This window comes from Spirillospora sp. NPDC000708, assembly GCF_040299565.1.
In the GTDB taxonomy this organism is placed as follows: domain Bacteria; phylum Actinomycetota; class Actinomycetes; order Streptosporangiales; family Streptosporangiaceae; genus Spirillospora.
In genome coordinates, this window is the sequence record NZ_JBEPCJ010000013.1 from 55,140 (window position 1) to 112,810 (window position 57,671).

Annotated in this window: 47 protein-coding genes and 1 pseudogene (2 of these 48 cut by a window edge); 22 read left to right on the top strand and 26 right to left on the bottom strand. The window is 73.7% G+C overall.

The window, feature by feature from the left end; genetic code table 11:
* Nucleotides 1-491, bottom strand: the 5' portion of a protein-coding gene (locus ABT299_RS12325; RefSeq protein WP_190865409.1) for an enoyl-CoA hydratase/isomerase family protein. 271 nt of this gene lie to the left of the window's left edge; only the first 491 of its 762 coding nucleotides appear in the window; the start codon lies at nt 489-491; the stop codon falls past the left edge of the window.
* A 202-nt stretch (nt 492-693) separates the two neighbouring features.
* Between ABT299_RS12325 and ABT299_RS12330 the strand changes: the two genes are divergently transcribed.
* Nucleotides 694-1,455, top strand: a complete 762-nt coding sequence (locus ABT299_RS12330; protein WP_387027985.1) for a PEP/pyruvate-binding domain-containing protein — start codon at nt 694-696, stop codon at nt 1,453-1,455.
* Nucleotides 1,456-1,916: 461 nt separating this feature from the next.
* Nucleotides 1,917-3,011, top strand: a pseudogene (rho, locus tag ABT299_RS12335) (transcription termination factor Rho); the annotation flags it as partial.
* Here rho and ABT299_RS12340 read toward each other — a convergent pair.
* From ABT299_RS12340 to ABT299_RS12350, 3 genes are all read right to left on the bottom strand, one after another.
* A complete protein-coding gene (locus ABT299_RS12340; RefSeq protein WP_500250750.1) occupies nt 3,008-4,600 on the bottom strand; it encodes a serine/threonine-protein kinase in 1,593 nt (530 codons plus the stop codon). The pseudogene rho and the gene ABT299_RS12340 sit on opposite strands and share 4 nt — an antisense overlap.
* A gap of 116 nt (nt 4,601-4,716) precedes the next feature.
* The gene (locus ABT299_RS12345) at nt 4,717-6,291 is read right to left on the bottom strand and encodes an acyl-CoA synthetase (protein ID WP_500250751.1); all 1,575 of its coding nucleotides are present in this window, start codon (nt 6,289-6,291) and stop codon (nt 4,717-4,719) included.
* Nucleotides 6,292-6,435: 144 nt separating this feature from the next.
* On the bottom strand, nt 6,436-7,737 hold the full coding sequence (locus ABT299_RS12350; RefSeq protein ID WP_500250752.1) for an esterase-like activity of phytase family protein: 1,302 nt from the start codon (nt 7,735-7,737) through the stop codon (nt 6,436-6,438).
* Between the two features lie 177 nt (nt 7,738-7,914).
* On the opposite strand from ABT299_RS12350, the gene sigE reads away from it, so the two are divergent.
* The 3 genes from sigE (at nt 7,915) to ABT299_RS12365 (ending at nt 10,055) form a co-directional block, all read left to right on the top strand.
* Entirely contained in the window at nt 7,915-8,445 is a 531-nt protein-coding gene (sigE, locus tag ABT299_RS12355) for an RNA polymerase sigma factor SigE (RefSeq protein ID WP_190865485.1), read from the top strand.
* A gap of 85 nt (nt 8,446-8,530) precedes the next feature.
* Complete coding sequence (locus ABT299_RS12360) at nt 8,531-9,346, top strand: alpha/beta fold hydrolase (RefSeq protein ID WP_387027991.1); 816 nt, start codon at nt 8,531-8,533, stop codon at nt 9,344-9,346.
* Between the two features lie 160 nt (nt 9,347-9,506).
* Nucleotides 9,507-10,055, top strand: a complete 549-nt coding sequence (locus ABT299_RS12365) for a YceI family protein (protein ID WP_190865423.1) — start codon at nt 9,507-9,509, stop codon at nt 10,053-10,055.
* 108 nt (nt 10,056-10,163) lie between these two features.
* Here the strand turns inward: ABT299_RS12365 and ABT299_RS12370 are convergent, their stop codons facing one another.
* Nucleotides 10,164-11,519: a sensor histidine kinase gene (locus ABT299_RS12370; RefSeq protein ID WP_500250753.1), complete on the bottom strand. Its 1,356-nt coding sequence runs from the start codon at nt 11,517-11,519 to the stop codon at nt 10,164-10,166.
* A gap of 150 nt (nt 11,520-11,669) precedes the next feature.
* Here ABT299_RS12370 and ABT299_RS12375 point away from each other — a divergent pair, with 150 nt between their 5' ends.
* The 3 genes from ABT299_RS12375 to ABT299_RS12385 all read left to right on the top strand — a co-directional run bounded on the left by ABT299_RS12375 (nt 11,670) and on the right by ABT299_RS12385 (nt 15,122).
* The gene (locus tag ABT299_RS12375) at nt 11,670-13,139 is read left to right on the top strand and encodes a glutamate-cysteine ligase family protein (RefSeq protein WP_190865427.1); all 1,470 of its coding nucleotides are present in this window, start codon (nt 11,670-11,672) and stop codon (nt 13,137-13,139) included.
* A 247-nt stretch (nt 13,140-13,386) separates the two neighbouring features.
* Nucleotides 13,387-14,070: a response regulator transcription factor gene (locus ABT299_RS12380; RefSeq protein ID WP_387027997.1), complete on the top strand. Its 684-nt coding sequence runs from the start codon at nt 13,387-13,389 to the stop codon at nt 14,068-14,070.
* Nucleotides 14,070-15,122 (top strand): HAMP domain-containing sensor histidine kinase, encoded by a 1,053-nt coding sequence (locus tag ABT299_RS12385; RefSeq protein ID WP_190865431.1) that lies wholly within the window; start codon nt 14,070-14,072, stop codon nt 15,120-15,122. Before ABT299_RS12380 ends, ABT299_RS12385 begins: the two co-directional genes overlap by 1 nt.
* A gap of 13 nt (nt 15,123-15,135) precedes the next feature.
* Here ABT299_RS12385 and ABT299_RS12390 read toward each other — a convergent pair whose 3' ends face one another.
* On the bottom strand, nt 15,136-15,690 hold the full coding sequence (locus tag ABT299_RS12390) for an ADP-ribose pyrophosphatase (RefSeq protein WP_500250754.1): 555 nt from the start codon (nt 15,688-15,690) through the stop codon (nt 15,136-15,138).
* A 1-nt stretch (nt 15,691) separates the two neighbouring features.
* Nucleotides 15,692-16,441 (bottom strand): GntR family transcriptional regulator, encoded by a 750-nt coding sequence (locus tag ABT299_RS12395; protein ID WP_500250755.1) that lies wholly within the window; start codon nt 16,439-16,441, stop codon nt 15,692-15,694.
* 121 nt (nt 16,442-16,562) lie between these two features.
* Between ABT299_RS12395 and ABT299_RS12400 the strand changes: the two genes are divergently transcribed.
* The gene (locus ABT299_RS12400) at nt 16,563-16,790 is read left to right on the top strand and encodes a hypothetical protein (protein WP_190865437.1); all 228 of its coding nucleotides are present in this window, start codon (nt 16,563-16,565) and stop codon (nt 16,788-16,790) included.
* 59 nt (nt 16,791-16,849) lie between these two features.
* Here ABT299_RS12400 and ABT299_RS12405 read toward each other — a convergent pair whose 3' ends face one another.
* Nucleotides 16,850-18,127, bottom strand: coding sequence for a PucR-like N-terminal domain-containing protein (locus tag ABT299_RS12405; RefSeq protein ID WP_190865439.1), 1,278 nt, complete (start codon nt 18,125-18,127; stop codon nt 16,850-16,852).
* A gap of 266 nt (nt 18,128-18,393) precedes the next feature.
* On the opposite strand from ABT299_RS12405, the gene qcrB reads away from it, so the two are divergent.
* Nucleotides 18,394-20,025 (top strand): cytochrome bc1 complex cytochrome b subunit, encoded by a 1,632-nt coding sequence (gene qcrB, locus ABT299_RS12410; RefSeq protein WP_500250756.1) that lies wholly within the window; start codon nt 18,394-18,396, stop codon nt 20,023-20,025.
* A 113-nt stretch (nt 20,026-20,138) separates the two neighbouring features.
* On the opposite strand, the gene ABT299_RS12415 is transcribed toward qcrB, so the two are convergent.
* From ABT299_RS12415 to ABT299_RS12425, 3 genes are all read right to left on the bottom strand, one after another.
* Nucleotides 20,139-21,383 carry a cation:proton antiporter gene (locus ABT299_RS12415; RefSeq protein WP_387028002.1) on the bottom strand — a complete coding sequence of 415 codons (1,245 nt, stop codon included), beginning with the start codon at nt 21,381-21,383 and terminating at the stop codon, nt 20,139-20,141.
* A 6-nt stretch (nt 21,384-21,389) separates the two neighbouring features.
* A complete protein-coding gene (locus ABT299_RS12420) occupies nt 21,390-21,872 on the bottom strand; it encodes a cation:proton antiporter regulatory subunit (RefSeq protein ID WP_173097922.1) in 483 nt (160 codons plus the stop codon).
* A gap of 177 nt (nt 21,873-22,049) precedes the next feature.
* Nucleotides 22,050-22,790: an AraC family transcriptional regulator gene (locus ABT299_RS12425; RefSeq protein ID WP_500250757.1), complete on the bottom strand. Its 741-nt coding sequence runs from the start codon at nt 22,788-22,790 to the stop codon at nt 22,050-22,052.
* Between the two features lie 55 nt (nt 22,791-22,845).
* On the opposite strand from ABT299_RS12425, the gene ABT299_RS12430 reads away from it, so the two are divergent.
* Entirely contained in the window at nt 22,846-23,301 is a 456-nt protein-coding gene (locus ABT299_RS12430) for a hypothetical protein (RefSeq protein ID WP_500250758.1), read from the top strand.
* Between the two features lie 194 nt (nt 23,302-23,495).
* Here the strand turns inward: ABT299_RS12430 and ABT299_RS12435 are convergent, their stop codons facing one another.
* Nucleotides 23,496-23,822 (bottom strand): hypothetical protein, encoded by a 327-nt coding sequence (locus ABT299_RS12435; protein ID WP_190865448.1) that lies wholly within the window; start codon nt 23,820-23,822, stop codon nt 23,496-23,498.
* Nucleotides 23,823-24,079: 257 nt separating this feature from the next.
* Here ABT299_RS12435 and ABT299_RS12440 point away from each other — a divergent pair, with 257 nt between their 5' ends.
* From ABT299_RS12440 to ABT299_RS12450, 3 genes are all read left to right on the top strand, one after another.
* A complete protein-coding gene (locus tag ABT299_RS12440) occupies nt 24,080-25,222 on the top strand; it encodes a S1 family peptidase (RefSeq protein WP_500250759.1) in 1,143 nt (380 codons plus the stop codon).
* A 97-nt stretch (nt 25,223-25,319) separates the two neighbouring features.
* A complete protein-coding gene (locus tag ABT299_RS12445; protein ID WP_387028009.1) occupies nt 25,320-25,790 on the top strand; it encodes a carboxymuconolactone decarboxylase family protein in 471 nt (156 codons plus the stop codon).
* Nucleotides 25,791-25,943: 153 nt separating this feature from the next.
* Nucleotides 25,944-26,567, top strand: coding sequence for a LysE family translocator (locus ABT299_RS12450; RefSeq protein ID WP_500250760.1), 624 nt, complete (start codon nt 25,944-25,946; stop codon nt 26,565-26,567).
* Between the two features lie 13 nt (nt 26,568-26,580).
* On the opposite strand, the gene ABT299_RS12455 is transcribed toward ABT299_RS12450, so the two are convergent.
* The 3 genes from ABT299_RS12455 to ABT299_RS12465 form a co-directional block, all read right to left on the bottom strand.
* The gene (locus ABT299_RS12455; RefSeq protein ID WP_500250761.1) at nt 26,581-27,162 is read right to left on the bottom strand and encodes a carboxymuconolactone decarboxylase family protein; all 582 of its coding nucleotides are present in this window, start codon (nt 27,160-27,162) and stop codon (nt 26,581-26,583) included.
* Entirely contained in the window at nt 27,152-27,487 is a 336-nt protein-coding gene (locus tag ABT299_RS12460) for a hypothetical protein (protein WP_500250762.1), read from the bottom strand. The genes ABT299_RS12455 and ABT299_RS12460 overlap by 11 nt, the downstream gene beginning before the upstream one ends.
* Before the next feature lie 107 nt (nt 27,488-27,594).
* A complete protein-coding gene (locus ABT299_RS12465) occupies nt 27,595-28,518 on the bottom strand; it encodes an NADP-dependent oxidoreductase (protein ID WP_500250763.1) in 924 nt (307 codons plus the stop codon).
* A gap of 93 nt (nt 28,519-28,611) precedes the next feature.
* Here ABT299_RS12465 and ABT299_RS12470 point away from each other — a divergent pair, with 93 nt between their 5' ends.
* Together ABT299_RS12470 and ABT299_RS12475 are read left to right on the top strand one after the other, a co-directional pair.
* Nucleotides 28,612-29,184 (top strand): TetR/AcrR family transcriptional regulator, encoded by a 573-nt coding sequence (locus tag ABT299_RS12470; RefSeq protein WP_500250764.1) that lies wholly within the window; start codon nt 28,612-28,614, stop codon nt 29,182-29,184.
* Nucleotides 29,185-29,254: 70 nt separating this feature from the next.
* Nucleotides 29,255-29,824: a PH domain-containing protein gene (locus ABT299_RS12475; protein ID WP_190865464.1), complete on the top strand. Its 570-nt coding sequence runs from the start codon at nt 29,255-29,257 to the stop codon at nt 29,822-29,824.
* Nucleotides 29,825-29,977: 153 nt separating this feature from the next.
* Here the strand turns inward: ABT299_RS12475 and ccrA are convergent, their stop codons facing one another.
* Nucleotides 29,978-31,297, bottom strand: a complete 1,320-nt coding sequence (gene ccrA, locus ABT299_RS12480; protein ID WP_190865466.1) for a crotonyl-CoA carboxylase/reductase — start codon at nt 31,295-31,297, stop codon at nt 29,978-29,980.
* Nucleotides 31,298-31,336: 39 nt separating this feature from the next.
* On the bottom strand, nt 31,337-37,870 hold the full coding sequence (locus tag ABT299_RS12485; RefSeq protein WP_500250765.1) for an SDR family NAD(P)-dependent oxidoreductase: 6,534 nt from the start codon (nt 37,868-37,870) through the stop codon (nt 31,337-31,339).
* A 291-nt stretch (nt 37,871-38,161) separates the two neighbouring features.
* Between ABT299_RS12485 and ABT299_RS12490 the strand changes: the two genes are divergently transcribed.
* Together ABT299_RS12490 and ABT299_RS12495 are read left to right on the top strand one after the other, a co-directional pair.
* On the top strand, nt 38,162-40,969 hold the full coding sequence (locus ABT299_RS12490) for an MDR family MFS transporter (protein WP_500250766.1): 2,808 nt from the start codon (nt 38,162-38,164) through the stop codon (nt 40,967-40,969).
* 9 nt (nt 40,970-40,978) lie between these two features.
* Entirely contained in the window at nt 40,979-42,211 is a 1,233-nt protein-coding gene (locus ABT299_RS12495) for a glycosyltransferase (protein WP_500250767.1), read from the top strand.
* Nucleotides 42,212-42,214: 3 nt separating this feature from the next.
* Here the strand turns inward: ABT299_RS12495 and ABT299_RS12500 are convergent, their stop codons facing one another.
* The 4 genes from ABT299_RS12500 to ABT299_RS12515 form a co-directional block, all read right to left on the bottom strand.
* On the bottom strand, nt 42,215-44,956 hold the full coding sequence (locus ABT299_RS12500) for an MMPL family transporter (RefSeq protein WP_500250768.1): 2,742 nt from the start codon (nt 44,954-44,956) through the stop codon (nt 42,215-42,217).
* 132 nt (nt 44,957-45,088) lie between these two features.
* Nucleotides 45,089-46,885 (bottom strand): fatty acyl-AMP ligase, encoded by a 1,797-nt coding sequence (locus ABT299_RS12505; protein WP_500250769.1) that lies wholly within the window; start codon nt 46,883-46,885, stop codon nt 45,089-45,091.
* A 268-nt stretch (nt 46,886-47,153) separates the two neighbouring features.
* Nucleotides 47,154-47,399, bottom strand: coding sequence for a TFIIB-type zinc ribbon-containing protein (locus ABT299_RS12510; protein ID WP_190865476.1), 246 nt, complete (start codon nt 47,397-47,399; stop codon nt 47,154-47,156).
* Nucleotides 47,400-47,603: 204 nt separating this feature from the next.
* On the bottom strand, nt 47,604-49,283 hold the full coding sequence (locus ABT299_RS12515; RefSeq protein ID WP_500250770.1) for a hypothetical protein: 1,680 nt from the start codon (nt 49,281-49,283) through the stop codon (nt 47,604-47,606).
* Between the two features lie 178 nt (nt 49,284-49,461).
* Here ABT299_RS12515 and ABT299_RS12520 point away from each other — a divergent pair, with 178 nt between their 5' ends.
* The gene (locus ABT299_RS12520; protein ID WP_387028025.1) at nt 49,462-50,205 is read left to right on the top strand and encodes an IclR family transcriptional regulator; all 744 of its coding nucleotides are present in this window, start codon (nt 49,462-49,464) and stop codon (nt 50,203-50,205) included.
* 66 nt (nt 50,206-50,271) lie between these two features.
* On the opposite strand, the gene ABT299_RS12525 is transcribed toward ABT299_RS12520, so the two are convergent.
* A complete protein-coding gene (locus ABT299_RS12525) occupies nt 50,272-50,634 on the bottom strand; it encodes a YkvA family protein (protein WP_151546629.1) in 363 nt (120 codons plus the stop codon).
* A 352-nt stretch (nt 50,635-50,986) separates the two neighbouring features.
* On the opposite strand from ABT299_RS12525, the gene ABT299_RS12530 reads away from it, so the two are divergent.
* A complete protein-coding gene (locus ABT299_RS12530; RefSeq protein WP_500250771.1) occupies nt 50,987-51,934 on the top strand; it encodes a prolyl oligopeptidase family serine peptidase in 948 nt (315 codons plus the stop codon).
* A gap of 105 nt (nt 51,935-52,039) precedes the next feature.
* Here ABT299_RS12530 and ABT299_RS12535 read toward each other — a convergent pair whose 3' ends face one another.
* The 3 genes from ABT299_RS12535 to ABT299_RS12545 all read right to left on the bottom strand — a co-directional run bounded on the left by ABT299_RS12535 (nt 52,040) and on the right by ABT299_RS12545 (nt 55,381).
* On the bottom strand, nt 52,040-52,690 hold the full coding sequence (locus ABT299_RS12535; protein ID WP_500250772.1) for a septal ring lytic transglycosylase RlpA family protein: 651 nt from the start codon (nt 52,688-52,690) through the stop codon (nt 52,040-52,042).
* A 470-nt stretch (nt 52,691-53,160) separates the two neighbouring features.
* Nucleotides 53,161-54,033: a hypothetical protein gene (locus ABT299_RS12540; RefSeq protein WP_500250773.1), complete on the bottom strand. Its 873-nt coding sequence runs from the start codon at nt 54,031-54,033 to the stop codon at nt 53,161-53,163.
* A gap of 244 nt (nt 54,034-54,277) precedes the next feature.
* Complete coding sequence (locus tag ABT299_RS12545) at nt 54,278-55,381, bottom strand: diiron oxygenase (RefSeq protein WP_190868809.1); 1,104 nt, start codon at nt 55,379-55,381, stop codon at nt 54,278-54,280.
* A 202-nt stretch (nt 55,382-55,583) separates the two neighbouring features.
* On the opposite strand from ABT299_RS12545, the gene ABT299_RS12550 reads away from it, so the two are divergent.
* The gene (locus ABT299_RS12550) at nt 55,584-56,759 is read left to right on the top strand and encodes a sensor histidine kinase (RefSeq protein WP_500250774.1); all 1,176 of its coding nucleotides are present in this window, start codon (nt 55,584-55,586) and stop codon (nt 56,757-56,759) included.
* The gene (locus ABT299_RS12555; RefSeq protein ID WP_387028029.1) at nt 56,756-57,361 is read left to right on the top strand and encodes a response regulator transcription factor; all 606 of its coding nucleotides are present in this window, start codon (nt 56,756-56,758) and stop codon (nt 57,359-57,361) included. Before ABT299_RS12550 ends, ABT299_RS12555 begins: the two co-directional genes overlap by 4 nt.
* 43 nt (nt 57,362-57,404) lie before the next feature.
* Here ABT299_RS12555 and ABT299_RS12560 read toward each other — a convergent pair whose 3' ends face one another.
* On the bottom strand, nt 57,405-57,671 hold the end of the coding sequence (locus ABT299_RS12560; RefSeq protein WP_347257183.1) for an LURP-one-related family protein. 342 nt of this gene lie beyond the right edge of the window; 267 of the gene's 609 nt are visible here — the last part of the coding sequence; its start codon lies beyond the right edge, outside the window — the gene reads right to left on this strand; the stop codon is at nt 57,405-57,407.

The following is a 57,671-nucleotide window of genomic DNA, read 5'->3' on the forward strand; positions in this document are numbered from 1 at the left end:
TCGACGAGATCCGCCGAGTACAGCAGGTACTTCGCGGCGGACGGCCCGACGAGCCGGACGAGCCGGGCCGTCGCCGCGGCCGGGTAGACGATGCCGAGCTTGGCGGGGGTGATCCCGAACCGGGCGCCCGGCGCCGCGAACCGCAGGTCGCACGCCGCCGCGAGCTGGCAGCCGCCGCCGACGCAGAACCCCTCGATCGCGGCCAGCGTCGGCTTCGGGAACGCGGCGAGGGCGCGCTCGGCGACCGTCGACAGGTGCGAGTCGTCGTCGCGGTGGATGTCGGTCAGCTCCGCGATGTCCGCGCCGGCGCAGAAGTTCCCGCCCGCCCCGGTCAGCACCACGACCCGGACGCCGGAGTCGGCCTCCAGGCCGTCCAGGATGCCGGGCAGGGCCCGCCACATGTCCGCCGACATGGCGTTCCGCTTCTCCGGGCGGTCGATGGTGATCGTCCCCACCCCGCCCGCGACCTCGCACCGCAACCCGCCGCCCATGGCCCTCCCTACCGCTCCACCAGCGGCATCATCGTACGGACCCGGCACGGCGGGCGCCCCTCCGCCCCGAGGACGACGGAAGCGCCCCACGGATACTCCTTCCGGATGGATTAGGAACACCCCGCGTGAGGGAGGAATTCTGGCGACGCCCGCCGGATTATGGACACATCAGGGGTCCGTCCGACCCGAAACGGAGCTCGTGGTGCAGCAGAGCGCGCACGCCTTCTGGACGATCAACCTGGACGACCCCTTGGCCGCCGCCCCCGACATGGCCGGCGCCAAGGCGTCCGACCTCTCGCGCGCCGCGCGCAACGGGCTGCCGGTGCCGCCCGGCTTCGTGATCCCCGTGCAGTGCTTCCCGCGCGGCGAGCACTACCGCAACACCGGCGAGCTGCGGAAGGCGTGGGCCCGCCTCAGCGGGAACGGCGCCCGGGCCCTCGCGGTCCGGTCCTCGTCCACGCACGAGGAGGGCGCCCCGGGCCGGTACGTGTCCGCCCTGGACGTGAAGGGCTGGCCGGAGTTCCTCAAGGCCGTCAGGGGCGTGGTGGCCTCCGCCACCGGGCCCGCGACTACCGCGATCCTCGTCCAGCCGCAGCTGGAGCTGGTGGCGGGCGGCGTGCTGTTCGGCGCGGACCCGTTAGAGAGCCGCGCCGAGCGGGTCATCGTCTCGGCGGCGCTGGGCGGCCCGCGCGCGCTCCGCGACAACCAGGCCGCCACGACCTACGCGCTCAACCGGCGCGGCAAGGTCCTGAGCATGAAGCGCGACACCGGCGCGCCGGAGGAGGAGCCGCTCTCCCGGCCGCAGCTCCGGGCACTAGTCAAGCTGGCCGCGCGCGCGGCGGCCCTGTTCGGCGGCCCGCAGGAGATCGAGTTCGGGTTCGACCGGGAGGGCGCCCTCTGGCTGCTCCAGACGCGCCCGCTGTCGTCCCTGACCCTGCCCCGTGCCCGCCGCCCCGCCAGCTGACGCGCCGCCCCGAGGAGAGGACGCACCGATGACCTTGGGGAATGCGCGGACGGCCTCCGGTGCTGTACTGTCAAGGCAGCGCCTTTGATTTCCCGCGATCCGCGGTTGAGGCGCACTTCTTCCCCGCCCGGGCCATCTGAGCGCCCGGTGATCCCCCGTCCGGACGCGCCGACGAGCGTCCCGGACCGTCGCACAAGGGAGCCGACGTCAGCCCGGTGAACCGAGCTGCATTTCTCGTATTCTCCTCGCGTACGCGCCGCGGGCTCCGCCGCCGTACGCGGGAATCGACTCCAGGGGGCGCGGCGTTCACCGCGCCGCCCTGAGAAGGGACCCGTATGTCCACTCCCACACTGACTTCGGAGCGCCGCCCCGCCGAGAGCCGGGCGCACGCCGTCCCGGCCGCGCGCAAGAGCGCTCAGCAGCAGGCGAGGCGGCCCGCCGCCGACGACCAGCCGGCCGTCCCGTTCCACGGCATCCTCGCCGTCCAGGACAAGCACGCGTTCGTCCGCACGTCCGGCTACCTGCCGGGCAACGACGACGTGCACGTCTCGCTCGCGCAGGTCAAGACGTACCACCTGCGGCCCGGCGACGCCGTCGCGGGCACCGCCCGCCCGCCGAAGAGCGGCCGGGAGAAGTTCGGCGCGCTCGCCACCGTCGAGTCGGTCAACGGGCTGCCGCCCGAGCAGGCCGCCGGCCGCCCCGAGTTCGCCAAGCTGACCCCGCTGTTCCCGGACGAGCGGCTGCGCCTCGACACCGGCCCGCTCGCGACCCGCGTCATCGACCTGGTCGCGCCGATCGGCAAGGGGCAGCGCGGGCTGATCGTGTCGCCGCCGAAGGTCGGCAAGACGATGGTGCTGCAGGCCCTCGCGAACGCCATCAGCACGAACAACCCCGAGGTGCACCTCATGGTGGTGCTCATCGACGAGCGCCCCGAAGAGGTCACCGACATGCAGCGGACGGTCCGCGGCGAGGTGATCCACTCGACGTTCGACCGGCCCGCGCAGGAGCACACCTCCCTCGCCGAGCTGGCCGTCGAGCGCGCCAAGCGGCTCGTCGAGCAGGGCCACGACGTGGTGATGCTGCTCGACTCGATCACCCGGCTCGGCCGCGCCTACAACCTCGCGGCGCCGTCCAGCAGCCGCATCCTCGCCGGCGGCGTCGCGACCACCGCGATCTACCCGCCCAAGAAGTTCTTCGGCGCCGCCCGCAACATCGAGAACGGCGGCTCGCTGACCATCCTCGCGACCGCGCTGGTGGAGACCGGCTCCCGGATGGACGACGTGTTCTTCGAGGAGTACAAGGGCACCGGCAACATGGAGCTGAAGCTCGACCGGGGCCTCGCGGACCGGCGGGTGTTCCCCGCCGTCGACATCGAGGCGTCCGGCACCCGCCGCGACGAGCTGCTCATGTCGCCCGAGGAGCTCGCCCTCACCTGGCGGCTGCGCCGCGCCCTCCAGGGCCTGGAGAGGCAGCAGTCGATCGAGCAGCTGCTGGAGAAGATGAAGGGCACCTCGTCGAACGCCGAGTTCCTGCTCCGGCTCCAGAAGAGCCTCTAGCCCTTCTGCGGCCTGAACGTCCTGAGGACGCGGTCGTAGAGCCGCTGCCCCGGCGTCCAGTGCGGTTCGGGCGCGTGGAAGCAGAACTCGTATCCGGCGGCGCGGCTGCACAGCACGTGCACCCCGCCCTGTGCCGAGGCTCCCTGACCCCCGCCTTGCCCGCCGCCGACTTGTCCGCCGCCGTCCCAGACGAACTCCCATTCCGCGGCGTCGCCGCCGAGTTCCGGTGCGGCCTCCAGCCGCAGCCGGCGGTACCCGGGATACAGGTGCCTCGCCTCGGACCTCCGCTCGGCCGCGCGCAGCCCGCTCAGGGGCTCGCCCGGAGCCGGGGAGATGCGCAGCCCCCGCCCGGTGGCCTCGTCCTGCCACTCCATGACGTCGTCGCGCCGCTCGCTCTGCCAGCCGGCCGGAACGCGCACCGAGTAGCCGCCCTCCTCGGTGTACTTCACCATCTTCGCCTCGACGCCCGCGGCCGGACGCAGCGCCACCGAGTCGCTCTTCCCGACGGAGTTCCACCGCGCCGTCCACGTGCCGACCCCGGCCGCCACGGCCGCGAGGAGCGCGACGCTCAGCACCGCGCCGGGCCGCAGCCGCCGCCCGACCGGCACCGGGACCCGCGGCGACCGCCGGACGCGCGCCGCACCGTCCGCGCCGGCCGGGTGCCCTCCTGACCCGGCCCGGACCGGTTCCGGCCGGGCCGGCCTCGGGACGGGGCCCAGGACCGCGGCCGTCGCGCCCGCCGGTTCGGCGTCCGCGACCTCCTGAAGCATCCGTGCGGCCGCCTCGGCGGACAGCCGGTCCTCGGGCCGCTCCCGCAGCAGCCCCTCGATGACGGGGGTGAGCGCCCCCGCGCGGACGGGCCGCGGGCGGTCGCCGAGCAGCACCGCGACCATCGACGCGAGCGCGTGGCAGCGCAGGAACGGCGAGAACCCCTCGACGGCGGTGTAGAGCGTCGCGCCGAGCGACCACAGGTCGGACGCCTCGACGCTCGGCAGCCCGTGCACCCGTTCCGGCGCGAGGTAGGCGGGCGACCCCTCGATGCCCGCCGCCATCGTCTCGGCCTGCAGCGCCCCGCCGGCGCCGCGGCCCCGGTCGGTGTGCAGCGCCAGCCCGAAGTCGGTGAGCAGGACCCGGCCGTCGTCGCAGACCAGGACGTTGCTCGGCTTCACGTCGCGGTGCAGGATGCCCGCCCCGTGCGCGGCGCGCAGCACCGACAGCACCGCCGCGCCGATCCGCGCGGTCCGCCGCACGCCGAGCGGCCCGCCCTCGCCGATCAGCCGGTTCAGCGAGCACGACGGCAGGAACTCCATCACGATCCACGGGCGGCCGTCCTCCATGAGGACGTCGTGGACGGCGGCGACGCCGGGATGGCGGAGCGCGGCGGTCGCCCGCGCCTCGGCGAGCAGCCGCCGGCACAGCGCCCGGCGTTCCGCCTCGGTGATGCGGCCGGGCAGCCGGACCTCCTTGACCGCCACGTCCCGGTCCAGCATCTCGTCGTAGGCGCGCCAGACGGTGCCCATGCCGCCGCGGCCGACCACGGAGAGCAGCCGGTACCGCCGCGCGAGCGGTTCCGGCCGGTCCCCGTCCATGGGGACGTTATGCGCCCGGAATCGGCGCCGCACGCCCCCGCCCCGTCAATTCTTTCTTGACCGCTTTCCGGCGCGTCGCTGGTTGCGGCGGCCGCCGTTCCGGCGACCGGCGCGGATCAGGCGAAGACGGACCTGGCCCACTTGTAGTCGGACTTCCCGACGGCGGTGCGCTGCACCTCGTCGACCACCTTCACCTCGCGGGGCAGCTTGTACCCGGCGAGGCGGCCGCGGCAGTGTTCGGTCAGCCCGTCCAGCGTGACCGTCGCGCCGGGGCGCGGCGCGACGACGGCGGCGACGCGCTGCCCGAACCGCTCGTCCGGCAGGCCGACGACGACCGCGTCGTACACGTCCGGGTGGTCCTTCAACGCGACCTCGACCTCCTCCGGGTAGACCTTCTCGCCCCCGGTGTTGATCATGAGGGAGCCGCGGCCGAGCAGCGTGATCGTGCCGTCCTCCTCCAGGCTCGCGAAGTCGCCGGGGACCGACCAGCGGGTGCCGTCGGCGTCGGTGAAGAACGTCGACGCGGTCTTCGCCGGGTCGTTGTAGTAGCCGATCGGGATGTGGCCGCTGCGCGCGAGCTTGCCGATCCGGCCGGGCGCGACCACCTTGAGGTCGTCGTCCAGGACGGTGATGCCGGGCCGCATCATGAACCGGGCGGTGCCCTCCTTGGCGTCCACGGACGGCCCGCACGCGCCCGTCTCGGACGCGCCGTAGTTGTCGAGGAACATGATGGTCGGCAGGTGCTCGCGCAGTGCCGCCTTCGCGCCCTCCGTCAGCGGCGCGCCGCCGGACGCGATCGCCATCAGCGAGGACGTGTCGTACGCCCCGGTCGCGACGGCCTTGGCGACCGGGCGGGCCATCACGTCCCCGACCAGCATCAGGACGTTCGCCTGCTCCTCGGCGAGGAGCGTCAGCGCCGTCCCGGCGTCGAAGGCGTGGTCGGTGTAGAGGACGACCTTCGCGCCGCTGAACAGGCCCATGAACGCGACCCACTGGCCGGCGCCGTGCATGACGGGCGCGCAGTCGAGCACGGCCATCGGCGGCTGCTCGGCGTTCGCGGCGATCGCCTCGGGGCTGGTGATGGGGTCGCCGAGGACGTTCCCGCCGCCGAGCGCGCCGAAGAAGATGTCCTCGCAGCGCCACTCGACGCCCTTGGGGTAGCCGGTGGTGCCGCCGGTGTACATGATGTAGCGGTCGTCGCTGGAGCGCTCCGGGAAGTCGTTGCCGGACGCGGCGGCCGCGAGCGCCTCCTCGTAGCCGACGGCGTCCGGGATGTCCGCGGACGAGCCGTCCTCCAGGACGACGACGTGCCGCAGTTTCGGCAGGTCGCCGCGGACCTCCTCCACCTTCTCCAGCAGCGACCGCTCCCCGATGAGCGCGACGGAGTCGGAGTCGGACAGGACGTGGTGCAGCTCCCCGGCGACGTACCGGTAGTTCACCGGGATCGGCACCGCGCGGATCTTGAACGCGCCGATCATCGCCTCGACCCACTCCGCCCGGTTGTAGGCGAGGATCGCGACGTGCTCCCCGGCCTGGACGCCCGCGGCGGCGAGATGGTGGCCGACCCGGCTCGCCCGCTCGTCGAGCTGCGCGTACGTGCGCCGCTCGCCGCCGGCGACGAGGGCGGGGCGCTCGGGCCCCGCCTCCGCCAGGATCTCGAGCAGATCGGCCAGGTTGTAGCTGCGCGCCATGCCACGTCCTCGGATGTCGGGGTGGGTGGGACGCCTCCGATCATCCTCGGCGACCGGCGATCGTCTCAATGGCTGTTGTCATCGAGTCCAATGAGTTCGGTCACACGGTGCCGGCCCGGTCGGCGCGCGTGCCCGGCGGTCCGGTCAGCGCGGCAGCGGGACGTAGGTCAGCTTCGTCGGGACGCCGCTGTCGACCAGCCGGCCGTCCGGTCCGAACGTGCCGAGCCCGAAGTCGTTGTCGTTGATCACCGCGAGCGTGCGGCCGTCGGCGAGCGCCACACCCTCGATCTTGCCGGGGACGCCCGCGACCTTCCCGAGGTCCACGGCCAGGGTCTTCGGCAGCGGCGCGATGCCCGACTCGGACTGCTCCAGCGACGGCGTCGTCCGCTCGTCGTCCCAGCGCATGCCGAGGATGTCGGTGGCCTTGCGCAGGTCGACCCGGTAGATCCGGGCGACGTTGTCAGTGCGCTCGTCCACCAGCAGCTCGTGGTCGTTCACGGCGGTCAGCGCGGAGATCTTCATCTCCTTCTGGTCGCCGCAGTCGGACGGGTCGAACGCGCACACGTCCTCGAACCGGTACGCGTACTCGCCGGACACGCTCCCCTTCCGGAGGTCGAACCGGAACACGCGGGCGATCCGCGATTTCTTGTAGGCGCTCTTGTCCGGATTCGACAGCGGGCTCTGCACCGCGACGTACAAGGACTTACCGTCCGGAGATACGGTCAGGCCCTCGAAGCCACGGTTCTCGGTCCTCTTGTTCAGGATTGAAGGCAGCACCGCCTTCACTGGGTAACCGGCCTTCCCGGTCCAGCCCTGCGGGACGTACCGCTCGATGACGCGTCCGCGGCGGTCCAGGTGCAGCAGCGACGGGCCGTACTCCTCCGCCACCCAGAAGTCGCCGTCCTTCGTGCGAACGAGCCCCTCGGAGTCGATGCCGTCGCCGTTGTAGGCCAGCCGCGTCTTCCCGTCGAGGGTGTACGGCGCGGACTCGCGGCCCTCGACGTTCGGCAGTCCGGTCACGGGGCGGCCCTGCGCGTTCGTGATCGGCAGCGCCCGAGTGATCTTGATGGTGCCCTTGCGGACCCGCAGCTTCACGATTGTCGGGTCGAACGAGGCGACGGGGAACGTCGTGCGGTCCTCGCCGTCCACCGTGACGGTGCCGTTCGGGCCGCGGTCGGTGATCGCCCAGAACTCGTCGCGCGGGGCGCCCTTCTCGTGGAACAGGTCGCTGCCGATCCCGCCGAGCGCCACCCCGTGGTCGTCGGCGACGCTGCCGGGCAGCAGCCCGTTCTGGAACCGCGCGAGCGGGATCCGCGGAAGGGTCGCGCTCTCCGGGGACGGGCGGGACGCGGCGAGCGCGGTCCCGGGGGCGAGCACGGCGGCGGGGCCCGCCGCGAGGGCGAGGCCGGCGATGAGCGTCCGGTAAGGAAATGAGCGATCTGTCACAGCCGGGACCGTAGAGCCCCAGGGTGTCCGGCCGATGATCCCCAGGTGAAGGGCGGGATCGCCGGACCGCCGGATCCGGCCACGCCGAAAGCTTCTTACACCGGTCTTATCTGGGTACCGGCATGCTTGGCCGTAACGATTTCGTATCAGACGGGGGTCGTGGTGAGCGCAGGCACGATGGCGTGGACTCCTCCGACGTGGGAGGAGATCGTCACCGAGCACTCCACAAGGGTGTTCCGGCTGGCGTACCGCCTTACGGGCAACCGGCACGACGCCGAGGACCTGACCCAGGACGTCTTCATCCGGGTCTTCCGCTCGCTGTCGTCCTACAGCCCCGGCACGTTCGAGGGCTGGCTGCACCGCATCACCACCAACCTGTTCCTCGACCGCGCCCGCCGCAAGCAGCGCATCCGCTTCGACGCGCTCGCCGACGACGCCGCCGAGCGGCTCCAGGGCCGCGAGCCGAGCCCCGCCCAGTCCTACGACGAGCGCCACCTCGACGCCGACATCCAGAAGGCCCTGGACGGCCTCGCCCCCGAGTACCGCGCCGCCGTCGTGCTGTGCGACATCGAGGGCCTCACCTACGAGGAGATCGCCGCGTCCCTAGGGGTGAAGCTCGGCACCGTCCGCTCCCGCATCCACCGGGGCCGTGCCCAGCTGCGCAACGCGCTGGAGCACCGCCGCCCCGCCGAGGTCGCGCCGGGCTGACCGCCCGCCGTGCCCCCTTGCCCGCCGGCGGGGGTGACGAGCGTCACTAGTGACCGACGAGTAACTTCGGGCCTACCCTCGGCCCGTGGACATCGTCTTCGACCGCCGCGGCGAAGGCCCGCCGCTGGTCCTCCTGCACGGCATCGGCCACCGCCGGCAGGGCTGGTCCCCCGTCCTGGACCTGCTCGCCGCGGAACGCGACGTCATCGCCGTCGACCTGCCCGGCTTCGGCGAGTCCCCGCCCCTGCCCGACGGCGTTCCCTACACGCTCGACTCCGCCGTCTCCGTCCTCGCCGAGGCGTTCGCCGACCTCGGCCTGGACCGCCCGCACATCGCCGGCAACTCGCTCGGCGGCCTGTTCGCCCTGGAGGCCGCCGACCGCGGCCTCGTCAGCTCCGCCACGGTGCTGTCGCCCGCCGGGTTCTTCAACGCCGCGGAACTGCGCTACGCGTCCTCGGTGCTGCGCGCGTCCCGGCTCGGCGCCCGCGTCCCCGACGCCGTCCTGGCCCGGCTGGCGCGCTCCCCGCGCCGCCGCGCCGCCATGTTCGGCATGATCTACGGCCGTCCGGACCTGATGGACCTGGAGGCCCTCACCGGCGACGCCCGCGCCATGCGCGACGCCGCCGGTTTCGAGCCGACGCTCCGCGCCGGCCGCGCCACCCGCTTCGCCGGCGCCTGCGCGGACGTCCCCGTCACGATCGCCTGGGGCACCAAGGACCGCCTGCTGCTGCGCAGCCAGGCCGTCCGGGCGCAGCGCCGCCTCCCGCACGCCCGGTTCGTCTGGCTGGAGGGCTGCGGGCACGTCCCCATGTCCGACGACCCGCCGCAGGTCGCCCGCGTCCTGCTGGACGGCAGCGCCCACCCGCTCCTCGGCGCCCGCCCGGAGAGCGCCGCGTCCTAACGCCCTTCGGCGCCCGGCGGGACGCACGGCCACCCCGGCCCTGCGTCCCGCCGGTTGGCGCGCCGGGGAACAAGGGGCGGTTGACATGTGTTTGAGCCTTCAACTAACCTCCGGGATAGTCGTTGAAGTTTCAAGCACCTACGTCGCATTGGAGTCACCGATGAGCATCGACACCATCGCCCCGGGCCTGACCGCCGGCACCTGGAACATCGACCCGACCCACTCCGAGGTCACCTTCACCATCCGCCACCTGATGACCAAGGTGCGCGGGTCGTTCACCGAGTTCTCCGGCTCCGTGCAGATCGCCGACGACCTCGCCGGCTCCACCGCGCACGCCGAGATCAAGGTGGCCTCCCTCGACACCCGCAACGCCGACCGCGACGCCCACGTGCGCACCGCGGACGTGCTGGACGTCGAGAACCACCCGACCATGACCTTCAACACCAAGGGCGTGCGCGCCGAGGGCGGCGAGTACTACCTGGACGGCGACCTCACGATCAAGGGCGTCACCCGTCCGGTCAGCCTGAAGGTCGAGTTCAACGGCGTCGCCGAGGACCCGTGGGGCGGCACGCGCGCCGGGTTCTCCGCCGAGACCACGATCAACCGCAAGGACTGGGGCATCGAGTTCAACGTCCCGCTGAAGGGCGAGGGCGCCCTCCTGGGCGACAAGGTCAACCTCCAGCTGGAGATCCAGGCCGTCCGCGCCTGACGAAACCATCCTCCCGGGCGCCCGCCCCGCACGGGCGCCCACCGGAAAGGGCCGTCCCACACCCCGTGGACGGCCCTTTCCCCTTTCCACGGTCCGCCCGGTGCCCGGTCATTCACCGGCCGGGGCCAGGGGGAGGCGGAGGGCGAAGCGGGCGCCGCGCGGGTCCTCCTCGACGCGCAGCGTGCCGCCGTGCGCCTCCGCGATCTCGCGGGCGATGGCCAGCCCCAGCCCAGTGCCGCCAGCGCCGCGGCTGCGCGCGGTGTCCAGCCGTGTGAACCGCTCGAAGACCCGCTCGCGGTCCGCGGCCGCGATGCCGACGCCGTCGTCGGTCACGGTGAGCAGCGCGTGGCCGCCGTCGCGCACCGCCTCCACGGCGATGACCTGGTCGGCGTACCGCTCGGCGTTGTCCAGCAGGTTCCCCAGCAGCCGCACGAGCTGCATCCGCACGCCCCGCACCGTCACGCCGTGCGCGAGCTCCTTCTCGATCTTCACCTGGAACGTGCGGCGGCCGATCTCCGCGCCCGCCAGCGCCGACAGGTCGATCGGCTCCTGCGCGACGGTCCCGCCCGTCCCGATGCGGGCGAGCAGCAGCAGGTCGGTGACGATCGACTCCAGCCGGTCGGTGTCGTGCAGCGCCTGCTCGACGACGGCGGGCAGGTCGTTGTCCTCGGGGTGCATCGAGGCGTCCTCGAGGTTGGCGCGCAGCCCCGCGATCGGGGTGCGCAGCTCGTGCGAGGCGTCCGAGGCGAACTGCCGCTGCCGCCCGACCGCCGCCTCCAGCCGGTCGAGGGTCGCGTTCGCGGTGCGGGCGAGCTGCGCGATCTCGTCCTCGCCGGGCGGCTCGGGCACCCGCCGGCTCAGATCCGTCGCGCTGATCTCGGCGAGCTGGGCGCGGATCGCCTCGACGGGGCCGAGCGTCCGGCCGACGACCCGCCAGGTGACCCAGGCCGCGATCCCGGCGAGGACCGCCACCCCGGCCGCGAGGAGGCCCTCCAGCAGCCCGTTGACGAGGTAGGACGGCATCGGCTCGGCCGCGTACACCACGACCGAGTCGGGCGCGGTGGTGGCGCGGATCGCCTCCGCGACGAGGCACCGCCGGTGCGGCCAGCTCCCGTGGCACTCGGTGAAGTCCCGCACCCGCAGGCCCGGGGACGGCCAGAGCCGGCTGACCGGCGGGCGTCCCGCGGCGGCCGGCGTGGCCTCCCGGACGCGGCCGCCCGGCGCGACGACCTGCACCAGCACGCGGCCGTCGCTGGAGTCGGGGATCGGGCCGCGCAGCGTGCCGTCCCGGACGCCGCCGCTGACCCGCCGCGCGTCCACCTGCGTGCGCTGCAGCAGGTCGTCCCGGACGATCGTGCGGATCGCGAGATCGACGCCGACGGCGCTGACGCCCCACACGAGCGCCGCGATGACGGCCGCGACGACGGTGTCCCTGGCCCTGATCGACCGGGGGCGCATCCGCATGCATCACAGAGTGTCACGGGTTACCGGGTCGCCGGAACAGGTTACCGGCCAGTCACTAAACGTGGCCCGAAATCACTGGCCGGGTTTTCCACCCCCCTAGCCGGGACATCCCGTTTTATGACGGTTCCTCCGAAGCACAGGGACGGACACATGGGCAGGGACGTGGCTTCGGTCACCATCAGCGGCGAAGACCGCCGGCGCTACCGCGACAAGGTCCGCAGATGCCTGGACGTACTGGCCCGCATGCTCGGCGAATCCCAGTTCGACTTCGAACGCCCGCACATCGGCCTGGAGATCGAGCTCAACCTGATCGACGAGCTCGGCGACCCCCTGATGCGCAACGCCGACGTGCTCAAGGCCATCGCCGACCCGGCCTGGGCCACCGAGCTGGGCCAGTTCAACCTGGAGATCAACATCCCGCCGCGGGAACTCGGCGGAGAAGGGACCGGCGCGCTGGAGACCGAGGTCCGCGACCACCTGGAGCACGCCGAGGACCGCGCCGGCGAGGTCGGCGGCGAACTCGTCATGATCGGCGTCCTGCCGACCCTGCGGCGCAGCGACATCGGCGAGGAGACCCTCTCCTCCAACGCCCGCTACAAGATGCTCAACGACCAGATCTTCCGCGCGCGCGGCGAGGAGATGCACATCGCCATCGACGGCCCCGAACCGCTGCGCATGCACACCGACACGATCCTCCCCGAAGCCGCCTGCACCAGCGTCCAGTTCCACCTCCAGGTCAGCCCCGACCAGTTCGGCGCCTACTGGAACGCCGCCCAGGCCATCGCCGGCGCGCAGGTCGCGATGGCCGCCAACTCCCCCTTCCTGTTCGGGCACCGCCTCTGGCACGAGACCCGCATCACCCTGTTCGAGCAGGCCACCGACACCCGCCCCGACGAGCTGAAGTCGCAGGGCGTCCGGCCCCGCGTCTGGTTCGGCGAACGCTGGATCACCTCCGTCTTCGACCTGTTCGAGGAGAACACCCGCTACTTCCCGTCGCTGCTCCCGCTCTGCGACGACGAGGACCCGCTCACCGTCCTCGAAGAGGGCGGCATCCCCGAACTCGGCGAGCTGACCCTGCACAACGGCACCATCTACCGCTGGAACCGCCCCATCTACGCCGTCGTCAAGGGCCGCCCCCACCTGCGCATCGAGAACCGCGTCCTGCCCGCCGGCCCGTCCGTCGCCGACGTCGTCGCCAACGGCGCGTTCTACTACGGCGTCGTCCGCATGCTCGCCGAGCAGGACCGCCCCGTCTGGTCGCGGATGTCGTTCAACACCGCCGAGGAGAACCTGCACCGCGCCGCCCGCGACGGCATCGACGCCACCCTCTACTGGCCCGGCGTCGGCGAGGTCCCCGCCGCCGAGCTCATCCTCCGCAAGCTGCTCCCCCTCGCCCACGAGGGCCTCGACCGCTGGGGCGTCGACCCGTCCCGCCGCGACCGGCTCCTCGGCATCATCGAGCGCCGCTGCGTCACCGGCCAGACCGGCGCCGCCTGGCAGATCGCCACCGTCGACGCCATCGAGGAGTCCACCGCCGCCCCCCGCCACGAAGCCCTCCGCCTCATGACCCGCCGCTACGTGGAGAACATGCGCACCAACGCCCCCGTCCACGAATGGTGACTCCTGTCCCCCAGGGGGCGACCCCCTGGAACCCCCGGCTGCGCGGCTCGCCGCCTCCTCGCTCCGCTGGCGCTCCGCTGCGGGGGCGCGGCGCGCCGGGCATCCCGTTGCGCTCGCTGGCGCTCGCTCCACGGGCTGTCCCGTGAACCTATGGTCGAGGTTCAAGCCCGGGGGCCGGGGTTCGGTCAACACAGAATCTGCACATGTCGGGCACGGGGTGGGCGTTCGGTGTGCTTAGAGTGCGCGTGTGAGCGAGACGCGGATTCTGGTGGTGGAGGACGAGCCGACGATCGCGCGGGCGGTGGCGGACCGCCTCGTCGCCGAGGGGTTCGCGGTGGACACGGCGGCGGACGGGCCGTCCGCCGTGGAGCGGGCCCGCGCGTTCGGCCCGCACCTCGTCGTGCTGGACGTGATGCTCCCCGGGTTCGACGGCCTGGAGGTGTGCCGGCGCGTGCAGGCGGAGCGCGCGGTGCCGGTGCTGATGCTGACGGCCCGCGACGACGAGACGGACCTGCTGGTCGGGCTCGGCGTCGGCGCCGACGACTACGTGACGAAGCCGTTCAGCATGCGGGAGTTGGTGGCGCGGATCCGGGCGGTGCTGCGGCGCGTCGAGCGGCCCGGGGTGGACGCGGCGGGGCACGGGCCGATGCGGGCCGGGCCGGTGGAGGTGGACCCGCGGACGCGGCGGGTGCGGCGGGACGGCCGCGAGGTGCACCTGACGCCGACGGAGTTCGACCTGCTCGCGTGCCTGGTCCGGAACCGGGGCGCGGTGCTGACCCGCGCGGTCCTGCTGGAGCAGGTGTGGGACTGGGCGGACGCGTCCGGCACGCGGGTCGTCGACAGCCATGTGAAGGCGCTGCGCCGCAAGCTCGGGCAGGGCCTCATCCGCACGGTGCACGGCGTCGGCTACAGCCTGGAGGCCGCGCAGTGATGGAGGCGAGGGTTTTCCACAGGCTGTGGACGAGGTGGCCGCGGCCGCTGGACCCGCTGCGGTCCATCAAGATGAAGTTCGGCGTCGTCGTGGTGGTGACGGCGTGCGTCGCGGTCCTCATCGTGCTGTGGGGGTACCCGCTGGGGTTCCGGGCGCGGCAGACGATGCCGGTCGGGGTGCTGATCTCGCTGGTGGTGATCCAGCTCCTCGCGCACGGGATGACGGCGCCGCTGCGGGAGATGACGGCGGCGGCGCGCGCGATGGCGCGCGGCGACTACAGCCGCCGAGTGCGGGCCACGTCCCGGGACGAGGTCGGGGAGCTGGCGCAGGCGTTCAACCGGATGGCCGCCGACCTCGCCGAGGTGGACCGGCAGCGCCGCGAGTTCGTCGCGAACGTCTCGCACGAGCTGCGGACGCCGATCAGCGCGCTGCGGGCGGTGCTGGAGAACGTCGCGGACGGCGTCACGCCCGCGACGCCGGACGTCCTGGAGTCGGCGCTCGACCAGACCGAGCGGCTCGGCCGGCTCGTCACGCAGCTGCTGGACCTGTCGCGGGTGGAGGCGGGCGCGGCGCCGCTCGACCTGGACGAGCTGGACGTGGCGGCGTTCATCGGCGACGTGACGGCGGAGGCCGCGGCGGGCCATCCGGGCGCGCGGTTCGAGGCGGACGTGCCGCCGGGCCTGCGGGCGACGGCGGACCGGGACCGGCTGCACCAGGTCGTCGCGAACCTGCTGGACAACGCGGCGAAGCACGGCCCGGCGGGCCGTCCGGTGACGGTGACGGCGCGTCCGGGGCCGGTGCCCGGCGCGCTGGTCATCGAGGTCGCCGACGAGGGGCCGGGCATCCCGCCGGAGGAGCGCGCGCGGGTGTTCGAGCGGTTCTCGCGCGGCGCGGCGAACGGCCCGCGCGCGGGGACGCCGGGCGGCGGGACGGGTCTCGGCCTCGCCATCGCGAACTGGGCGACGGAGCTGCACGGCGGCGACATCACGGTCCTCGACACCGACGAGGGCTGCCGGATCCGCGTCGCCCTCCCCGGCGGCCCGCCGCGCTGACCCGCGCCGCGGCTCAGCGCTGTTCGTGGAGGGTGAGGAGGGTGTAGGCGGCCACCGTGGAGTCGTCGGTGACGCGGCCGTCGCGGATCATCTCGGCGAACTCGGCGCGCGGGACGAGGCGCTGCCGCATGTCCTGCTCCTCGGGTTCGCGGTCGGCCTCGCCCGCCGTCAGGTCGGTGGCGAGGAAGACGTCGAAGCCCTGGCCGCTCATCCCGTGCGAGCAGTTCAGGTGGCCGAGGTGGGTGAGGGTGCCGGCGCGCAGGCCGGTCTCCTGGGCGAGTTCGAGGCGGGCCAGCTCCTCGGGTTCGGCGCGCCGCCGGTCGGGCAGCGAGCCCTGCGGGAAGCTCCAGGTGCGCCTCCCGACCGGATACCGGAACTCCTCCACCATGTGGAACGCGTCGCCCTCGGCGGGGATGACCAGCGCGAAGTCCGGTTTCTCGATGATGCCGTAGATGCCGCGCGAGCCGTCGAGGCGCTCGACCTCGTCCTCACGGACGAGCATCCACGGGTTCTCGTAGACGATCCGCGAGCCGACACGGCGGACGGCGGGCTGCTCGGTCTCTGTCACGTCATGCTCCCGGGCCGTAGCGGTACACGAGTTCATGGCGGTCGCCCACCACGACGCGGTGGGTGACCTCGACGACGCGGCCGTCCTCGTCGATGCCGCGCCGCCACAGGGTGAGGACCGGCTGCTCGGGGCCGATCCGCAGCGTCTCCTGCTCCTCCGCGCGGGGCAGCCGGCACGTGACGGTCTCCTCGAAGGCGATGCGGTGCCCGGCCTCCTCGAGCCGCGAGTAGATCCCGCCCGGCCCGGTGTCGACCTCGCGCAGCCTCGGGATCTCGTCGACGATGTCGAGGATCACCCAGGTGGTGGCGGTCTGCACGGGCGGTTCGCCCTCGACGCCCTGGACGCGCGCGCGTTCCAGCACCCGGGTGCCCGGCGGGACGTCCAGGTGCCGCGCGAGCCGCTCGTCCGCCTCGACCTCCGCGACGGTGGTGCGGGTGAACGGGCGGTGGCCGTCCCGCTGCGCGGACACGTGGAAGCCGCGCCACGTGCCGACCTGCCGGGTGATGTCGGACGCGGCGCGCCGCACCGGGCGGGCCGTCCGGACCTGCACGCCGGCGCCCTGCCGGGCCTCGACCAGGCCCTGCTCGGCGAGCATCCGCAGGGCGCGCCGGACGGTGGAGCGGTCGGCGCCGAACGCGCGGGCGAGGTCGCGCTCGGAGGGCAGCCAGGCGCCGGGTTCCAGCTCGCCCTCGACGATGCGGGCGGCCAGCGCGCTGGTGATCGCCTGGGCCTTGGTGGGGGGACGCGGCATACCGGATCCTTCTCTGCTGCCTGCCGGGGAGCCTCCCGTGGCATTCTGCCGAACTCGGCGCGGGGCCGGTGCGGTCGGCCTAGGGTAGACCTACCATAGGCCGACCAAGGAGTCCGCGTCGATGTCGCTGATCACGTGCATGCCCGGCTGGCACGGCGAACGTTCGGAGCGGGGGCTGAGGGCCACCCGGGTCACCCCATTGTCGGACTACCAGCTGCTCAACGGCTGCCTGGAGGAGATCTCCGCGCTCGACGAGGGCGAGCTGTGGCTGCTGTGCGACGCCCAGACCCGCCTCGCCGAGCGGGTCGCCACCGCCGAGCGCCTCCGCGGCGGAGCGGTCCCCGGCTGACCGCCGCGGCCCGGCCGGCCGCGGCGGCCCCGGACGCGGCGCGCCGGACGCGGCCCGCGTCAGCTCCGGCGGAAGGTGACGACCTCGGCGCTGTCGCCGACCGCCTCCCGCGCCTGCGGGATGATGCGCTCGCCCGCGTTGTCGGCGAGCAGCGCGCGGGCGCGCAGCACGATCTCCAGGTCGAAGCGCAGGTCCGGGTCCAGCAGCTGGTCGCCGAACAGCTCCTCCAGCTGCCGCAGCCGGTACCGGACGGTCTGCGGGTGGACGTGCAGGCGCATCGCGACCTCGTTGGCGTTGCGGCCCGACTGCAGCCACGCGAGCAGCGTCTCGGCGAGCCGGTCCTGCTGGCTGGCGCGCAGGTGCGACAGCGGCGCGAGGCGCAGGTCGGCGAGGGAGGTGATGAGGCCCTCGTCCTGGAACAGGATCAGCGTGGACATGTGCTCGACGCTGCGGATGACGCCGTCGTGGGCCTCGATGACGCCGCGCTGGACGAGGCACAGCGTCTTGCGCGCCCACTGGATCGAGCGGGCCGCCTCCATCAGCGGGACGGTCGGGCCGACGACGGCGAGGGTGCCGGACAGGGCGCGGTCGACGAGCTTGGCGCGGCCGGGGCCGTCCGGGTCGGGGATGATCAGCGCGGGGGTGCGGCGGGTCAGGTCGGCGAGCACGTCCGGCGGGAACGCGGGCTGCCGGGCGTCCTGCCCGGGACGGCCGAGCGCGACGGCGGCGACGGTGCGCGGCAGCGGCCAGTGCGCGGCGGCGGCGAGGTCGGCGATGGCCTCCTGCGCGGCGGGCGGGTCGGCGAACAGCAGGTCGAGCAGGCGCTTGCGGCGGCGCTGCATCTCGCCCGCGACGGCGGCCTTGGCCTGCGAGAACCCTTCGGCGGCGGCCTTCGCCAGCTCGTCCTGGAACTGCATCAGGGCCTCCCCGACGGCGCCGAGGGTGCGCGGCGAGACCTGCTGCGCCTCGGCGCCCTCGGTGATCCGCCGCCAGGCGACCATGCCGCCGACGCGCATCGCGGACTGCATCGCGTCGAGGCTGCGGCCCTCGCCCGCCTCGCCGCGGCCGATGGCGCGGAAGAAGTCGGTGACCGAGGCGGGCTCGTGGCCGGGATCGGCCACCCGGTCGACGAAGTAGTGCAGCACGCGCTCGACGGCCTGGCGCAGCGTCCCCGAGTAGGAGCCGTCGCCCGGACGGTCGTACTCGCGGACCTTGGTCTGGATCTCCTGGATCATGTCGTCGGCCACCTCGTCGAGGTGCGGCCTCATGTGATCCGCCAGTTCCCTGGGCAGATCCGCCCACGGGCGCCCGAACGTGGTCGAACCATCGTCCGACACGGAACCTCCCCGCCGCTCGTCCCCCTGCGTTGCGCGCCGTACACACGGGGTAATTACTTACTTATGGGACTCGTGTGGGGCAAATCATGACCCGTGCCGTGCCCGGGCGCAAAGTCTAGGTCGAGATACGACCAGGTTCGGCCGGTCGGTTCGATGGTTGTGCACAGTCGGGACCGCCCCTGGCCTGACCGCCCGTCCGGTGCGACAGTGAAGGGCACAGGCGAGCATGCGCACGTCACGGACCAGCATGCGTGAGGTGGTGCCCGGTGTCCGCGAACCCGGCCGGCCGCGTCCCCGCGAAGGCCCTCGCCGCCGGCGGCCGCGCCGTCGACGACCGGTTCGGCGGGGCCGCCTTCGCGCGCAAGGCGCTCCGCAAGGCGTTCCCCGACCACTGGAGCTTCCTGCTCGGCGAGATCGCCATGTACTCGTTCGTCATCATCGTGCTGACCGGGGTGTTCCTCACCCTGTTCTTCGTCCCGAGCATGAACGAGACGGTCTACGACGGGTCGTACGGGCCGCTGAAGGGCGTCCGGATGAGCGAGGCGTACGCCTCCGCGCTGCACATCAGCTTCGACGTGCGCGGCGGGCTGCTCATGCGGCAGATCCACCACTGGGCCACCGACGTCTTCATGGCGGCCATCACCGTCCACCTGCTGCGCAACTTCTTCACCGGCGCGTTCCGCAAGCCCCGCGAGCTGAACTGGCTGATCGGGATCGTGCTGTTCATGCTGGTAATGGTGAACGGCCTGTTCGGCTACTCGCTGCCGGACGACCTGCTGTCCGGCACCGGCATCCGGATCCTGGAGGGCGTGCTCGCGTCCGTCCCGCTCGCCGGCTCCTACCTGGTGATGTTCGTGTTCGGTGGCGAGTTCCCCGGCACCGACATCATCCCGCGGCTGTACGTCGTCCACATCCTGCTGATCCCGGGCATCCTCCTCGCGCTGATCCCGCTGCACGCCGTCGTGCTGACGTGGCGGCAGACGCACACGCAGTTCCCCGGCAAGGGCAGCACCAACACGACCGTCCGCGGCTACCCGTTCTTCCCCGTCTTCATCGCCAAGACCACCGCGTTCTTCCTGTGGGTGCTCGGCGTCACCGCGCTGCTCGCCGCGTTCTTCCAGATCAACCCGATCTGGCTGTTCGGACCCTACGACCCCGCCGCGATCAGCTCCGGCTCGCAGCCCGACTGGTACATGGGCTGGCTCGAAGGGGCGCTGCGGATGATGCCCGCCTGGGAGATCGACGCGTGGGGCCACACGGTCCCGATGAGCGTGCTCGTCCCGGCGCTCGGCGTGCCCGGCCTGCTGTTCACCGGCCTCGCCGCCTACCCGTTCGTCGAACGCTGGGTGACCGGCGACAGCCGCGTCCACCACCTGCTCGACCGGCCCCGCGACGTCCCGGCCCGCACCGGCATCGGCATGGGCGGCGTCGTGTTCTACGGGGTGCTGTGGGCGGCGGGCGGCAACGACGTCATCGCCGACCGGTTCGACGTCCCGCTGTTCTGGACGACCTGGTTCTTCCGCTGCGCGATCATCCTCGGCCCCGTCCTCGCCTACGCCGTCGCGTACCGCATCTGCCTCGGCCTCCAGCGCCGCGACCTCGGGCTCGTCCGGCACGGGCTGGAGACCGGCGTGATCCGGCGGCTGCCCGGCGGCGAGTACATCGAGGTGGAACGGCACCTCCCGGCCGAGGAGACCGCGCGGATCACCGACGACCGCCCGCCCGCGGCCGTGTCGCTGGACCGTCCGGACACCAAGGGCGTCGAGCCGCCGGAGCGGCGCTCCGGCCTCGGCCGCGTCCGCATCGCGCTGAACCGCCGCTTCGTCCACGACCTCGCCGACCCCGATCGCGCCGCCCCCGATCGCGCCGAGGAGGAGCGGCCCGCGATCGGCCCCTGAGTCCCCGCGGTGGGTGTGCCCGCGCGCGGCGGCCGGTGCCCCGGCCCCGCCCGCCCGCGCGGCTCCCCTCCGCGGTGCACCGCGACCCGCGCCGTCGTGACGGGCGGGGCGGGTCAGCCGCGGGTGGTCGGGCGGTCGTGGCGGGGGGCGGGGGCGACGGGGACGTCCTCGTCGGTCTGCGGGGTCTCCTCGCGGCGCGCGTTGCGGCGCGCCCGGACGGCCCTGGTCAGCGGTTCGACGCCGCGCGCGAGCACGGGTCCGGCCACCGCGAGGATGAGGACGTACGCGGCGGCGAGCGGGCCGAGGCGGGCGTTGGTGCCGGCGCTGACCGCGAGCCCCGCGATGACGATGTTGAACTCGCCGTGCGGGATCAGCGCGACGCCGGCGCGCAGCCGCCCGGTGACCGCGACGCCGGCGCGGCTCGCCGCGAACCAGCCGGTGGCGAGCTTCGTGCCGATGCTCACCAGCGCCAGCAGCGCGGCGATGCCGAGCACCGGGGGCAGGTCGTGCGGGTCGGTGTGCAGGCCGAAGAAGACGAAGAACACGGCGGCGAACAGGTCGCGCAGCGGCGACAGCAGCTTGTGGGCGGTGTGCGCGAGCGACCCCGACAGCGCGATCCCGACTAGGAACGCTCCAACGGCCGCCGACACCTGCAGCTGCTGCGCGATCCCGGCGACCAGCAGGGTCAGGCCCAGCACCTTCAGCAGCAGCACCTCCTCGCTCGGCGAGGAGACGAACCGCTCCACCCAGGCGCCGTGCCGCAGCGCGACGAACAGGATCACCGCGATCGTGGCGGCGGCGACCGCCAGCGCCACGGCGCCGCCGACCAGCCCCGCCCCCGCGAGCAGCGCAGTGAGGATCGGCAGGTACGCCGCCATCGCGAGGTCCTCGAACACCAGCACCGACAGCAGCGCGGGCGTCTCCCGGTTGCCGAGCCAGCCGAGGTCGCCGATCACCTTCGCGGTGATGCCGGACGAGGTGACGTAGGTGATGCCGCCCATCGCGACCGCCGCGACCGGCCCCCAGCCGAGCAGCAGCGCCGCCGCGACGCCGGGCGCCGCGTTCAGCGCCATGTCGGCGAGGCCGACCGGCGCGGACGTGCGCAGGGTGCCGACCAGCTCGTCGGCGGTGTACTCCAGGCCGAGCGTGAACAGCAGCAGGATGACGCCGACCTCGGCGCCGATGGACACGAAGTCCTCGCTGGTCGTGAGCGGGTAGACGCCGCCGGACCCGAACGCGAGGCCGGCGATGAGGTAGAGCGGGATCGGGGAGATCGAGAAGCGGACGGACACGGCGCCGAGCATGCCGAGGGCCAGGATGATCGCGCCGAGTTCGATGAGCTGGACGGCCGACTCCATGCGGGGTCAGCCGTCGGCGAGGATCGCGGCGACGGCCGCCGTGCCCTCGCCCGTCCCGACGACCACCACCACGTCGCCGGCGGCGAACACGAAGTCGGGCCGGGGGCTGGCGAACACCTGCCCCTCGCGGACCACCGCGACGATGGACGCGCTGGTCCGGGTGCGGGCCTGGGTGTCGCCGAGCGGGCGGCCGACGTAGGGCGAGCCCGGCGCGATCGGCAGCTGCTCGGTGACCAGCCCCTCGACCTGCCGGTGCAGCTCGGCGAGGTGCTCGACGATCCGGCCGGTGCCGAGCAGCTCGGCGATGGCGTTGGCCTCCTCGGCGGTCAGCGCGACCGTCGCGACGCAGCTGTCGGGGTCCTCGCGGTCGTAGACGACGAGGTCGCGGCGGCCCGACCGGTGCGAGATGATGCCGAGCTGCCGGCCCCGCTCGGTCGTCATGACGTGTTGCAGGCCGATCCCCGGCAGGGCGGTCCGTTCGACGTCCACGGTGATGCGTCCTTCCCTCTCTGGCGGCCCCTTCAGGTGGCCCTCTCCGGCGGCCACCGCCCGGCCCGTCGCCGCGGCAGGTCACGGGACGGTAACCGGCAAGACCGGCCATCATCGCAGATAACGGACGCCGGGGTCACCTCCCGTCCCGGCCATCATCCCCCGCCGCGCCCCAGGTCAGCGCGGGCGGGCGGGCTCGTCGAGGACCAGGTCGGGGCCGAGCGCCGCGAGGGCCGTCGGGGTGAGCCCGAACATGCCGCGGAACGTCCCGCTGAGATGCGACGGCGACGCGAACCCCGCGTCGGCGGCGGCGCGGGTGAAGTCGTGGCCGGCGGCGAACGCCTCGGCGACCCGCAGGATCCGCGCCCACTGCACGTAGCGGCGGAAGCTGGTGCCGGCCTGGTCGGAGAACGTCCGCAGGAAATGGGAGCGGGACAGCCCCGCCTCGCGCGCGGCGTCCTCCGCGCGCTGCGGCCGCGCCGGATCGTCGCGGATCCGCGCGGCGGCGCGGGCGATGCGCGGGTCGCGGGGCTTCGCGACGGGGATGCTGGCCGCCGCGAGCAGCCGCTCGACGTCCACCTCGTCGCGGGTGGCGAGGTCGATGAGCTCGGCATCGCGGTGGTGGTCGCTGCCGAACCCGCCGGCGGTGCGCCGCATGCCGCCGAGGCACCGGGCCATCCGCGCGGACGTCGGGTCGAAGAAGCAGAACAGCATCCGGCCCGTCCCGCCGACGACCTCGTGCCGGACCCTGGCGCGGAACAGGAAGCTGCGGACGGTGCGGACGGGCAGGCCGTCGGCGCGGACGGTGAAGGGCGCGTCGAGGCCGACGCCCAGGCAGGCCACCGCCGTGGAGTGCGGGCCGAGCCCGAGCGAGGGCCCGACGTAGACGACGTGCCCGAGCCGGACCCACAGCCGCACGCGAGCGCACGTTCGTGGAAGCGCCGGTGCGGCCATGCGGTGAAGCATAAGCGCCGTGAACACTCGCGAACACAGCACCGGCACCAGGCCCTTCGACCAGTCCACCGGCACGCCCGCCGCCACGCCCGCCGGCGAGCCGGACCGCGGCGCGCTCGCGTCCGCGCTGCGCGGCCTCGCCGCCGGCCGGATCGTGCTCGGCGCCGCCGCCATCGTCGCGCCGCACGCGATGGCCAGGGCGTCCGGGGTGCGCCCGTCACCGGAGCTCGGCTACATGACCCGCGTCTTCGGGGCGCGGGCGATCGCGCTGGGGCTCGGGTACCTGACCGCGCCGGGACCCGAGCGGTCCCGCTGGCAGCGGCTGGCGCTGCTGGTCGACACCCTCGACACCGCCCACGGCGCCGCCCGGCTCGCCCGCGGCGGCCTCCCGCGCCCCACCGCGCTGGGGTACACGGCGCTGACCGGCGCGTACATGGCGATCGGCGCGACCCGCCTGGTCCGCGACCTGTCCTGACCGCCGGCGCCAGCGCACGCTGGGCGGTTCCGGCGGCAGTGGCGGGACCGGTCCAGATCGTGGCGATGCGGGAGACGTACCGCCGCTCGCGGGGGTCGAGAGGAGAGGCTCGCATATGCGGGGGCGGAATGCGCTCGGAGAAGACGTCCGGCCGTCCCGAACCTCGGTGGGACGGCCGGACGCCTCAGCCCGCTCTACCAGTGGTGCCCGTGGTCGCCGTGGTCGCCGTGGTCACCCCAGCCGCCGTGGTGGCCGTGGTCGCCGTGGTCGCCCCAGCCGCCGTGGTGGCCGTGGTCGTCGTGGTCGCCCCAGCCGCCGTGGCCGCGGTCCCGGACGCATCTGTGCCAGTAGGGGTCCCAGTGGGTGCCCCACGGGCAGTGACGCGGATACGCCCGGGCGGCCGTGGCCGTCTCCGCCGCGCTCGCCGAAGCGGAGGCGGGGGCGAACGCGGCCAGGCCGGCCGCCATGGTCAGGCCGGCGGCGGTCAGCACCGCCGAGCGCAGCGGACTCGGGATCTTCATTTCTCCTCCAGGGGTTCGGGGCCCTTCCGGGGCCCGTGCTTCCTCACCTCCTCTACCCGCTGCGCAACCGCGCGACTACTCGCCGTAAGTAGATCCTTAAGCCTCTGACCAGCTCATTCGATGCTCCGGCGGGATCGGCGGACGGGCGTTGAACGCCGCCGGACGCGGCGCCGTAACACCTCCCGTAGATCGTCATCTCGGGAGCTGGAGGGCTCATGAGGCGCCGGAACGCCGCGAGGGAACGTCGTCTGCGTACCGTGGTCGGAACGAGCGTGGCGGTCGCCGGCGCGGCCGGGCTCGTCGCCGGGTCGCTGTACGCCGTCCACACCGGAGATGGGCCGCAGGCGGCGAAACTCGCCGGCGACGCCCAGACACGGAACGCACAGGCCGGGGGCGCGCGGGCCAATGGCGCGCGGGCCAATGGCGCACAGGCCGGGGGCGCGCGGGCCGCGGGAACGCAGGCGCGGGCGGCGGCGCTCGCGGCGCGGGTCGCCGGGCGGCTCGGCGGCCGCACGGCCGGCGGGTACCTGGACGCGGCGGGACGGCCCGTCGTCACGGTCGCCACCGCGGCGGACGCGGCGATGGTGCGGTCGGCGGGCGCCGTGCCGAAGATGCTGCGGACGAGCCCCCGGACCCTGGCCAGGACGACGGCCGCGCTCCGCCGGTCGATGGCGGGGACGCCCGGCACCGGATGGGCCGTCGATCCGGCGACGTCGCAGGTCGTGATGTGGGTCGACGACTCGGTGAAGGGCGCGCGGATGGCCGGGGTCCGCCGCGAGGCAGCGAGCATGGGACCGGCGGTGCGGATGGTGCGGGTCCCGGGGCGGCTGCGCACCCTCGCGCTCGGCGGCGACGCGATCTTCGGGGGCGGCGCGCGCTGCTCCCTGGGCTTCAACGTGCAGCGGGGCGGGCAGCCGTTCTTCCTCACCGCCGGGCACTGCGGGAACATCGTGAAGGACTGGACCGCCGACCAGGAAGGCGCGCAGGCCCTCGGCACGACGGTGCAGAGCGACTTCCCGGGCAACGACTTCGCGCTCGTCCAGGCGACGGACGGCGGGCAGAGCGCGGTCGACCTGCACGACGGCACCGCGCAGCCGATCGCGAAGGCCGCGGACGCGGTGGTCGGCCAGCAGGTCGCGCGCAGCGGGAGCACGACGGGCGTCCACACCGGGCGGGTCACGGCGGTCGGCGCGACGGTGAACTTCCCCGAGGGGACGGTCACCGGCATGATCCAGACGACCGTCTGCGCGGAGCCGGGCGACAGCGGCGGGCCGCTGTTCAGCGGGAACACCGCGCTCGGGCTGACGTCGGGCGGGTCGGGCGACTGCCGGACCGGCGGCGTCACGTTCTTCCAGCCGGTCACCGAGGCGCTCCAGACGTTCGGCGCGCAGCTGCCCTGAAGCGGGCGCCGGGGGTCGCGCGGGGCGCCGCGTCACATTACGCGGGCCCGCCCCGTCATGGAGGTATCAGCATCGACACCGCCATGAGGAGATCACCATGAGCGCCCGGATCGACTTCTACGGGAGCGACGTGGCCATGAAGGTCGCGAAGTACCTGAACTCCGCGGGCAGGGCCCTCGCCGACACGAGCCTCCCGGCCGCGACGCAGGAGCTGGTGAGGATCCGCGCGAGCCAGATCAACGGCTGCGGCTTCTGCCTCGACATGCACACCAAGGACGCCGCGGCCGCCGGGGAGACCCAGCAGCGGATCAACCTGGTGGGCGCGTGGCGGGAGGCCACGGTCTACACCGACGCCGAGCGCGCGGCGCTGGAGCTGACCGAGGAGGGCACGCGCCTCGCCGACGGGTCCGGGGTCAGCGACGAGACCTGGGCGAACGCCGCCGAGCACTTCGACGAGGAGCAGCTCGCCGCGCTGGTGGGGCTCATCGCCGTGATCAACACCTACAACCGGCTCAACGTCATCACGCAGCAGCCCGCCGGCGACTACCAGCCCGGCCAGTTCGGCTAGGCCGGGGCACGGCGCGGGCCAGCTCACCCCCGAGTACGCCGACGCCCTCGTCGACCGCCTCGTCCTCGTCACCGGGGCCTGATCGGACCGGGCGGAGCCGGCGGCACCAGGAAAGGCATTGTCGGGATACAGGCGACTCTGGATACTTGGCGAATGATGTCCTCGATCGCGGCATTCGTCGGCGCGGCGTTCCTGATCGCGATGGTCCCCGGCCCCAGCACCGCCGTGATCCTGCGGCGCTCGGTGATGCACGGCCGCGTCAACGGCATGGCGACGGTCCTGGGCAACGAATGCGGGGTGTTGCTCTGGGGCCTCGCCGCCGCGTTCGGCCTGTCGGCCCTGCTGCTGGCCTCGCGCCTGGCCTACGACGCGATGCGCATCACGGGCGCGGTGGTCCTCGTCTACATGGGGGCGCGCGCGCTGTGGAAGGCACGGCACAAGGCCGACGCGGACGAGGAACCGGCCCCGGCCGCGGCCGTCTCGCACGGGCGCGCGTTCCGGCAGGGCCTGATCACCAACTTCGCGAACCCGAAGGCGGGCGTGTTCGCGGTGTCGTTCCTGCCGCAGTTCGTCCCGCACGGCGCGCCCGTCCTGGCGACGCTCGTCCTGTTCTCGGTGATCTGGGCCGTCGTCGACATGATCTGGTACCTGCCGATGGTCTGGCTGGCCGGACGGGCCCGCGCGCTGCTGCAGCGCGCGTCGATCCGCCGCCGGATGGAGCAGGTCTCCGGGCTCGTCCTCCTCGGCCTGGGCATCCGCCTGGCCGCCGAGTCCTGACGCGCCGGCCGCCCTATCGGTAGCCGCGCTTGAGCAGGAACTTCGCGCCCGCCGCGTAGCCCTCGGGGCTGAGCAGCCCGAACCCGAACGCGTCGGCGAGCCGGTCGGTGGTGTTGAAGGCGGCGCAGACCGCCAGGGCGTCCCGGACCTGCTCGGGCGACGCCCCGGCGTCCAGCACCTCCCGCACGTCACCGGCCCCGACCTCGCCGTCCCGCGTCAGCGTGCCGAGCATCCGCAGCGTCGCCCGCAGCGGCTCCTCGACCGGCGGCGCCTCCAGGTCGGCCAGCACCGCAGCGACCCGCGCCCCGTCCCCGTACGCCTGCGCCGCGGTCGCGGTGTGCGCGCCGACGCAGAACGCGGACCCGTTGACCTTCGACACGTACGCCGCCATCAGCTCCCGGTCGCCGACCGACCAGGCGGACGGCCCGCGCATCGCCTCGTGGGTGAACTCCTTGGCGAGCGCGCCGTAGAAGTCGGGCCGGTAGAACGTCACCTTCGCGGCGTCCGGCAGCGGACGGCCGGAGAATAGCCGGACGGCGGCGAACAGCAGCTTGGCGCCGGGGCGGTAGCCGCGGTTCAGGGCGTCAAGGCGCATGATCCGGCCTTTCGTCGGCGGTCGCTTCGGCCAGGGCCGCGAGCCCGGCCTCGTACATCCGGGAGGACCGGCCGACGGCGGCGCACACCACCAGCTCGAACAGCTCGTCCTCGGTGCAGCCGGACGCCTTCGCCGCGGCCAGGTCCGCCTCGGTGACCTGCGCCGGGCTGTCGGCGACCTTGCCGATCAGCGCGTCCAGCGGCGGCGCGAGCCCCTCGTTGCGGAACGCGCGCGCCCGCAGCTCCGCGGACGCCCTGCCGTCCCCGTGCAGCACGCGGTCGACCAGCGCGTCGTGCACCGCTCGCTTCCTGTCCTCGGCCGGCATGGCGCCCCCCTGTGCGGCTCGGGCCATCTGCCTACACCTCATAGACGATCGGCGCCCCCCGCATGTGACACGACCGCCCATCCACACCTACCCGACGCCTGCCCGGGCTAGCCGATCTCCAAGACGAGCTTGCCGCGCGCCCGCCCCGACAGGCTCAGCTCGGCGGCCGTCCGCCAGTCCTCCAGCGGGAACGCGCCGGCCACCGGAACCGAGAAGCGGCCTTCGGCCGCGAGCGCCGCGTACTCGCCGAGCACATGGTTGCTCACGACGCCCTCGCCGCCGGGTCCGCTGAACCGCACGCCGAGTTCCTTGGCCGCGTCGAAGTCGCTGACCGTCAGCACCTGCTCCGGCGCCCGGACGGTGCGCACGAGCGCGGGCAGCGCGCCGCCGACCGGCGCCGCGTCGAAGGCGAGGTCGACCGGCCCGCCCGCGAGCGCCGCCACGCGCTCGGCCATGCCGTCGCCGTACCCGGTGACCTCGGCGCCCGCGGACCGCAGCGCGGCGGCATAGGTCTCACCGGCGGTGGCGACGACCCGGGCCCCGCGCTGGAGCGCCATCTGCACCGCCGCGTACCCGACGGTGGATCCGGCGCCGTGCACGAGGACGGTCATGCCGTCGCGGACGCCCAGGGCGTCCAGGCCCCGGTAGGCCGTCTCGACCGCCATCGGCAGTGCGGCGGCGCCGGCCGGGTCGAGCCCCGCTGGCCGCGGGAACCATGTGTCGAGGAGCGCCTGCTCGGACGCGCCGGCGGTCGGTCCGGTGAAGGGCGCCGGGCCGAACACCGGGTCGCCGATCCCGGTGCCGGCCACGCCGTCGCCGACCGCGTCGACCGTGCCGGAGACCTCGAGCCCGACACCGCGCGGCAGGGCGCCGGGGAAGAGCCCGCCGCACAGCGCCCAGTCGGCCGGGGTCAGCCCGCACGCCTCGACGGTGACGCGGACCTGGCCGGGGCCGGGCACGGGCGGTTCGGCGTCGTCGAGCCTCAGGACGTCGAGCGCCGGGCCGTGCTCGTGGAAGCGAAGGGTGCGCATGGAACCTCCTCGGAAGTAGTGACAGCAGATGCTGTCGTCACTTTCCACGCTAGCAGAGTGATGACAGCATCTGCTGTCGCTATACTCGCGGGCATGGCACGCTGGGAGGGCGACACCCGGGGCCGCCTCGAACGGGCGGCCCTGGAGCTGTTCGACGAGCAGGGCTACGACCGGACGACGGTCGCGCAGATCGCGCGGCGCGCGAACCTCACCGAGCGGTCGTTCTACCGCTGGTTCAGCGACAAGCGCGAGGTGCTGTTCGGCGGCGATGAGCTCGAGGAGCGGTTCCTCGCCGCGATGGACGCCGTTCCGGCGGGCACCGGCGCGCTGCCGACGCTGCTGGCCGCGTTCGCCGCCGCGCCGGAGGTGCTCCGCCCCCGCGACTTCCTGGCGAGGCGGGCGGGGGTCATCGCGGCCAACCCGCCGCTGCGCGAGCGCGAGCTGATCAAGCTGGTCTCGCTGTCCGAGGCCCTCACCGCGGCCCTGGTCCGCCGCGGCTGCGAGCGGCGGACGGCGCGCCTCGCCACCGACGCCGGCCTCGCCGTCCTCCGCCTGGCGACCGAACGGTGGACGACCGACGAGGAGACCGACTTCGCCGAGGCCCTGCGGGCCGGCGCGGCGGACCTCCGCACCGTCATCACCGAAGCCGCCCCGCCCGACGCGTGATCATCTCCACGGCGTACGCCCGGCAGGGGCGCCACGTCCGGTCGAGAGCCGGAGATGTAGCGTGCGCTCCGTGAACGAACTGCGCTTCCGAGGCAAAGATCGGTACCGCCCGTCATGGCCGCACTTCGCGGCGCTGGGCCTCGGACTCGTCGTCGAGGGCGCTCTGACCTTCACCCGGCTCGGCCTCGCCGGCTCCTGCTGGCTGCTGGGCGGGACGGTCGCGCTCGTCGCGCTCGGCATCTCCCTGTCGCTCCGGAGCGAGACCACGGTCGGGGCCGCCGGAATCACCATCTCCTCGGGTATCGGGCGGAGCCGTTCCTACCCCTGGCAGGAGATCCGGTGGATCGACGTCCGCGAGACCGAGAGCCGGTACGGGCGGGTGCTCGCGGCCCGGATCACCCTCGCGGACGGGCGGCGCCGCACGCTGCCCGCGCTCCAGCACAGCCCCCGCTACCCCGATCCCGATTTCCGCGCGGACGTCCAGCGAGTGATCGACCGGTGGGAGGCGAGCACGGACCCGGCCGCGCGAGTCCGGCCGCCGGAACGGTTGCGGAACCGGGTGACGCCCGAAGCCGTCGGGCTCGTCCTGGGCGTGCTCATCACGATCGTCGTCGTGCTCGGCGTCACCATGGGGGGCTAGCCGGGGCGCCGGGTGCCGCGGACCGGACGCGGAGCGCCGGCAAGGACGCCTTCCCGCAGCACCTCTTCGTCCAGGCGACGATGACGCCTCCTGATCGTCGAGGCGCGGCGGGGCGCCGTCACGGGCGCGCCCCGCCGCGCGTCGGCGGGACGGTCAGCGGCGGTAGAGGTTGAACTTGTCCTCGCCGATGCGCTCGCGCAGCGCCGGGTCGTCGACGCCCTGGCCCTCGCCGGTGGCGCCGCACAGGACGGCGACCTTGCCGATGTGCTGGTTCGTCTGGACGGCGCGGGTCGCCTCGCCCGCCTCGTCCAGCGGGAACGACTTCGACAGCGTCGGGTGGATCATGCCGAGCGAGAACAGCCGGTTCACCTCGACGGCCTCGTGGTAGTTGAAGCCGTGCGAGCCGATGATGCTCTTCAGCCGCATCCACAGGAACCGGTTGTCGTACTCGTGCTTGTAGCCGGTCGACGAGCCGCAGGTGACGATCTTGCCGCCGCGCTTGGCGACGTAGACGGACGCGCCGAACGTCTCGCGGCCGAGGTACTCGAACACGATGCCGGGGTCCTCGCCGACGAGGCCGCGGATCGCCTCGCCGAGGATCCGGCCGGCCTTCGGGTTGCGCAGGCCCTGCTCGCCGAGGTTCAGGTCGTTGCGGTTGATGACGTGCTCGCAGCCCTGCGCGCGGACGATGTCCGCCTTCTCCTCGGAGGAGACGACGCCGACCGGGATGCCGCCGCCGTTGCGGACGAGCTGCGTCGCGAACGAGCCGAGCCCGCCGGTCGCGCCCCAGATCAGCACGACGTCGCCCTGCTTCATGCGGGCGCCGTGGGTGCCGACGAGCATCCGGTACGCGGTCGCGGCGCACAGCGTGTTGGAGCCCGCCTCCTCCCAAGTGAGGTGCGCGGGCTTCTTGATGAGCTGGTTCGCCTTGACGATGCAGTACTCGCCGAGCGACCCGAAGTTGGTCTCGAAGCCCCAGGCGAGCTGCGACTCCGACATCATGCCGTCGTCGTAGGAGCCGTGGTCCTCCTCGTCCACGTAGGACGGGGACAGGACGACCTTGTCGCCGACCTTCCAGCTCTTCACGCCGCTGCCGGTGCGGACGACGACGCCGGAGCCGTCGGAGCCGAGGATGTGGTACGGCAGGTCGTGGCGGGCGCCGTACCAGCCCTGCCGGCCGAACTTCTCCAGGAACGCGAACGTCGGCACCGGCTCGAAGATCGCCGACCAGACCGTGTTGAAGTTGATCGCCGCCGCCATCACCGCGACCACGCACTCGTCGGGCGCCAGCTCGGGCATGTCGACCTCGCCGACGTGCAGGGACTTGCGCACGTCCTTGTCGGTCTGCCCGTCGAAGATGCCGACCTCGTCCTTGCGGGTGAACGCGGCGCGGAACCGGGTCGGCAGGTCGATCTCCTGCAGCTCGGGTCCGCTCGCTCCGGACCGGACGGCGTCGAGCAGGTCGTGGGCCATGGGTGTCCTCCGTGGAACGACGGGTGGGGGGCGCGGCCCTCAGCGGGCCAGAGTTGACCGTGCCGCGGTCCGGGCGCGGCCGGACGCGTCCGCGTCCCGGCCGTCCGCGGGCCGCCGGGTGGCGCCGTCCGCGCCCGCGGCGCGTCCGGCGAGCCGGCCCTCCAGGTGCGCGGCGAGGATCTCCACGCCCGGCGGGTCCAGCAGGTTCAGGTGGTGCACCCCGGGGATCGTGACGATCTCCAGGTCGGAGCAGAGCCCGCCGAAACCGTTGGTTCCGTCGAGCACGTAACGCGCGTCGCGCACCGCCCAGGGGGTCTCTTCGGGCGCGTAGTAGAGGATGACCCGGCCGTCGTAGGGCTCGGGCCGGTACGCCTCCAGGGATCGGGTGTCCTGGTGAGACGTGAGCTGGTGGGTGAGGGCCGCGGGCGGGATGTAGTCCACCAGCGGCGCCGCCCGCTCCATGACCAGCGCGAACTGCGCCTCCTCGTCCAGCCCGGACAGCTCGTCGTAGGTGAGCGTGACGTCCAGGCCGTACGTCTCGTTGATGTAGTCGGCGAACGCGGAGAACCGGCGGGCGAGGGTGTCGGACTCGTCGTCCACCGGGAGGGGGATGCCCGCGTCGAACAGCGCGACGAACTCGACCTCGCGTCCGGCCGCGCGGAGCTGCCGGGCGGTCTCGTAGGCGAGGACGCCGCCGAACGACCAGCCGCCGAGCCGGAACGCGCCCTCGGGCTGCGCTTCGAGCAGGTGCTGGACGTAGCGGGCGGCGCGCTCCTCGACGGACGGCGCGTCCTCGAACCGCTCCAGGCCGTAGACGGGCTGGTCGTCGCCGAGCAGGTCGATGAGCTGCCGGTAGCAGGCGGTGGTGCCGCCGGCGGGGTGCGCGATGAAGATCGGCCGGCGGTCCCCGGTCGGCTTGAGCGGCCGGACGGTCTGCCGGGCGGCCTCCTCGTCGGCGGCCCGGATGACCTCGGCGACGTTCTCCGCGGTCGGCACCTCGAACAGCTCGCCGCGCGTCACCTCGCCGCCCAGTTCGGCGGCGACCATCGCGACGACCCGGTCGGCCTGGTGCTCCTGCCCGCCGAGGTCGGCGAAGAAGTCGGCGGTGACGCCGACGCGGTCGAGGCCGAGGACGTCCTCGAAGATCCGGACGGCGAGGCGCTCGGCGGCGTCGCGCGGCATCACGTAGCCGGACTCGGCGTTCGACACCGCGCTCGACGCGGCCGGGGCGGCGGCGCCGGCGAGGCCCAGCTCGCCGGACGCCCACTCCTCGAACACGTGCACGCTCGCGCCCTGCAGCAGCACGGACGGCGGGACGGTCAGCCCGAGGTCGTGCTCGACGCCGCTCTTGATCCGGACGGCGACGAGCGAGTCCAGGCCGAGGTCGGTGAGCGGGACGGCCGGGTCGAGGCGCTCGGGGTCGAACCCGAGGACGGACGCGATCCGGTACCGGATCCGCGCGGCGATCAGCGCGCGGGCCTCGGCGGGGTCGAGCTCCTTGAGCGCGTCGACACCGGGCCAGTCGCCCGCGTCGTCGGCGCCGCGCTCGGCGGCGGCCTCGGTCAGCGCCGCGAAGTACGGCATGGCGCGGATCTCGGGGAACAGCTCGACGGCCGTGACGGGGTCGAACCGCAGCACGCCCGTCGCGGCCAGGCCGTGCGCGAGGACCGCTTCGAGGGCCTCGGCGCCCTCCTCGGGGCTGATCGGGTCGATGACGGTCACCGCGGTCTCGGCGGCGCCGCCGACGCGCGACCACGTGCCCCAGTTGATCGTGGTGCCGGGGCGGCCGTGCGCCCGCCGGTACGCGGTGAGCGCGTCGATCGCCGCGTTCGCCGCCGCGTAGGCGGCCTGGCCGGGCGAGCCGAGCAGCGCGGCCGCCGACGAGTGCACGGCGAACCAGTCGAGGTCCGCGTCCCAGGTGGCGTCGCTCAGCCGCCTGGCGCCCTCGACCTTCGCCGTCCACACCCTGTGGAGATCCTCGGCGCCGAGGTCGGCGATCAGCCGGTCGTCGATCGCGCCGGCGCCGTGCACGACGCCGCGCAGCGCCAGGCCGCCCTCCCGGGCGGCCTCGACGAGGCGCTCGGCGGTGCCGGGCGCGGCGATGTCGCCGAGGACGACGCCGACGTCCACGCCGCTCTCCCGCAGCTTCGCGATCACCTTCTCGGCGTCGGCGCCGGGACCGGACCGGCCGGACAGCACGATGCGCCCGGCGCCGCGCTCGGCCAGCAGCCGCGCGGTGACCAGGCCGATCCCGCCGTACCCGCCGGTGATGACGTAGGCGCCGCCGCGCCGGACGATCTTCTTGGGCTTCGCGTCCCCGGCCGGGAGGGCGGCCTGCGCGAGGCGCGCGACGTACCGCCTCCCGCCGCGCCAGGCGACCTCGCGGGCGTCGCCGCCGCCGAGCAGCTCGCCGACGAGGTCCGCGGGGCGGTCGACGTCCACGAGCGTCGCCCGCTGGACGGTCCGCTCGAACGCCAGGACGCGGGTCAGCGCGGCGGCGAACCCGTGCCCGGGCTCGCCGGCCTCGCCGTCCAGGACGGGGACGGCGCGGTGCGTCGCGACGTACAGGCGCGGGCCGTCGGGCAGCGAGCGGCTCGTCTCCGCGATGGCCAGCACGAGGTCCTCGTCGAGGAGGTCGGCGGACGGGACGAGGACGACGCCCTCCACCCCGGACGCGTCGCCGAGGTCGGCGAGGTCGCGGCGGACGGCGCGGCGGCCGCGCTCCTCCAGCCGGGCGGCGGTCGCCGCGGCGAGCGCGTCGCCGTCCTCGGCGAGGATCAGCCAGGCGCCGTCACCCTCGCCGGGCTCAGGGGCCTCGGACTCGTCCCACACCAGCTCGACCAGCTTGTCCGCGACGGGGACGGGGACGTCGTGGCGCTCGGTGCGGCGCAGCACGATGCCGGTCGCCTCCACGAGGACCTCGCCGTCCGCGCCGAGCAGCAGCACGGAACCGGTCATCTCGCCGTCGTCCTCGGCCGCCGCCGCGCGGACGTGCCCGCCGCGATGCGCGGGCCCGTGCACGCGCAGGCTGCCGATCGTCTCGGCGAGCCAGACGCCGCCGCCCGCGACCGCCGCCGCCTCCGCCGACAGCGCGGCCAGGCAGCGGTCGAACACCTCGGGGTGCAGCCGGTAGTGCCGCGACCCGCGCTCGGCGCCCGCGACCTCGGTCGCCGCGCCGTGCTCCGGCGCGGGGGCGGGACGGGCGTCCTCGCCGACGTCCGCGCTGGCCAGCCGCGCCCACGTGCCCGCGGGCGTCAGCGCGTGCACCTCGACGCGCTGCTCGGCCTCGGCGAACGTCGTCGTGACGGTCGTGTGCTCGGCGAGCGCGAGCGGGCGCTCTATCCACAGGCTGTTGACACGGACCGCGTCGGTGCCGAGCGCCGTCGCGCCCGCCGCGAGCGCCATCTCCGCGAACGCCGCGACCGGCAGCGCGGGCAGGCCGTGCACGGTGAGACCGGACAGCCACGGCTGCGCGTCCAGGCCGACGTCGGCGCGCCAGGCGTGCCGGTCCTCGCCGGGCAGCTCGACGTGCGCGCCGAGCAGCGGATGCTCGTCGCGGCCGCCGCGGTTGCGCGTGGACAGGTCGACCCAGTGGCGCTTGTGCCGCCACGGCGACTGCGGGACGTCCACGATCCGGCCGTCCGCGGGCGGCGCGACGGCGAGGCCGTGCGCGGCGAGCGTCGCGAGCTGCGCGTGGAACGCCAGGGTGTCGTCTGTTTCCTGGCCCTTCGGCGCGCGCTTCAGCGTGTGCGTGACCAGGGCGCCGCTGCCGCCGAGCGTCTCGCCGACCGCGTGCGCGAGGATCGGGTGCGCGTTGACCTCGACGAACGTCCGGAACCCGTCCTCGGCCGCCGCCGACACCGCGTCCGTCAGCCGGACCGGGTTGCGCAGGTTCGCCGCCCAATAGTCGACGTCCAGGCGGGCGTCCGCGCCGTCGAACGCGCGCGGGTCGGGCAGCGCCGTCGTGTAGAGCCTGATGCCGTCCGCGAGCGGCGTGCCGGGTTCGAGACCGACCTCGGCGAGCTGCTCGCGCAGGTCGGGCAGCAGCGGGTCGACCTGCGGGGAGTGCCCGGCGCCCTCCGCCTGCACCATGCGGGCGAGGCGGCCCTCCGCCTCCGCGCGCTTCACGACCTCCGCGACCTGGTCGGCGTCGCCCGTCACGACCGTCTGCTTCGGCGACGAGTGCACCGCCGCGTACACCTCGGGCAGCCCGTCCGCCAGCCGCTCGACCTCCTGCGCGGACGCGCCGAGCACCGCCATCGCGCCGCCGCCGACCAGCCGCGTCAGCAGCTTCGACCGCCGCACGATCACCCGCACGCCGTCCTGCGGGGTGAGCGCGCCCGCGACGACCGCCGCCGCGACCTCGCCCATCGAATGCCCGATCACCGCGCCCGGCACGACGCCGTACGACGCCCACATCCGCGCCAGGCCGAGCTGGATCGCGAACAGCACCGGCATCGTGTCGGCCGGCCCGTCCGGCTTGCGGCCCTCCTCGAGCAGCGACCACAGGTCCGGGCCGCCCTCCTCGGCGAACAGGCCGTCCAGGTCGTCGATCGCCTCGGCGAACGCCGGCTCCTCCTCCAGCAGCCGCTGCGCCATGCCCGCGCGCTGCGCGCCGTACCCGGAGAACACCCAGACCGGACGTCCCGGGACGCCGAGCGCCGACCCCGTCACCACGCCGGGGTGCGGGCGCCCCTCCGCGAGCGCCTTCAGGCCCTCGACCAGGCCGGCGCGGTCGCGGGCCGACACCGCCGCGCGGGACCGTCCCCGGCCGCCGCGCCGGTGCAGCGTCCGCGCCACGTCGGCGAGCTTCACGTCATCGCGGTCCGCGACCCACTCCGCGAGGAGCGCGGCGTGGTCGCGGACGCGGTCGTCGCTCGTGTCCGACAGCGGGAACGTCCGCACCACCGCCGGCCGGCTCACGACCTCCTGCGCCGGAGCCTCCTCCAGCAGCACGTGCGCGTTCGTCCCGCCGAACCCGAAACCGGACACGCCCGCCCGCGCCGGGTGGCTCCGCTCCGGCCACGGCGTCTCGTCCGCGACCACCCGGAGCCGCAGCTCGTCGAACGGGATGTGCGGGTTCGGCTCCTTGTAGTGCGCGCTCGCCGGGATCACCTTGTGGTGCAGCGCCAGGACGGTCTTGATCAGCCCCGCGACGCCCGCCGCCGACTCCATGTGGCCGAGGTTGCTCTTCGCGGACCCGATCAGCAGCGGCTCGTCCGCCGCCCGGCCCGCGCCCAGCACCTCCCCGACGGCCTTCGCCTCGATCGGGTCGCCGAGGAACGTGCCCGTCCCGTGCGCCTCGACGTAGTCGACCTCGGTGGTCTCCACTCCCACCGCCGCGTACACGTCCCGCAGCAGCGCCCGCTGCGCGTCCGAGTTCGGCGCCACCAGGCCGTTGGACCGCCCGTCGGAGTTGACGCCCGAGCCCTTGATCACCGCGAGGACCCGGTCGCCGTCGCGGACCGCGTCCGACAGCCGCTTCAGCACCACCGCGCCGCAGCCCTCCGCGCGGACCATCCCGTCCGCCGACGCGTCGAACGCCTTGCAGTGCCCGTCCCTGGCCGTCGCGTCCGCCAGGTCGAACGTCATCGTCACCGTCGGCGACAGCAGCACGTTCACGCCGCCCGCGAGGGCCACGTCCGCCTCGCCGCTGCGCAGCGCCTGCACCGCCAGGTGCGTCGACACCAGCGACGACGAGCACGCCGTGTCGACGATCATGCTCGGGCCGCGCAGGTCCAGCAGGTACGACAGCCGGTTCGCGATGATGCTCAGCGCCGCGCCCGTCGCCGTGAACGGCTCCAGCGACGCCAGGTCCGACGCGGTGAACGCCGCGTACTCCGGCGCCGAGACGCCCACGAACACCCCGGTGCGGCTGCCGCGCAGCGACGCCGGTCCGATCCCCGCGTGCTCGAACGCCTCCCACGCCACCTCGAGGACGAGGCGCTGCTGCGGGTCCATCACCGCCGCCTCGCGCGGCGTGATCCCGAAGAACTGCGCGTCGAACTCCGCCACGTCGTCCAGGAACCCGCCGAGCCGCGTCGTCCTCGCCAGCAGGTCGCCGACCTCGGGGGACCCGTCGTCGAACGCGTCCCAGCGGCCGTCCGGCACCTCCCGGATCGCGTCGCCCCGGCCCGTCAGGAACCGCCAGTACTCCGCCGGCCCGGTCAGGTCGCGGTCACCGCCGGGGAACCGGCAGCCGATCCCGACCACCGCGATCGGCTCGTCGTCCCGGGCCTGCGCCCGGGCCGGCACCGCCGCCGGCTCCGCCTCGGCGGCGTCGGCGCCGCCCGCCAGCGCGCGGGAGAGCTTGCTGATCGTCGGGTGCTCCCACACCAGCGTCGCGGGAAGGGCCCGGCCCAGCATCTGCTCGAGGTCGCCCGCGATCGCCACCGCGTCCCGCGATGCCAGCCCGAACTCCTCCAGGGGACGGTCCGGGTCGACCTCGGCCTCGGCGATCCTGGAGCGCCGCGCGATCTGCTCGATGAGGTGCCGGCGAATCGCGTCCTCGCCGATCCGTGGGTCGCCCTCCGCGTTGTCCCGCGCGGCTCCGGAACGATCGTTGCTCTGCATGCGGTGGGTTCCCCCCATGAAACCGGGATCGTTCATCGAAGCGGAGGGACCACTTTGTCCTACGGTGACCGGCTCACGATGCGCATCCAGACCACTTTTCTCCCCGGCCACTTGTCACGGTGATGACAAGACTCGGCAGTAACCAATGTGGCCTGATGGGATAGTTGAGGGACTCTGCCCTAACCGTGGGCCGAGTGACCGGATGCCAACCAATAGTAACAATAGCCACGAACGCTTTTAGGGGGAAGCGGCGGATTTCCCGGCGGCACGGGACCCCCGCCGCAGGATCAGGTGACCCGGGGCCGATACCGATGGGCGCTGGCGGTGGTGGCCGTCAGCGCGTTCATGACCACCATGGACAACACGGTGGTCTTCACCGCGCTGCCCAGGATCATGGCCGACCTCGGCATGTCGTCCTCCGCCAAGGACTGGGTCGCCACCGGCTACATCCTCATGTTCTCCTGCCTGATGATCACCGGCGGGCGGCTCACCGACCTCTACGGCTGCCGCGTCACCTTCACCACCGGAATGATCGTCTTCACCTCCGCCTCGGCGGTCTGCGGCCTCGCCCACACCTCCGAGGTGCTCATCCTCGCCCGCATCGTCCAGGGCGGCGGCGCCGCGCTCGTCCTTCCCGCCACGCAGGTCATGGTCACCGTCGGGCGCAACGACAAGCAGCGCTCCATCGGGAACATCGTCTTCATCGGCGCCGCGTCCAGCGCCACCGCGCTCGGCCCCACCATCGGCGGCATCATCGTCGAGCACTTCCACTGGGGCTGGATCTTCCTCATCAACATCGTCCCCGGAATCCTCGTCATCCTGCTCGGCGCGGTCGTCCTCACCGGCCGCAGCAAGAACCCGCACGCCCGCATCGACCTGCCCGGCGTGCTGATCTCCGCGACGATGCTGTTCGCCTTCATCTACGGCCTGGAGGACGGCAACAAGCACGGCTGGGCGGACCCGTCCGTCCTCAGCACCTTCGCGCTCGGCGGCATCGCGCTCGTGTGCTTCATCGTCGTCGAGAGCTGGGCCCCCGACCCGATGATCGACCTGCGGTTCTTCCGGAACCGCGTCTTCTCCGGCGGGCTGGTCTCGCAGATGCTCTACGGCATCGGCTTCAACGGCATGATGTTCTACTCCCAGCCGTTCCTGCAGCGCTTCCTCGGCTTCTCGCCGCCCGAGGCCGGGCTCGTCATGCTGCCCCCCGCCCTCACGATCATGGTGCTGACCCCGGTCGCGTTCCTCCTCGCCACCAAGATCGGCCCCCGCCCGGCCATCGGCGCCGGCATGGCGCTGATGGGCGTCGGCATGATCCTGTTCTCCACCCTCGAGATCGGCGACGGGTACGCGGACCTCATGCCGGGGGTCCTCCTCGTCGGCGTCGGCGCCGCCCTCGCCATGCCGCTCGTCATGTACGTCCTCAAGGCCGTGCCCGAGAAGCGCGCCGGCGTCGCCAGCGGCGTCATCAACGTCATCCGCGAGGCGTCCGGCGCGTTCGGCATCGCCATCGTCGGCCTGCTCATCCAGACCGTCCCCGACGAGGGCGCGAGCGCCCGGGCCCTCGAATCCTTCCGGCACGGCACCTCCTCCGGGCTCGCCCTCGGCGCCGCCCTCGTCCTCATCGGCGGCGTCATCAGCGCCCTCACCCTGCCCAGCCGGCGCGGCTGGACCGGCCCCAAGCACGGCAAGCAGGCCCCCCTCGTCGCCGAACCCGCCGCCGCCCGTCCCGAACCCGCCCTCGCGACGGCCACCGCCACCGCCACCGCGACCCCCCGCGACCCGCTCCCCGTCGTCCCGGGCCCGGACCCCGTCGGCGCCGTCCCGTCCGCCGACCCCGTCCCCCTCAGGACGGAAACGGATCCCATGGCCGCACCGCGCACCCCCGGCCCGCACTGGTGGAGCGACACCCCCGACGACGACGCGCCCGCCACCTGGCGCCCCACCCCGCCGGACGCGACGTCCCCCTGGCAGGACTGGGCCGACACCGCCATCCCCACCTGGACCACCCCCGCCGAGGAGCCCCCGCCGCCGCCCACCAGCAAGTGGTTCGACGACGAGTCCGCCGCCCGCTCCCGCGGCACCCTCCCGCCCGACGACGACCCCCTCGCCACGCTCCCCGACCGCTGGACCCCGGGCGGCTCCCCCCTCACCGCCCCCACGCCCAGCTCGGAGCCCATAGCCCACGCCCTCCTCCAAGAACTGGCGTCCCGCGGCAAGAGCCCCTCGACCACCGGAACCCCGCCCCCCGAACCGAGCGTTCCAGAGCCCGCGACCCCCGAATCGCCGGAGGCGGCCCTCCCCGACGGCGAGCCTCCGGCCCCCCTCACCCCTGGCCCCGAGACCGCCGCCCCCGAGGACGACGGCACGGCCCCCATCGACGGCACCCCAGCACCGGCCGCCGACACCCCCGTCCAACCAGTGGACGCCGAGCACGACCCGGCACTCAGGACGTCACATCCGGAGACCGTGAACGTCGAGCCGGCGGCGCCCCGGACGCAGGCCCCCGCCCCGACGACGACCGCGAGGTCAGAGGCACCCGACCCCCAGGACGATGGCGAGGCGCCGCCGAACCGGGCCGCCTCGCGCGAGACCGCACGTCCGCGCGGCGACCAGCACGTCAACGGGCCCACCGCACCGCCACCACCGGTCACCTCGAACCAGGACGGCACCGACCCTCTCGGCGCGACGACGACCGCTGAAGAGCAGGCCGGCGGGCACGGCGACGCCGGGCCGCCGCCGGTTGCGGCGAGCTTGGAGGGCGCCGACCCGCTCGACGAGCGACGCGGTCCCGGCGAGGCCGTGACGCCTGCCGTGCAGGGCTCCGAGACCGGCGGCGCCGGGCGGGCCACCGAGGACGAGCCTCATGAGGCGGGTGTTCTGGGCGGGGAGCCCGGGGACGCCTGGGTGGCCGGACGCGGAGGCGCGGCGGCCGCGGCAGGACCCGACGGGGACGGGGCGGTCGCCGAGGAGGTTCCGGAGGTCGGCGGGCCGGGGTGGCCTCCGCCGCCGCCGGACGGATGGCTGTACACGCCGTACGTGCCCGAGGACGACGACCCGTCCGGCGAGCCGTCGGTCAGTCCGCGTAGCGACGCCTGGTAGGGAGCTGCCGTGAGCCGAATCGTGATCTTCGCCGCGGGTTCGCGGGGGGACGTCCAGCCGTGCGTGGCGCTCGGGCGGGCGCTGCTGGAGCGGGGCGACGAGGTCCGGCTCGTCGCGAGCGCGCGGTACGCGCCGAGAGCCGTGGCGGCGGGGCTCGAGTTGGCGCCGCTGACGGCCGATCCGACGGAGATCCTGGAGTCCGACGCGGGGCAGGAGCTGCTGGCGGGCGGGCGGAACCCGGTGAAGTTCCTCGGCGGGTTCCGGCGCATCCTCGGGCCGATGGCGGAGCGGCTGCTGGGCGAGTGCCTGGACGCGTGCAAGGGCGCCGATCTGATCCTGGGTCCGACGCTGGGGTTCCTGCCGGAGCACATCGGCGCGCATCTGGGCGTGCCGCGGGCGCTGATCCATTTCCAGCCGAGCCAGCCGACGGGGGCGTTCCCGCATCCGTTCGTGCCGCAGGCGCGGATGCTGGGCCGGTGGGGGAACCGGACGAGCTTCGGGGCGGTCGACCAGATCGCGTGGCAGCTGTCGCGGCCGTTCATCAACCCGTGGCGGGACGAGCGGCTGGGCCTGCCGCGGCTTCCGCTGCGCGGCCTGCGCCGCGACGGGACGACGGTGCTCGCGTGCTTCAGCGAGGCGGTGGTGCCGCGTCCGAAGGACTGGCCGGCGAGCGTGCACATGACCGGGTACTGGTTCCTGGACGAGCCGGAGTGGGAGCCGCCGGAGGAGATCGCGGCGTTCCTGGAGGCGGGCCCCGCGCCCGTCTACGTCGGGTTCGGGAGCATGGTGCCGAAGGACGCGGAGATGACCGGGCGGGCCGTCCGGGCGGCGCTGCGGCTGGCCGGTGTGCGGGGCGTGGTGCAGGGCGATCCGGAGACGTCGGACGACGAGGTCCTCGCGGTGCGGGACGTCCCGCATTCGTGGCTGTTCCCCAGGATGTCGGCGGTCGTGCACCACGGCGGCGCCGGGACGACGGCGGCGGGCCTGCGGGCGGGGGTGCCGACGGTGGTGTGCCCGTTCTTCGGCGACCAGCCGTACTGGGGGGAGCGGGTCGCCGCGCTGGGCGCCGGGCCCGCGCCGCTGCCGTTCCGCGCGATGACGGTGCCGCGGCTCGCGCGGAAGCTGCGGCGCGTCGCCGAGGACCAGGAGATGGCCGACCGGGCGTACGAGGTGGGCCGGCGGATCCGGGCGGAGGACGGCGTGGGCCGCGCCCGGGACGTCATCGACGGGCTGCTGCGCTGAGGGTCAGTCGGAGCTCCACGTCCAGCCGTCGCCGTCGGGCGACGGGACGATCCGGCGCTTGACGCGCGGGGGCCGGACGGGGCGGGGCTGCGGCTGGCCGTTCGCCCACGGGGCCCACGGCGCCTGCGGCCGCTCCGTACGGGCCGCGGGCGCGTGCGCCGCGGGCGCGTGCGCGGCCGACGGGTGCGGGTCGCGGAACACCAGTTGCGGGCGTTCGCCGTCGGGCGGTCCGCTGGGGGTGGGCTGCAGGGCCGGCTGGAAGGCGTCGTTCGCGTCCAGCACCGGCGCCGCAGGCACGGCGGGCGCGGGAGGCGCGGCGGGCGCGGGAGGTGCGGCGGGGGCCGGGGGCGCGGGCGTCTCGGGCGTGCCCTGCTCCCAGTGCATCCGGTACGGGTACGGCTGCGCCTCGGGCAGCGGCGGCGGGACGGCGACGGTCGCGGCCCCCGCACCGGCGGCGGCCACGCTGTGCTCCCGCAGGTCCATCTTGGCGTGCAGGAACGCGAGCGGGCCCGGCAGCCACCAGTTCGCCTTGCCCATGAACCGCATGGTGGCGGGCACGAGCAGGGACCGGACGAGCGCGGCGTCCACGACGACGGCGACGAACATGCCGACGCCGATCAGCTTCACGACGGTGATCCCGGCCATGCTGAACGCGCCGATGACGACGAGGAACAGCAGCGCGGCGCTGGTGATGATCCCGCCCGTGTGCTGCATGCCGCGGGCGACGGCGGCGCGGTTGTCGTGGGTGCGGTCCCACTCCTCGCGGATCCGGCTGAGCAGGAAGACCTCGTAGTCCATCGACAGGCCGAACACGACCGCGAGGATGAGGATCATGCTGGTGGCCTCGACGCCGCCGGTCGGGGTGAAGTCCAGGACGCCGGCGAGGTGCCCGTACTGGAACCCCCACACGATCGCGCCGAACGACGCGCCGATCGACAGGACGTTCATGACGATGGCCTTCAGCGGCAGCACGACCGAGCCGAAGAACATGAACAGCAGGAGGAACGTGGCGAGCCCGACGGCGATCGCCATCTTCGGCAGGCTGCGCATCAGGCTGGACATCAGGTCCATCTGCGCGGCGGTGCTGCCCCCGACGTCGATGTGCATCGGGTAGCCGTCCTTGACGAGGCTCATGCCGCGGATCCGTTTGACGAGGTCCTGGGCGTGCTCGTCCATCGGCTCGTACTTGTGCGTCACGGAGACGCGGACGCCGCCGTACGCGCCGGAGTAGCCGGTGAACTTCGCCTCGGTGACGCCCGGGAGCGCGGCGAGCTTCTTGCGGAAGTCTTCCAGGTAGGGCGGGATGTTGTCGCCCGACTTGGACGGCTTCCAGTCGCGCGGGATGAGGTCGCCGGAGATGACGACGTCGATGGGCTCGGCGGTGCCGTTCGGGAAGTCGGCCTTGACGTTCTCGACGACGGCGCGGGTCGCGCTGTCCTTCGGCAGGACGCGGGCGTCGATGCTGCCGAACTGGACGTGCAGGAACGGCCCGAACATGACGCCGAGGATCACCAGGACCACGGCGAAGTACGGCAGCGGGTGCTTCATGACGCTGTGGCCGAGCCGGTACCAGAAGCCGCTGTCGTGGTCGCGCTGCGCGCGCTTGGACGTGGGGCGCCGCCACGGCATCCGGCCGCCCTCGACGCGCGGGCCGAGGATGGCGAGGAGGGTGGGGAGCAGCACGGTCGCGCCGAACACGGCGACCATGACGGTGGCGATGCCGGCGAGCCCGATGGTGCGCAGGAACATCTGCGGGAACAGCAGCAGGCCGGCGAGCGCGGCGGACACGGTGACGCCGGAGACCATGATGGTGCGGCCGGCGGTCGCGAGGGTCGCGGCGAGGGCGTCCTCGCGGAGCGGCCGCATCGCCTCCCGGTGCGCCTTCTTCGCCGCCTTGCGCGCCTGCTTCCCGCGCTCCCGTTTCCAGGGTTTGCCGGGTGGTATCCCGTGCGCGGCCATGCCGCGCTGCAGTTCCTCGCGGAACCGGCTGATGATGAACAGCGAGTAGTCGATCGCGAGGCCGACGCCCATCATCGTGACGACCTCGAGCGCGAACGACGTCACGTCGGCGGCGTAGGTGACGACGTGCAGGACGGCGAGCCCGCCGATCATCGAGAACACCGCGACGAGCAGCGGCAGCGACGCGGCGACGACCGCGCCGAACAGCAGGATCAGCAGGATCAGCAGCGGCAGCGCGGTGATGGTCTCCGCGCGGACGATGTCGGCGGTGACCTGCTCGCCGAACTCCTGCCCGAGCGGGACCGCGCCGCCGAACTGAACGGTCAGCCCCGGCGCCTTCAGCCGCTCCTTGATGTCCTGGTAGTTCTTCAGCTTGGTCGGGTCGTCGCCCTTCAGCTTCACCGCGACGAACGTCTCGTGCTTGTCGCGGGACGCGAACGACGCCGCGTCCTTCTGGTCCAGCGCCCAGTAGGAGATGATCTCCTCGACGCGGTCCTTGGGGAGCCGCGCGACGGTGCTGATGACACTCGCTTCGTAGCGCGGGTCGTCGACCGTCATCGTGTCGCTCTTGTAGAGGACGAGGACGTCGGGGTTCGTGCTGCCGAAGTAGGTGGCGCCGAGCCGCGCGACGAGCGTCGAGGACGCGTTCGGGTCCTCGAAGCCGCCCGCCTTGAACTTCGCGAACACGCCGAGGCCCCAGGCGCCGGCCACGCACGTCAGCAGCACGATGCAGACGAGGCTGACCCACCGTCGCCGGTGGATGAGACGCCCCAGCCCCGAGAGCATGGTCCTCCTGTGTCGTCGCGGCCGCGGGGCGCGGTGCCCCGCGGCCCCCTGCCGAGCCGATGCCCGTGTCGAGCCGATGCCCGTGTCGAGCCGATGGTGCGGCGGCCTCGCCCCGTGCGTGCGAGGCCGAGACTACTTGCGGGACGCGAGCCGCGCCGCCGTGGTCGGCAGCGCGCCGTCCAGGTACCGCTGCCGCGTCGCCGCGCGGGCGATCTTGCCGCTGGACGTGCGGGACACCGCGCCCGGCTCGACGAGCAGGAACGCGTGCACGCTCATCTCGTGCTCGACGTTCACGGCGCCGCGCACCGCCGACTCGACCTCGTCCAGGTCCAGCCGGCCGAGCGGCACCCGCCGGTTCCGCTCGGCGACCACGACGAGCCGCTCGGTCTCCTCGCCGGGCAGCGCGAACGCGGCGACGTGGTCGGGCCGGACCGCCGGGTGCGCCTCCTGCGCGGTGACCTCGATGTCCTGCGGGTAGTGGTTGCGGCCGTCGACGATGATGAGGTCCTTGATGCGGCCGGTGACGTACAGCTCGCCCTCGTGGATCACGCCGTAGTCGCCGGTCCTCATCCACGGCCCGGCGGGCAGGCCGCCCGGCTCGGCGAGCTCGCCGCCGAAGGTGTCCTGGCTGCGCTCGGAGTTGCGCCAGTACCCGGCGGCGGTGTTCGGGCCGTGCACCCAGATCTCGCCGACGTGCCCGTCGGGCTGCTCCGCGCGCGCGTCCGGGTCGACGATCGCGACGATCTGCCCGGACGGCCGTCCGCACGACACGAGCGTGCTCGCCCGGTCCGCGTCCGGGTCGCACAGCCGGACCTCGCCCTGGGTGAGGACGTCCCGGCCCACCGTGATGATCTTCGGGGGGACGTCCTCGGCCGCGGCGGTGACGAACACCGTCGCCTCCGCCAGCCCGTACCCGGGGGCCTGCGCGCCCGGGCGCAGCCCCGCCGGCGCGAGCGCCTCCGCGAACGTCGACAGCGTCGACGTGCGGATCGGCTCCGCGCCGTTCAGGCACGTCGTCAGCCCGGACAGGTCCAGGCCCTCCAGCTTCTCCGGGGACGCCATCGACGCCACGTACTCGTACGCGAAGTTCGGGCCCGCGGTGTACACGTTCTTGCCCGGCCGCGCCGCGATCAGTTGCAGCCAGCGCATCGGGTTCATGATGAACGACACCGGGTCGGTGTAGATCGCGTGGTCGCCGTGCACCAGCGGCAGCGCCATCGTCGCGATCAGGCCCATGTCGTGGAACAGCGGCAGCCAGCTCACCAGCTCCGGGTCCGGCTTCTCCGGCGCCCACCCCGCCCACAGCTGCGCCGCGTTCGCCGTCACGTTCCCGTGCGTGATCTCGACGCCGGCGGGACGGCGCGTCGACCCCGACGTGTACTGCAGGTACGCCAGGTCGTCGAACCCGATCGGCTCGTCCTCCCAGGACCCGGCGAGCCCGAGGTCGACCTCCTCCGCGAAGAGGATCTCCTTCGGCTGCGGGACGTCGTGGTCGGCGAGGAACTTCTCCACGTGCGGGAGCGCGTTCCGGGTCGTGACGATCACCGCGGGCTCGCTGTCGGCGTACGCGCCGATCAGCCGGTCGGCGTGCCCCGGCAGGTCGGGCGAGAACAGCGGCACCGCGACGACGTGCGCGTACATCGCGCCGAGCATCGTCATCATGTACTCGAGCGTCTGCGGCAGCAGCAGCGCGGCCCGCTCGCCGGGCCCGGTCACCTGCCGCAGCGCGGTCGCCGTCGCGCGGGCGCGCCGGTCGGTCTCGGCCCAGGTCAGGGTGATGTGCTTGCCCGCCGGGTCCAGCGAGTAGTCGACGAAGGTGAAGGCCGGGGCGTCCGGCTTCTCCCGCGCCCACCGCGCGACCCGCTCGATCAGCGGGGTGCGGCCGGAACCGCCGGGGAGGAGTTCGGGAAGCAGCGAGCCCAATGCCATTGATCAATCTCCCGAGGGGACGGGCCGGGCGGGCCATCGTGGGGGGTGGGCGCCGTCGGCGATGCGTGCGGTCGGCCGGACGACTCGTCTGGCGCCCCCCGGCGAGCGGCGATGATCGTGAAGCTACCGGATGGTAGGCAGCGCGCGATATTAGCTGCGCGCCACATTCGCCGCGGCCGGGTTTGTCACCGCCGTGACAAGAGGAAATGCCTTTTCACGTCTGGGCGCAGGCACCGTTACCGACCGTGTGCGCAGTAGTGGTCCGAGCCTAGTGGTCCGCGAAGATCTGCTGCATGATCCCACGCCGGTGCCGTCCCTGGTAGGTGGTGTCGGGGTTCTCCGCCTCGGGGAGTTCGGCCAGGTAGCGGCTCTCCGCGTCGATCAGCTGCTCCAGTTCGCCGCGGTCGAGGAACACGCCCTTGCAGCCCGGGCATTCCTCGATCACCACGCCGTGCCGTTCGTGGGTGTCGAGCGCGGACGCGCACTTCGGACACCGCATCGACGCCTCTGACATACCGGATCCCCTGTCCGTGACCGCAGCTTTACTGACAGCGGATCAGCTTACTGACACGATCCCCTATTTGGCACCGGGCCGGGTCATCCGCGAACGAATCACCTGCCCGCGACCGCCGCCCCGCCCGTTCCCATCGGCATTTCGGACGAACCGGACGCGGACGACGCGCCGCGCCGGGTCAGCGCACCCCTGCGGCCGGGGCCGTCAGATGTAGGCGCCGCCTCGGGCGGCGGCCTCCGCCCTCGCCTCGGCCGCGCGGGTCTCCGCGCGGTACAGCGCGATCCGGCGCCGCCACAGGCCGAAGCACGCGGCGCCCCACAACAGGCCGATCTCCGCGACGATCGCGACGCCGAGCACCACGGCCCAGTCCGTCCCGTTGCCCTGCTCCATGCCGACCGGCGACACCAGCGTCATCCGGCCGTCGCCGCGGTCGCCGCCGTCGCTCGTCGTGCCCGCCATGGCCTGGCTGTTCGGCACCGGCATCGCGCCCGGCGCGTTCAGCGGCGGCAGCGCGACGCCCGGCCGTCCCGGGGACGGCACGACGGGCAGGTTCGGCACCTGCTCCTCGTTCACGTGCCCGGCTCCGGTGGTGCCGCCGTAGCCCCTGCCGCCGTCCGTCCCCGTCCAGTCGTCGGCCGGGTACCCGTCCTCGGTCGACGAAGCGCTCCCCGCCGACGTCCCGCCGCGATGCTTGTGCTTCCCGGCGGCGGGCGCGTCGTCGTCCCACGGGACGCCGAGCTCGGACGGCCCGTCGTCGCCGTACGACCAGGTGTGATGGCTGTGCGCGCCGCTCCCGCCGGCGGCACCGCTCGGCGCACCGCCGTCAACGGTCACGCTGTGCTGCTTCGGCGCGGTGTACTGCTTGGGCGCCGTCTGCTGCTTCGGCGCCGTGTACTGCTTCGGCGCCGTGTACTGCTTCGGTGCGGTGTACTGCTGGCTCGGTGCGGCGTGCTGCTTCGGGGCAGCGTGGTGGCTCGGCGTGTCGTAAGCCGTGACGCCCTGGCCGGCGGGCGTCCCGTGATGCGGCCGCTTCCCATGCCCGGAGGGCTTCACGTGTGCGGGCGGCTTCCCGTGTGCGGGTGCCTGCACGTTGGTGGGCGGTTGGGCCGGGGGCATCGGCTGGACGGGATGGGCGCGCGGCTTCGGGTGAGGCTGCTGCGGCGGTCCGGCATGGTGCACCGGCCGGCCCTGGTTCGCGGGGTGGGGTTGGGCGGGGCCGGTCGCCGTCCGGGGCTTGTGGCAGTGCGAGGCCGGGGCGGCGTGGCCGCCGGGCGCGGCGTCATGGCAGGGCTTGCCGGAGCCGGGTGCGTCGGCGGTGCAGTGCGCGTCGCCCTCGTTGGGCGCGGACTGGGGCTGGGCGGGCGGCGCGTCGGCCGTCGCGGACTGGCCCCCGCCGGGCGGGAGATGGAAGACGGCGCGGGACGTGCGGGGTTCGGCGTTGTCGGCCGCGGCGATGGTGACGATGGACGGCCGCGTCCCCGACGGGCGCTCCACGGCGGAGGCCGGGACGGAGACGGCGGCGGTCCTCGTCACCGTCGCGCCGCCCACGTCGCCGAGGTCGCAGCGCAGTTCGTGGCCGGAGTCCAGCCGGGCGCAGCCCGGCGGGCGGTCCGCCCAGGCGAGCGGGTCGGCGGCGAGGAGGCGCAGGACGGCGTGGTGCGCGACGCCGCCCTCGGCGCGGACGCGGACGGTGTGGCCGAGCGCGTAGGCGGGTCCGGCGACGGCGGCCGCGGACGTCGAGGTCCGGGTGAGGAGCCGGACGTCGGACTGGTTCGCGTTCGCGGACGCCCCGGTGAGCATCATCGGCGGTACGGCGAGCGCGCCGCCCGCCATGATCGCGCCGACGCGCGCCCTGCTGCGGGTCCTGCTGCCACCGGTTCGCACGGGGTCCCCTCTCGCGGATTCACTGTCTCTGTTGCGTCCAGGGGGGCGACTGATTCGTTGCAGTCCGTAGTCATTCATTGCCAGAGTGTCGCCATGAGTAACCTGACCGGGACCCTCTTTCGCGTAGTGAAATCAGATCTCCGTAGAATCGGGTGATTCGCGAGGAGAGGAGACGCGGGTGGCGGAGGCCGTACGGTCGCTGGAGCGCGCGTTCGAGCTGCTGGAGCATCTGGCGGACGCGGGCGGCGAGATGGCGCTGTCGGAGCTGACCGAGGTGTCCGGGCTGCCGATGCCGACCATCTACCGGTTGATGCGGACGCTGGTGAACCACGGGTACGTGCGGCAGGAGCCGTCGAAGCGGTACGCGCTGGGCCCGCGGCTCATCCGGCTCGGCGAGACCGCGAACCGGCTGCTGGGGACGTGGGCGCGTCCCGTCCTGGCGCGGCTGGTGGACGACGTGGGCGAGACCGCGAACATGGCCGTGCTGGAGGGCGACGAGGCCGTGTACGTGGCGCAGGTGCCGTCCAAGCACTCGATGCGGATGTTCACCGAAGTGGGGCGGCGGGTGCAGCCGCACTGCACGGGCGTCGGGAAGGCACTGCTGTCGCAGCTGCCGGACGAGCGCGTCCGCGAGATCCTCGGCCGGACGGGGATGGCCGCGCACACGCCGAACACGTTCACCGACCAGGACGCGCTGCTGGCCGAGCTGCGCCGCGTCCGCGAGCAGGGCTTCGCGCTGGACGACGAGGAGCAGGAGATCGGGGTGCGGTGCGTCGCGGTGCCGTTGCGGGGCGCGCCCGCGCTGACGGCGCTGTCGGTGTCGGGGCCGTCCGGCCGGATGACGCATGAGGCGGTCGCCGACGTGGTCCCGATCGTGCGGGACGCGGCGGACCGGTTCGCGAAGGAACTGGGCGGCGCCTGACGCGCCCCGTCCCGGGGCGCGGGGCGGGGCCGGGGCCGGGTCTGAGGCGGCCCGGCCCCCGGGCGGCTAGTCGATCGGCTCGCCCACGATGACGGTCGGGCGGCCGCTGCGCTCCCACATGACGAAGTCGCCGGCGGACTTGACGAGCACCGCCGCGAGCCACAGCGCGAGGCCGGTGTCGTCGGCGATGCCGGCGATCGGGATGACGTCCGGGATCGCGTCGATCGGGGAGATGATGTACACCAGCCCGAGCGCGAGCAGGCCGAGCGTCCCGAAGGACATCCCCTTGTACTGGCCGCGCAGGACCGACTTCAGCATGCGCGGCACGGCGCGGAACCGCTCCCAGAAGCCGGGCACGTCGGGCTGGAGGGTCTCGCTGTAGATCTGCCAGGCCTGCCCGGCGGCGGCCGTCCTGCGCTTCCTGTCCACAGGTGCTCCTCGGTCAGGGGTCGTGAGGGCGCGCCCCCGCAGCGCCCACGTCCCTCTATGACGTGACCGATGCCGGTTTTGTTCCCTCCGGTGGACCATGAGGCCCGGATCACGACCGGTGCGCCGCGGCGGTCGCCGTAATGATCGTCAGCGGGCGCCGGCACGGTGCCCGCACGGCACCGATCGGGTTACCGGAAGTGAGTTCTTCGTCACTCTCGCGGGCAACGTGCGGGGATTACGGCGCAATGGCCGGCGCCCGCTGCCAGCATGAGAGGTCCTCGCGGGAGGGGCGCCGCCTCCCCGAGGCACGACCGGCACCGCCCGTCGAGCACCGCAGGAGCTGATCCACGACATGAGCGGCGACCATCTGAACAGACCCGTCCACGGCACCGTGGCGGGCGCCGCCTACGTGGCGCTCCCGCCCACCGCGGTCGACGCGACCGCGTCCGGGCCGACCCGGCTGATGCTCGCCTGGCCCGGTTTCGACCCGCCGCGGACCGCGGCCGCGCTCGCGGCGGCGATCCCGATGACGGGCGTACCGGTGTGGCGCGTCTACCTCGACCTGCCCGGCCGCTCGCCGGGCGGGCTCGGCTCGGGCGCGATCCTGGAGACCGAGGCCATCGAGGCGTACGGCCGCGCGGTCGAGCAGGCCGCGGCCGGGCTGCCCGCCGCGGTCGCCGAGCTGCGCCGCGACCTGGCGCTGCCGGACGGGCCCGTCGCGCTCGCCGGGTTCAGCGCGGGCGGCGCGGCGGCGCTGCTGGCCGTCGCGCGCGGCGAGGTCGCGGTGAGCGCGGCCGCCGCCGTCGCGCCCGTCGTCGCCCCGGCGCGGGCGGCGCGCGCGGTGGAGCGGCGCGCCGCGCGCGAGCGGACGTGGAGCGAGACCGCGCAGGAGCTCGCCGACCGCCTCGACCTCGGCGCGCTCGCCGGCGACATCGCCGCGCGGGACGTGCCGCTGCTGCTGGTCGGCGGCGCCCGCGACCGGGTCGTCCCGGCCGGCGAGGTCACCGCGTTCCGGGACGTGCTGCAGCGGCGCGGCGCGGGCGCGGTGGAGCACGCCGCGTTCCGGATGGGCCACGCGCTCGCCGCCGAGCCCGGCACCGAGCCGCGCCCGCCGATCACCGACGCCGTCCGCGTCGACGGCCTGCTCACCGACTGGTTCCGGGAGCGCCTCGCGGACGTCCGGCCGGAGGCGGCGCAGGCCGAGCAGTGGGACTCGGGGCAGGAGCAGGACGCGGCGCCCGCGGCGGCGCCGGGCACCGACACCGCGCCCTATCCGGCCCCGACGCCCGTCACGCGCTGACGGGCGGACGCCCCAGCAGGCGGACCCGCCGACGCGTTCAGGCGGCCGTCGTCCGCCTCGCGGGCAGCATCGAGCGCCCGCGAGGCGGGTTGCGCGTGGTGGAACTCAGCCCTTCGAGAGGACCTCGTAGCGGACCGGGATGACGCCCGATCCGGTGCCGCCGACCTTCTTCATCGCCGCTGTGGACAGGTCCAGGCAGCGGCCGCCCGCGTACGGGCCCCGGTCGTTGATGCGGACGATGACCGACCGGCCGTTGTTCTTGTTGGTCACGCGGACCTTGGAGCCCATCGGCAGCGTCTTGTGCGCCGCGGTGAGGGCGCTCGGGTTGAAGGGCTCACCGCTCGCGGTCATCTGCCCCTCGCCGTAGAAGGACGCCTCGCACGAGCCGGACTGCAGGACCTTCGCCTTCTTCTGCGGCCTGGTCTTGTGCTCGGCGACGGCCTCCGACCGCGCCTTCTTCTTGGGCTCGGCCTTCTTCCCGGTGTGCTTCGGGTTGGGGTCGCGCGGCCCGCCGCGGCTGGCCCGGGACGGCTCCGGCCTCGGCGGGTCCGCCTTCGGGACGGTCGCGCCCGGTGCGGTCTGCGCGGCCTGGGCCGAGTCGGCCGGGGCCTTGCGGCCGTTGGCGACGGCGAACGCGCCCACCGCGAGAACGGCGGCGGCGACGCCGGAAACGATCATTAGGGTGCGCAGGTGCGGCCGCTGAAGGCGGGCGCGAAGGCGCGCGTGAAGACGATGTCGTTCGTCAGGGTTGCCCACGAAGAATCCTTCGGTAGGGGACAGGACCCCGGACGCCCGGCGTTTCTCAGCGCCGTTCTCGCGGCGCGCCGGGGCGACCTCCTCGTCCCCCGAGACCCGCACCGCCCATGGGCTCCAAGGCCCGTCTGCGCGCTCTCGCTGAGCGCGGCCGCGTCATCGCGGCTTCGGCGTCCGGCAGGTGCGGCTGCGTTGCATCTTCACTTTTGATCTCGAAAGCGCCGCACAAGTCCTTGACCGTACGTTGCGTCCGGAGTGAATCAAGCGCAGGCCCGAACAATGTGGGGTTTGTCACCTCTCTTTTTGCCCTGCGAAGCCGATCGACTTCGCTGGGTGAGCGCATTTCAAGATCCAATTTACTCGCCATGGAAGGTGTGATCTCGGACATATAACAAGCGTTCGTTAGGCAGCAAAACGGGGCGTTCCGGGATGCACTTGGCATCTCCGGAACGCCCCGTTCCGAGGTGATTTCGTCAGTGGGTGTCGGACGGCCGCTCGCGCGTCTTCAGCACGTTGACGACGCTGCCGACCTGCGACTGCATCGTCTTCACGGTGTCGCCGGCCTCGCCGGTGAGGCTCTGCGGCGCCGGCCTGGCACGCCGCAGCCCCGCCCCGTCCGGGAGCACCATCGAGATCGGCGCGGCGGAGCGCAGCGAGGAGGCGTCGCCCGGCAGCCCGAGGGCCACCGCGTCGCCCAGCGGCCCGCCGGAACCGCCGGACGCGGCGGAGCGGCCGGTCGGCAGCGCCTTCCCGACCTTGCTGTGCACGACCCGCTTCGGGACGGACGTGACGCGCCCGACGACCCGTCCGGGCACCTTGGCGGCCTCCCCGACCGGAGCCGGCAGCCCGGACGCCTGCCCGGACCCGGAGGCGGTGCGGTTCGCCGCGCCGACGCAGCTCCCGCTGCGCGGGGCGGAGATCGGCGCGCCGTCCCGGCCGGGCGTCAGCGCCATCGTCTGGTGCGGCAGCAGCCGCGTGACCCGGGTGCCGTCGACCGTCTTCATCGGGTCGACCCGGCAGGCGCGGGCGGCGGAGCCCGCCGCGGAGGCGGTGCGGGACACGGGCAGGCCCTTGCCCAGGCCGGCGCTCCGCCCGGGACGGGCCGCGGAGGCGACCGCGCCGTCCGCGGTGCCGGCCGCCGACTCCAGGGTGCGGCTCGCGGTGTCGGAGACGGGGGCGGGCAGCGCCACCGGCGGCAGCGCCGGGCCGACCTGGCCGACCGTCCCGTATACGAGGTCGGCGACCGGGCCCTGCGCGGCGTTCGCCGGCGCGGCGGACAGGGCCAGCGCCGCGGCCAGCGGGGCGGCCGCGGACAGGCCCAGCAGATTTCTGGCGGATCGGTTCATACGTATTTCCCCCGACATTCTCGGATCGACTCTGCGCGGTGTGCGTGCGCCCATGGCGTGCGTTCTCCGGCGCACCGTCGAGCGGGCACGTTAGTACAGCCCGGATGCCGCGTATGCCGAATTCGAAAATCGATCGGAGGCGGGCGGGGAAGATCTACGGAAATGCGACGCGGGGACGCCCGTGGGCGTCCCCGCGTTTCACCGCGCCGTTACTCCGGCGCGGGGGCCTTCCGGCGGCCCGGCGTCACTCCGCGCCGAGCGCGATGGCCTCGTCGACCTCGGTCTTGCGGGCGGCCAGCTCGGCCGCGTACTTCTCCTCGTCGACCTTCTCGGCGATCTCCTCGTCCTGCCGCATCAGCGCTTCGAGGTCGGCCTTGGCATTGTCGAGGACGCCCATGTCGGCATAGGCGGCCTTCACCTTGTCACCCCAAAGGCCGACGTCCCGGACGCACGGCACGATACGGCTGAAGAGCAGCGACTGGTAGAGCGTGTACATATCCGAGTTGTCGACGTATTCCATGCACTTGTCGACCGGCATGTCCAGCTGCTCGAACACCTCGCGGCCCTTGAACCGGTCGCGCATCAGGTAGCAGCCCTCGACCACGAACTCCTCGCGCTCGGCCCGCTCCTTGTCGGTGAGCTCCGCGTAGTAGTCCTTGAGCGCCAGCCGGCCGAACGCGACGTGCCGCGCCTCGTCCTGCATCACGTACGCGAGCAGCTGCTTGACCAGCGGGTTCGTCGACATGTCGCGGTACAGCCCGAAGGCGGCGAGGGCGAGGCCCTCGATGAGCACCTGCATGCCGAGGTAGGGCAGGTCCCAGCGGCTGTCCTCCAGCGACTCGGCGAGCAGCTTCGCCAGGTCCTGGTTGATCGGGTAGTACATGCCGATCTTCTCGTGCACGAACTTCGCGTACAGCTCCACGTGCCGCGCCTCGTCCATCGTCTGCGTGGCGGCGTAGAACTTCGAGTCCAGGTCGGGCACGGACTGGACGATGCGCGCCGACACGTTCAGCGCGCCCTGCTCGCCGTGCAGGAACTGGCTGAACAGCCAGGAGCCCTGGTGGCGGCCGAACTCGTCCCGCTCCTTCTGTGACATCTTGTCCCAGATGTCGGAGCCGACGAGGGGGTTGAAGTTCTCCGGCAGCCCGGCGACGTTGACCGGATCGACCTCAAGGTCCCAGTCGATGCGCTTCGTCGCGTCCCACTGCTTGTCCTTGCCCTTCTGGTACAGGCTCAGCAGCCGGTCGCGGCCCTCGTCGTACTCCCAGGTGAACCGGGCGTCGCCCGCCATGGGGACGTTCCACGTCTCCGTGGGCACGGGCGTGGAGTAGAGGTCGTAGGAACTCACGGGGGATCCTCCTCGGGGTGGCGCCGCACCGTCGCGACGCGTGGTGTGCTCCGCCCACCGCTTTACATACCTTCGTAACATGTAAAGCGCGAGCAGGCCAGACCCCAAGCGCGGGCAAGATGACCATGACAAAAGTCATCCCGAACCCACGACAACGCTCACTGACCCTCCGACCTGGGCATCGGCATACGATTCAGGCGTCATGAGCCTGAGGATGTTCGACAGCGAGGATCTGGACGGGCCCGATCCCGGCCGGTCCCGGCGGCGGCGCGCGTTCTGGTCGACGTTCGGCCTCATCTACATGATCCCGCTCGCCCATGTCGTCACCGGCTACAGCGGCACCAGGCTCGCCCTCGCCGTCCTCGGCCTCGGCGCGTTCATCGGCCTGTACTACGCGACGCCGCTGAGCATGCGCAGCTGGGTCGACCCGATCGGGCCGCTCACCCGCACGCTGCTCGCCGCGTTCGCGGTGGTCAGCGCCGTGCTGCCGTTCGCGTTCGGGGACGAGTGGATCGGCACCCCGGTCTACCTGTCGATGATCTTCGCGATGGCATTGCCGATGGACCGGGTGCTCTGGGGCGTCGGCGGCGCGACCGCGCTGGCCTCGCTGCAGTGCGCGCTGATCGACGGCGCCGTGGGCGCGCTGCCGGTCATCACCGTCACCTCGCTGTCGCTCGGGCTGATGATGGTCGGGTTCCGGCACGCCCGCACGCTCGTCCAGCAGCTCCGGGTGGCGCGCGGCGAGGTCGCCCGGCTCGCCGCCGCCGACGAGCGGCTGCGCATCGCCCGCGACCTGCACGACCTGCTCGGGCACAGCCTGTCGCTGATCGTGCTGAAGAGCGAGCTGGCGCGGCGGCTTGGCGAGCAGGACACCGATCGCGCGATGGCGGAGGTGCGCGACATCGAGTCGGTGGCGCGCCAGTCCCTCGCCGACGTCCGCGCCGCGATCTCCGGCTACCGGCGGCGCGACCTCACCGGGGAGCTGGACGGCGCCCGCGCGGTGCTGGCGGCCGCCGAGATCGAGGCCGAGGTGCGGACGTCCGGGACGCCGCTGCCCGACCAGGTCGACGGGCTGTTCGGCTGGGCCGTCCGCGAGGGCGTCACCAACGTCGTGCGGCACGCCCGCGCCCGCCGCGTCACGATCACCGTCGGCCGGGCGGACGGTGCCGCCACCCTGGAGATCGTCGACGACGGGTGCGGGCAGCCCGGCGAGGGGCACGCGCCGGGCCACGGCCTGGAGGGCCTCGCGGAGCGGGTCGCGGACGCGGGCGGGACCGTGGCGGCCGGCCGGCGCGACGGCGGCGGCTTCCGGCTGGCGGTGCGCGTCCCGCTCGGCCGGGCCGGCGCGGAGAGGGCGGCGGTAGAGTCCGCCACGTGATCCGCGTGATGCTCGCCGAGGACCAGCGGATGGTGCGGGGCGCCCTGGCCGCGCTGCTCGGGCTGGAGGCCGACCTGGAGGTCGTCGGCGAGGCGTCCGGCGGCGCGGAGGCCGTCGCGGTCGCGGCCCGGACCCGGCCGGACGTCGTGCTGCTGGACATCGAGATGCCGGACCGGGACGGCCTCGCCGCCGCGCCGGAGATCCGCGCCGCCGTGCCCGACTGCAAGATCATGATCCTGACGACGTTCGGCCGGCCCGGCTACCTGCGCCGCGCGATGGAGGCCGGCGCGTCGGCGTTCCTGGTGAAGGACGGCCCGGCGCAGGAGCTGGCCGCCGCGATCCGCCGGGTCGTCGCGGGCGAGCGCGTCATCGACCCGGCGCTCGCCGCCGCCGCGCTCAGCGCGGGCCCGAACCCGCTGTCGCCGCGCGAGCGCGACGTGCTGGAGGCGGGCGCGGACGGGTCCACGGTCGCCGACATCGCGGGCCGGCTGCACCTGTCGGAGGGGACCGTCCGCAACTACCTGTCGTCCGCCATCAACAAGGTCGGCGCCCGCAACCGCATCGAGGCCGTCCACACGGCCCGCGCGCAGGGCTGGCTGTAGCCGCGCCGCCCACGTCCCGAGGGACGGGCGGCCCGGCCGCCGGTCAGCGGGACTGGAGGGCGTCGAGCGCGACGGCCTGGGCGACGACGAGCCGGCGGTCCAGGCGCGGGTCCTTGATGTCGACCACGTAGCGGTCGCGGAGGCCGAACTTCTTCTCCACCGAGAAGACGACCTGGTCGCCCGCGTAGAAGTCGAAGTGGTACGGCCACGCGAACGGCAGGTTCTCCGCGTACGGGATGAAGCCCCACACCCGGCGCAGCACCGCGACGAACTTGTTGCGCTCGCTGCCCGTCGTCACGCCGAGGCCGGG

Bases quoted from the DNA above. Each gene is read 5' to 3' on its own strand.
- ABT299_RS12530 (WP_500250771.1), top strand. From the start codon at position 50,987: ATGAGCGGCGACCATCTGAACAGACCCGTCCACGGCACCGTGGCGGGC.
- ABT299_RS12540 (WP_500250773.1), bottom strand. From the start codon at position 54,033: ATGAACCGATCCGCCAGAAATCTGCTGGGCCTGTCCGCGGCCGCCCCG.
- ABT299_RS12415 (WP_387028002.1), bottom strand. From the start codon at position 21,383: ATGGAGTCGGCCGTCCAGCTCATCGAACTCGGCGCGATCATCCTGGCC.
- ccrA (WP_190865466.1), bottom strand. From the start codon at position 31,297: ATGGCCCACGACCTGCTCGACGCCGTCCGGTCCGGAGCGAGCGGACCC.
- ABT299_RS12435 (WP_190865448.1), bottom strand. From the start codon at position 23,822: ATGAAGATCCCGAGTCCGCTGCGCTCGGCGGTGCTGACCGCCGCCGGC.
- ABT299_RS12455 (WP_500250761.1), bottom strand. From the start codon at position 27,162: ATGCGCCTTGACGCCCTGAACCGCGGCTACCGCCCCGGCGCCAAGCTG.
- sigE (WP_190865485.1), top strand. From the start codon at position 7,915: ATGGCGTGGACTCCTCCGACGTGGGAGGAGATCGTCACCGAGCACTCC.
- ABT299_RS12450 (WP_500250760.1), top strand. From the start codon at position 25,944: ATGATGTCCTCGATCGCGGCATTCGTCGGCGCGGCGTTCCTGATCGCG.
- ABT299_RS12500 (WP_500250768.1), bottom strand. From the start codon at position 44,956: ATGCTCTCGGGGCTGGGGCGTCTCATCCACCGGCGACGGTGGGTCAGC.
- ABT299_RS12465 (WP_500250763.1), bottom strand. From the start codon at position 28,518: ATGCGCACCCTTCGCTTCCACGAGCACGGCCCGGCGCTCGACGTCCTG.
- ABT299_RS12470 (WP_500250764.1), top strand. From the start codon at position 28,612: ATGGCACGCTGGGAGGGCGACACCCGGGGCCGCCTCGAACGGGCGGCC.
- ABT299_RS12445 (WP_387028009.1), top strand. From the start codon at position 25,320: ATGAGCGCCCGGATCGACTTCTACGGGAGCGACGTGGCCATGAAGGTC.
- ABT299_RS12485 (WP_500250765.1), bottom strand. From the start codon at position 37,870: ATGCAGAGCAACGATCGTTCCGGAGCCGCGCGGGACAACGCGGAGGGC.
- ABT299_RS12365 (WP_190865423.1), top strand. From the start codon at position 9,507: ATGAGCATCGACACCATCGCCCCGGGCCTGACCGCCGGCACCTGGAAC.
- ABT299_RS12340 (WP_500250750.1), bottom strand. From the start codon at position 4,600: ATGGACGGGGACCGGCCGGAACCGCTCGCGCGGCGGTACCGGCTGCTC.
- ABT299_RS12550 (WP_500250774.1), top strand. From the start codon at position 55,584: ATGAGCCTGAGGATGTTCGACAGCGAGGATCTGGACGGGCCCGATCCC.
- ABT299_RS12510 (WP_190865476.1), bottom strand. From the start codon at position 47,399: ATGTCAGAGGCGTCGATGCGGTGTCCGAAGTGCGCGTCCGCGCTCGAC.
- ABT299_RS12345 (WP_500250751.1), bottom strand. From the start codon at position 6,291: ATGGCGCGCAGCTACAACCTGGCCGATCTGCTCGAGATCCTGGCGGAG.
- ABT299_RS12400 (WP_190865437.1), top strand. From the start codon at position 16,563: ATGTCGCTGATCACGTGCATGCCCGGCTGGCACGGCGAACGTTCGGAG.
- ABT299_RS12385 (WP_190865431.1), top strand. From the start codon at position 14,070: ATGGAGGCGAGGGTTTTCCACAGGCTGTGGACGAGGTGGCCGCGGCCG.
- ABT299_RS12370 (WP_500250753.1), bottom strand. From the start codon at position 11,519: ATGCGGATGCGCCCCCGGTCGATCAGGGCCAGGGACACCGTCGTCGCG.
- ABT299_RS12375 (WP_190865427.1), top strand. From the start codon at position 11,670: ATGGGCAGGGACGTGGCTTCGGTCACCATCAGCGGCGAAGACCGCCGG.
- ABT299_RS12395 (WP_500250755.1), bottom strand. From the start codon at position 16,441: ATGCCGCGTCCCCCCACCAAGGCCCAGGCGATCACCAGCGCGCTGGCC.
- ABT299_RS12460 (WP_500250762.1), bottom strand. From the start codon at position 27,487: ATGCCGGCCGAGGACAGGAAGCGAGCGGTGCACGACGCGCTGGTCGAC.
- ABT299_RS12505 (WP_500250769.1), bottom strand. From the start codon at position 46,885: ATGGCATTGGGCTCGCTGCTTCCCGAACTCCTCCCCGGCGGTTCCGGC.